The sequence below is a fragment of the Aeromonas sp. FL131 genome, from assembly GCF_049860615.1.
Taxonomy (GTDB): Bacteria; Pseudomonadota; Gammaproteobacteria; order Enterobacterales; family Aeromonadaceae; genus Aeromonas; species Aeromonas hydrophila.
The window spans coordinates 4686500-4743725 of the sequence record NZ_CP187595.1 but is presented as its reverse complement, the minus strand read 5'-3'; the positions used below and the strand labels follow the sequence as shown (position 1 = coordinate 4743725).

General features: G+C 56.5%; 57 protein-coding genes and 1 tRNA gene (1 of these 58 only partly in view). 21 read left to right on the top strand and 37 right to left on the bottom strand.

The window, feature by feature from the left end:
* The first annotated feature begins 21 nt into the window (after nt 1–21).
* Complete coding sequence (gene mgtE, locus ACPW75_RS22095) at nt 22–1446, top strand: magnesium transporter (RefSeq protein ID WP_039213006.1); 1425 nt, start codon at nt 22–24, stop codon at nt 1444–1446.
* A 57-nt stretch (nt 1447–1503) separates the two neighbouring features.
* Here mgtE and ACPW75_RS22090 read toward each other — a convergent pair whose 3' ends face one another.
* Nucleotides 1504–3357 carry a methyl-accepting chemotaxis protein gene (locus ACPW75_RS22090; protein WP_017409750.1) on the bottom strand — a complete coding sequence of 618 codons (1854 nt, stop codon included), beginning with the start codon at nt 3355–3357 and terminating at the stop codon, nt 1504–1506.
* Nucleotides 3358–3503: 146 nt separating this feature from the next.
* On the opposite strand from ACPW75_RS22090, the gene rraA reads away from it, so the two are divergent.
* A complete protein-coding gene (rraA, locus tag ACPW75_RS22085) occupies nt 3504–3989 on the top strand; it encodes a ribonuclease E activity regulator RraA (RefSeq protein WP_005306574.1) in 486 nt (161 codons plus the stop codon).
* Nucleotides 3990–4259: 270 nt separating this feature from the next.
* Here the strand turns inward: rraA and ACPW75_RS22080 are convergent, their stop codons facing one another.
* The 3 genes from ACPW75_RS22080 to ACPW75_RS22070 form a co-directional block, all read right to left on the bottom strand.
* Nucleotides 4260–4934, bottom strand: coding sequence for a 7-cyano-7-deazaguanine/7-aminomethyl-7-deazaguanine transporter (locus ACPW75_RS22080; RefSeq protein ID WP_101614428.1), 675 nt, complete (start codon nt 4932–4934; stop codon nt 4260–4262).
* 132 nt (nt 4935–5066) lie between these two features.
* Nucleotides 5067–5354 (bottom strand): DUF3630 family protein, encoded by a 288-nt coding sequence (locus ACPW75_RS22075; protein WP_187364583.1) that lies wholly within the window; start codon nt 5352–5354, stop codon nt 5067–5069.
* 10 nt (nt 5355–5364) lie between these two features.
* Nucleotides 5365–6792, bottom strand: a complete 1428-nt coding sequence (locus ACPW75_RS22070; protein WP_101614432.1) for a protein adenylyltransferase SelO — start codon at nt 6790–6792, stop codon at nt 5365–5367.
* A 103-nt stretch (nt 6793–6895) separates the two neighbouring features.
* On the opposite strand from ACPW75_RS22070, the gene ACPW75_RS22065 reads away from it, so the two are divergent.
* Nucleotides 6896–7195 carry a c-type cytochrome gene (locus tag ACPW75_RS22065; protein ID WP_101614434.1) on the top strand — a complete coding sequence of 100 codons (300 nt, stop codon included), beginning with the start codon at nt 6896–6898 and terminating at the stop codon, nt 7193–7195.
* 66 nt (nt 7196–7261) lie between these two features.
* Here ACPW75_RS22065 and recQ read toward each other — a convergent pair whose 3' ends face one another.
* A complete protein-coding gene (recQ, locus tag ACPW75_RS22060) occupies nt 7262–9097 on the bottom strand; it encodes an ATP-dependent DNA helicase RecQ (RefSeq protein ID WP_101614436.1) in 1836 nt (611 codons plus the stop codon).
* 133 nt (nt 9098–9230) lie between these two features.
* Between recQ and ACPW75_RS22055 the strand changes: the two genes are divergently transcribed.
* On the top strand, nt 9231–9695 hold the full coding sequence (locus ACPW75_RS22055; RefSeq protein WP_029306122.1) for a thioesterase family protein: 465 nt from the start codon (nt 9231–9233) through the stop codon (nt 9693–9695).
* 124 nt (nt 9696–9819) lie between these two features.
* Nucleotides 9820–10347 (top strand): hypothetical protein, encoded by a 528-nt coding sequence (locus tag ACPW75_RS22050; protein ID WP_011707791.1) that lies wholly within the window; start codon nt 9820–9822, stop codon nt 10345–10347.
* A 276-nt stretch (nt 10348–10623) separates the two neighbouring features.
* Here ACPW75_RS22050 and ACPW75_RS22045 read toward each other — a convergent pair.
* The 9 genes from ACPW75_RS22045 to ACPW75_RS22005 all read right to left on the bottom strand — a co-directional run bounded on the left by ACPW75_RS22045 (nt 10624) and on the right by ACPW75_RS22005 (nt 19810).
* A tRNA-Pro gene (locus tag ACPW75_RS22045) sits at nt 10624–10700 on the bottom strand.
* 147 nt (nt 10701–10847) lie between these two features.
* On the bottom strand, nt 10848–11558 hold the full coding sequence (locus ACPW75_RS22040) for an MOSC domain-containing protein (protein WP_101614438.1): 711 nt from the start codon (nt 11556–11558) through the stop codon (nt 10848–10850).
* Nucleotides 11559–11603: 45 nt separating this feature from the next.
* Complete coding sequence (locus ACPW75_RS22035; RefSeq protein WP_011707793.1) at nt 11604–12446, bottom strand: ABC transporter permease subunit; 843 nt, start codon at nt 12444–12446, stop codon at nt 11604–11606.
* Nucleotides 12443–13348, bottom strand: a complete 906-nt coding sequence (locus tag ACPW75_RS22030) for an ABC transporter permease subunit (RefSeq protein WP_017409743.1) — start codon at nt 13346–13348, stop codon at nt 12443–12445. Before ACPW75_RS22030 ends, ACPW75_RS22035 begins: the two co-directional genes overlap by 4 nt.
* The gene (gene potA, locus ACPW75_RS22025) at nt 13345–14499 is read right to left on the bottom strand and encodes a polyamine ABC transporter ATP-binding protein (protein ID WP_011707795.1); all 1155 of its coding nucleotides are present in this window, start codon (nt 14497–14499) and stop codon (nt 13345–13347) included. Before potA ends, ACPW75_RS22030 begins: the two co-directional genes overlap by 4 nt.
* 75 nt (nt 14500–14574) lie before the next feature.
* Nucleotides 14575–15636 carry a polyamine ABC transporter substrate-binding protein gene (locus ACPW75_RS22020; protein ID WP_219255756.1) on the bottom strand — a complete coding sequence of 354 codons (1062 nt, stop codon included), beginning with the start codon at nt 15634–15636 and terminating at the stop codon, nt 14575–14577.
* A gap of 141 nt (nt 15637–15777) precedes the next feature.
* Nucleotides 15778–16875, bottom strand: a complete 1098-nt coding sequence (locus tag ACPW75_RS22015; RefSeq protein ID WP_016352333.1) for a polyamine ABC transporter substrate-binding protein — start codon at nt 16873–16875, stop codon at nt 15778–15780.
* A 54-nt stretch (nt 16876–16929) separates the two neighbouring features.
* Complete coding sequence (locus ACPW75_RS22010; protein WP_011707798.1) at nt 16930–18291, bottom strand: aspartate aminotransferase family protein; 1362 nt, start codon at nt 18289–18291, stop codon at nt 16930–16932.
* Nucleotides 18292–18478: 187 nt separating this feature from the next.
* Entirely contained in the window at nt 18479–19810 is a 1332-nt protein-coding gene (locus ACPW75_RS22005) for a glutamine synthetase family protein (protein ID WP_011707799.1), read from the bottom strand.
* A 468-nt stretch (nt 19811–20278) separates the two neighbouring features.
* Here ACPW75_RS22005 and ACPW75_RS22000 point away from each other — a divergent pair, with 468 nt between their 5' ends.
* From ACPW75_RS22000 to ACPW75_RS21940, 13 genes are all read left to right on the top strand, one after another.
* Complete coding sequence (locus ACPW75_RS22000) at nt 20279–20665, top strand: TraR/DksA family transcriptional regulator (RefSeq protein WP_010635769.1); 387 nt, start codon at nt 20279–20281, stop codon at nt 20663–20665.
* 170 nt (nt 20666–20835) lie between these two features.
* The gene (locus ACPW75_RS21995) at nt 20836–21693 is read left to right on the top strand and encodes a hypothetical protein (RefSeq protein WP_077095724.1); all 858 of its coding nucleotides are present in this window, start codon (nt 20836–20838) and stop codon (nt 21691–21693) included.
* A gap of 51 nt (nt 21694–21744) precedes the next feature.
* Nucleotides 21745–22191, top strand: coding sequence for a DUF962 domain-containing protein (locus tag ACPW75_RS21990; protein WP_077095725.1), 447 nt, complete (start codon nt 21745–21747; stop codon nt 22189–22191).
* Between the two features lie 21 nt (nt 22192–22212).
* Entirely contained in the window at nt 22213–22692 is a 480-nt protein-coding gene (locus tag ACPW75_RS21985; RefSeq protein ID WP_029302329.1) for a CreA family protein, read from the top strand.
* 77 nt (nt 22693–22769) lie between these two features.
* The gene (locus ACPW75_RS21980) at nt 22770–23759 is read left to right on the top strand and encodes a 2-hydroxyacid dehydrogenase (protein WP_024945568.1); all 990 of its coding nucleotides are present in this window, start codon (nt 22770–22772) and stop codon (nt 23757–23759) included.
* Between the two features lie 91 nt (nt 23760–23850).
* On the top strand, nt 23851–25230 hold the full coding sequence (gene yegD, locus ACPW75_RS21975; RefSeq protein ID WP_077095726.1) for a molecular chaperone: 1380 nt from the start codon (nt 23851–23853) through the stop codon (nt 25228–25230).
* A gap of 153 nt (nt 25231–25383) precedes the next feature.
* A complete protein-coding gene (locus ACPW75_RS21970) occupies nt 25384–25803 on the top strand; it encodes an META domain-containing protein (protein WP_016352339.1) in 420 nt (139 codons plus the stop codon).
* 70 nt (nt 25804–25873) lie between these two features.
* Entirely contained in the window at nt 25874–26722 is an 849-nt protein-coding gene (locus tag ACPW75_RS21965) for an HDOD domain-containing protein (RefSeq protein ID WP_017409738.1), read from the top strand.
* A 5-nt stretch (nt 26723–26727) separates the two neighbouring features.
* A complete protein-coding gene (gene malZ, locus ACPW75_RS21960) occupies nt 26728–28557 on the top strand; it encodes a maltodextrin glucosidase (protein ID WP_077095727.1) in 1830 nt (609 codons plus the stop codon).
* A gap of 221 nt (nt 28558–28778) precedes the next feature.
* On the top strand, nt 28779–29783 hold the full coding sequence (pseB, locus tag ACPW75_RS21955) for a UDP-N-acetylglucosamine 4,6-dehydratase (inverting) (RefSeq protein ID WP_077095728.1): 1005 nt from the start codon (nt 28779–28781) through the stop codon (nt 29781–29783).
* Complete coding sequence (gene pseC, locus ACPW75_RS21950) at nt 29780–30913, top strand: UDP-4-amino-4,6-dideoxy-N-acetyl-beta-L-altrosamine transaminase (RefSeq protein ID WP_077095729.1); 1134 nt, start codon at nt 29780–29782, stop codon at nt 30911–30913. The genes pseB and pseC overlap by 4 nt, the downstream gene beginning before the upstream one ends.
* Before the next feature lie 74 nt (nt 30914–30987).
* Nucleotides 30988–32418: a mannose-1-phosphate guanylyltransferase/mannose-6-phosphate isomerase gene (locus ACPW75_RS21945; RefSeq protein WP_077095730.1), complete on the top strand. Its 1431-nt coding sequence runs from the start codon at nt 30988–30990 to the stop codon at nt 32416–32418.
* On the top strand, nt 32412–33839 hold the full coding sequence (locus tag ACPW75_RS21940; protein WP_077095731.1) for a phosphomannomutase: 1428 nt from the start codon (nt 32412–32414) through the stop codon (nt 33837–33839). Before ACPW75_RS21945 ends, ACPW75_RS21940 begins: the two co-directional genes overlap by 7 nt.
* A 6-nt stretch (nt 33840–33845) precedes the next feature.
* Here the strand turns inward: ACPW75_RS21940 and ACPW75_RS21935 are convergent, their stop codons facing one another.
* The 15 genes from ACPW75_RS21935 to glf all read right to left on the bottom strand — a co-directional run bounded on the left by ACPW75_RS21935 (nt 33846) and on the right by glf (nt 47852).
* A complete protein-coding gene (locus ACPW75_RS21935; protein ID WP_077095732.1) occupies nt 33846–34997 on the bottom strand; it encodes a glycosyltransferase in 1152 nt (383 codons plus the stop codon).
* Between the two features lie 12 nt (nt 34998–35009).
* Complete coding sequence (locus ACPW75_RS21930; RefSeq protein ID WP_077095733.1) at nt 35010–35687, bottom strand: acetyltransferase; 678 nt, start codon at nt 35685–35687, stop codon at nt 35010–35012.
* A complete protein-coding gene (locus ACPW75_RS21925; RefSeq protein ID WP_077095734.1) occupies nt 35684–36778 on the bottom strand; it encodes a DegT/DnrJ/EryC1/StrS family aminotransferase in 1095 nt (364 codons plus the stop codon). The genes ACPW75_RS21930 and ACPW75_RS21925 overlap by 4 nt, the downstream gene beginning before the upstream one ends.
* Before the next feature lies 1 nt (nt 36779).
* Entirely contained in the window at nt 36780–37697 is a 918-nt protein-coding gene (locus tag ACPW75_RS21920; protein ID WP_077095735.1) for an NADH dehydrogenase, read from the bottom strand.
* A 250-nt stretch (nt 37698–37947) separates the two neighbouring features.
* Nucleotides 37948–38730, bottom strand: a complete 783-nt coding sequence (locus ACPW75_RS21915; protein WP_223936907.1) for an IS3 family transposase — start codon at nt 38728–38730, stop codon at nt 37948–37950.
* A 35-nt stretch (nt 38731–38765) separates the two neighbouring features.
* On the bottom strand, nt 38766–39080 hold the full coding sequence (locus ACPW75_RS21910; RefSeq protein ID WP_039026396.1) for a transposase: 315 nt from the start codon (nt 39078–39080) through the stop codon (nt 38766–38768).
* 48 nt (nt 39081–39128) lie between these two features.
* Nucleotides 39129–40202, bottom strand: coding sequence for a hypothetical protein (locus ACPW75_RS21905; protein ID WP_425904364.1), 1074 nt, complete (start codon nt 40200–40202; stop codon nt 39129–39131).
* A gap of 32 nt (nt 40203–40234) precedes the next feature.
* Nucleotides 40235–40876 carry a class I SAM-dependent methyltransferase gene (locus ACPW75_RS21900; protein WP_077095737.1) on the bottom strand — a complete coding sequence of 214 codons (642 nt, stop codon included), beginning with the start codon at nt 40874–40876 and terminating at the stop codon, nt 40235–40237.
* A 6-nt stretch (nt 40877–40882) separates the two neighbouring features.
* Nucleotides 40883–41494: a hypothetical protein gene (locus ACPW75_RS21895; protein WP_143238961.1), complete on the bottom strand. Its 612-nt coding sequence runs from the start codon at nt 41492–41494 to the stop codon at nt 40883–40885.
* 26 nt (nt 41495–41520) lie between these two features.
* Entirely contained in the window at nt 41521–42474 is a 954-nt protein-coding gene (locus ACPW75_RS21890; RefSeq protein ID WP_077095745.1) for a GDP-L-fucose synthase family protein, read from the bottom strand.
* Nucleotides 42475–42478: 4 nt separating this feature from the next.
* Nucleotides 42479–43603, bottom strand: a complete 1125-nt coding sequence (gene gmd, locus ACPW75_RS21885; protein WP_077095738.1) for a GDP-mannose 4,6-dehydratase — start codon at nt 43601–43603, stop codon at nt 42479–42481.
* Entirely contained in the window at nt 43596–44654 is a 1059-nt protein-coding gene (locus ACPW75_RS21880) for a glycosyltransferase family 2 protein (RefSeq protein WP_077095739.1), read from the bottom strand. The genes gmd and ACPW75_RS21880 overlap by 8 nt, the downstream gene beginning before the upstream one ends.
* A 48-nt stretch (nt 44655–44702) precedes the next feature.
* Complete coding sequence (locus ACPW75_RS21875; RefSeq protein ID WP_077095740.1) at nt 44703–45695, bottom strand: class I SAM-dependent methyltransferase; 993 nt, start codon at nt 45693–45695, stop codon at nt 44703–44705.
* Between the two features lie 3 nt (nt 45696–45698).
* Nucleotides 45699–46673, bottom strand: a complete 975-nt coding sequence (locus tag ACPW75_RS21870; RefSeq protein ID WP_143238962.1) for a glycosyltransferase family 2 protein — start codon at nt 46671–46673, stop codon at nt 45699–45701.
* 18 nt (nt 46674–46691) lie between these two features.
* Complete coding sequence (gene glf, locus ACPW75_RS21865) at nt 46692–47852, bottom strand: UDP-galactopyranose mutase (protein ID WP_077095742.1); 1161 nt, start codon at nt 47850–47852, stop codon at nt 46692–46694.
* Between the two features lie 118 nt (nt 47853–47970).
* On the opposite strand from glf, the gene ACPW75_RS21860 reads away from it, so the two are divergent.
* The gene (locus ACPW75_RS21860) at nt 47971–48888 is read left to right on the top strand and encodes an IS5 family transposase (protein ID WP_024946304.1); all 918 of its coding nucleotides are present in this window, start codon (nt 47971–47973) and stop codon (nt 48886–48888) included.
* Nucleotides 48889–48933: 45 nt separating this feature from the next.
* Here ACPW75_RS21860 and ACPW75_RS21855 read toward each other — a convergent pair whose 3' ends face one another.
* The 8 genes from ACPW75_RS21855 to ACPW75_RS21820 form a co-directional block, all read right to left on the bottom strand.
* Nucleotides 48934–49992 carry an FkbM family methyltransferase gene (locus ACPW75_RS21855; protein ID WP_081398599.1) on the bottom strand — a complete coding sequence of 353 codons (1059 nt, stop codon included), beginning with the start codon at nt 49990–49992 and terminating at the stop codon, nt 48934–48936.
* Between the two features lie 20 nt (nt 49993–50012).
* Entirely contained in the window at nt 50013–50984 is a 972-nt protein-coding gene (locus ACPW75_RS21850) for a glycosyltransferase family 2 protein (protein ID WP_077096307.1), read from the bottom strand.
* 158 nt (nt 50985–51142) lie between these two features.
* Entirely contained in the window at nt 51143–52330 is a 1188-nt protein-coding gene (locus ACPW75_RS21845) for an acyl-CoA reductase (RefSeq protein ID WP_077096306.1), read from the bottom strand.
* Entirely contained in the window at nt 52327–53385 is a 1059-nt protein-coding gene (locus ACPW75_RS21840; RefSeq protein ID WP_077096305.1) for an acyl-protein synthetase, read from the bottom strand. The genes ACPW75_RS21845 and ACPW75_RS21840 overlap by 4 nt, the downstream gene beginning before the upstream one ends.
* Entirely contained in the window at nt 53385–54755 is a 1371-nt protein-coding gene (locus ACPW75_RS21835; protein ID WP_077096304.1) for an AMP-binding protein, read from the bottom strand. The genes ACPW75_RS21840 and ACPW75_RS21835 overlap by 1 nt, the downstream gene beginning before the upstream one ends.
* Nucleotides 54755–55504, bottom strand: a complete 750-nt coding sequence (locus ACPW75_RS21830; RefSeq protein WP_077096303.1) for an SDR family NAD(P)-dependent oxidoreductase — start codon at nt 55502–55504, stop codon at nt 54755–54757. The genes ACPW75_RS21835 and ACPW75_RS21830 overlap by 1 nt, the downstream gene beginning before the upstream one ends.
* Nucleotides 55504–55737 (bottom strand): acyl carrier protein, encoded by a 234-nt coding sequence (locus tag ACPW75_RS21825; protein ID WP_077096302.1) that lies wholly within the window; start codon nt 55735–55737, stop codon nt 55504–55506. The genes ACPW75_RS21830 and ACPW75_RS21825 overlap by 1 nt, the downstream gene beginning before the upstream one ends.
* Entirely contained in the window at nt 55734–56270 is a 537-nt protein-coding gene (locus tag ACPW75_RS21820; RefSeq protein WP_077096301.1) for a GNAT family N-acetyltransferase, read from the bottom strand. Before ACPW75_RS21820 ends, ACPW75_RS21825 begins: the two co-directional genes overlap by 4 nt.
* A 164-nt stretch (nt 56271–56434) precedes the next feature.
* Between ACPW75_RS21820 and pseF the strand changes: the two genes are divergently transcribed.
* Complete coding sequence (gene pseF / locus ACPW75_RS21815; RefSeq protein WP_077096300.1) at nt 56435–57130, top strand: pseudaminic acid cytidylyltransferase; 696 nt, start codon at nt 56435–56437, stop codon at nt 57128–57130.
* Nucleotides 57120–57226 carry the start of a UDP-2,4-diacetamido-2,4,6-trideoxy-beta-L-altropyranose hydrolase gene (gene pseG / locus ACPW75_RS21810; protein WP_077096299.1) on the top strand. Its footprint extends 1150 nt past the window's final position, so 107 of the gene's 1257 nt are visible here — the first part of the coding sequence; its start codon is at nt 57120–57122; its stop codon lies off the right edge, out of view. The genes pseF and pseG overlap by 11 nt, the downstream gene beginning before the upstream one ends.

Genomic DNA, 57226 nt, shown 5'->3' with positions numbered 1-57226 from the left:
CGAATTCAGGAATTCTGCTTCATGTCCCTCCCCGCCAAGAACAGCGCCAAACAGCGTGAACAAGACAGATCGCGCATTCTCACCCTGCTGCTGGCCGATGATGCCCTCACCGACAGCCTGCTCGACCCGCAAGGGGTGCAGGATGCCACCCTGCGGGATCAGACCAGCGAGCTCACCCGGCTGGTCAACAGCCTGCCCGCCGCCGATATCGCCGATGCGCTGGAATCACTGCCGCCGGACGAGCGTCACGTGCTGTGGCAGCAGGTGGACGAGGAGAAGCACGGCCAGATCCTGGTGGAGGCATCGGAGACGGTGTGGGACAGCCTCATCAGCGGCATGAGCGACAAGGAGCTGCTGCACGCCCTGCGCACCCTCGACATCGACGATCAGATCTATCTGGGCCAATACCTGCCCCGCAACCTGATGGGGCGGCTGCTCACCTCCATGGCCCCGGCCCAGCGCGACCGGGTGCGGGAGGTGATCCGCTACGGCAAGCACACGGTCGGCGCCATGATGGACTTCGAGCTCATCACGGTACGGGCCGAGGTGAGCCTGGCCACGGTGCAGCGCTACCTGCGCCTGCGCGGCAAGATACCCGCCAACACCGACAAGCTGTTCGTCACCGACCGGCGCAACCGGCTGCAGGGGGAGTTGCCACTCACCACAGTGCTGCTGCACAGACCCGAGACCCTGGTGCGCGACGTGATGGAGAAAGATCCGGTCACCTTCGATCCGGAAGACAACGATGAAGCCGCCGCCCGGACCTTCGAGCGGGACGACCTGGTCTCCGCCGCCGTCATCGACGGCCGTGGCAAGCTGATGGGCCGGCTCACCGTCGCCGAGGTGGTGGATCTGGTCTATGAGGAGAGCGACACCGACCTGCGCCGGATGGGGGGGATCAGTGAAGAGGAGGACGTGTTCGCGCCCGTCTCCAAGGCGGTCAAAACCCGCTGGGCCTGGCTCGCCATCAACCTCTGCACCGCCTTCGTGGCGTCGCGGGTGATCGGTCTGTTCGAGCACACCATCTCCCAGCTGGTGGCGCTGGCGGCGCTGATGCCCATCGTCGCCGGCATCGGCGGCAACACCGGCAACCAGACCATCACCATGATAGTGCGGGCGCTGGCGCTGCAGCATATCCAAACCGGCAACGTCTCCTTCCTGCTGTGGCGCGAGCTGGGGGTGGCCCTGATCAACGGTCTGGTGTGGGGCGGCACCATGGGGGTGGCCACCTACATCCTCTATCAGGATGCGGCGCTGGGCGCCGTGATGACACTCGCCATGATGCTCAACCTGCTGGTGGCGGCGCTGATGGGGGTCATCATCCCCATGACCATGAGCCGGCTGGGCCGCGACCCGGCGGTGGGTGCCAGCGTGATGATCACTGCCATCACCGACACCGGCGGCTTCTTCATCTTCCTGGGGCTGGCCACCCTGTTCCTGCTTTAATCCGCTTGGCAATAAAAAGGGAGCCTTGATGGCTCCCTTGTTCATTCGGCGCGACCGCTACACCCGGTATTTGGCCACCGCCTGGTTGAGCAGCTTGGCCTGCTCGGTCAGGCCGTGACTCGACTTGGCGTTCTCCTCCGCCATCAGGCTCGACTCCTGGGCGATGTCGCGGATGTTGTTGACGTTGCGGTTCACCTCGTTGGCCACCAGGCTCTGCTGTTCGATGGCGGCGGCAATCTGGGTGCTCATGTCCATGATGTGGGTGACGTCCTGGGTGATCTGCTCCAGCAGTTCGCCCGCCATGCTGGCCTGCTCCGAGCTGCTGTTGCCCTGCTCGCGGCAGGTCGCCATCATGCCCACTATGTTGCCGGTCTGCTTCTGCAGCGAGCTGATGATGCCGGCGATCTCCTGGGTCGACTTCTGGGTGCGGATGGCGAGGCTGCGCACCTCGTCTGCCACCACTGCAAAACCTCGGCCCTGATCTCCCGCCCGCGCCGCCTCGATGGCCGCGTTGAGGGCCAGCAGGTTGGTCTGCTCGGCGATGCCGCGGATCACGTCCAGCACAGAGCCGATGGTTTCGCTCTCCTGCTGCAGCTGGGCCACTTCGCGGGAGGAGTTTTCCAGATTGTCGGCCAGGGAGCGGATCTGGCTGACGGTGTTCTCCACCGCACTGCGTCCCTCCATCGCCTTGTTGTTGGTGGTCTGGGCATTGTTGGCGGCCTGCTCGGTGTTGCGGGCGATCTCCTCTATGGTGGAGCCCATCTCGGTGGAGGCGGTCGCCACCATGTCGGTCTCCTGCAGCTGGCGAGCGGCCCCCTCGCTGGTGCGGCGCACGTTGCCGGAGAGGTGATCCGCCGCCTCGGTCAGGGTGTGTACGCTCTGCTTCACGTCGCCGATGAGGTGGCGAAAGCCCCCCAGCATCACGTCCAGATTACCTGCCAGCTGCGCCATCTCGTCCGCCCCCTGCAGTTCTATCTTGAGGCGCAGGTCGTTGTCCTGCCGGATGCGGTTGACGGTGTCGTTCACCCGCGAGATGGGGCGATCGATGCTGCGGCCCAGCAGCATGCTCATGATGCCGATCAGCACTATGATGATGCCACCGCAGACCAGCATCAGGGTATTGAGGCGCGAAGTCTGCCGTACCAGCTCGTCGGCGATGTGCTTGCCGACGGCGGTAAAGCCCTGCTCGGTCTGATGCACCAGACCCCGCATCTCATTGCGCAGCCCCTCATCTTCACTCAACCCCAGCACTTGCATGCCCTGCACCAGCGCGACGAAGTCCTGCCGGTACTGCTCGCTGGCCTGCTCCAGCTTGCCGCGATCAGCCTCCGGCAAGGTTGCCAGCCGCTGCTGGAAATCCTTGTGCAGGGTCTGGAAGCGCTCCAGATACTGGATGTCGGAGCGCAGCATGAAGTCTTTCTCCGCCCGCCGCAGCTGCAACATGGTGATGAGCAGACCCTGTTCATCCAGCTGCTTGAGCCCCTCTTCCACCTGATGCACCGCGGTTCTCAAACGCCCGTAGAGACCGTCTTCCGGCCCCAGCCCGATGATCTGCTGCTGGGCCACCAGATCGTTGAAGGCCTTGCCATAGGCCCCCATCTGTTGATCCAGCCGGGTCAGCTCGCCCTGCACGGCGCTGAGGTTGTCATCCTGACCCAGGGTCTGGTTGAGCTGGTGAAAATTGGCCAGCACCTCGTTGAAGCGGGTCACGAAGGCCGGATCCTTGCGGATCAGGAAATCCTTCTCGGCCCGTCGCAGGTTGAGCATGGCGATCTCGAGCCCGTCCACGTTGCGCTGGGCCTCGGTCAGATGGCGACTCACCTGGTTGGAGTAGAGAAACAGGCCGCTCAATACCAGCATGGCAACGGCGACCAGCGCGGTATTCAGGATCAATTTATGACGGATCAGCACGATGAACCTCTCACAAGCACGGGATGGACTGCATTGAGCTTATGCGGAAAACGTTATCCCCGTTGTTGTTCAAGGAATATTCATTGAAATGCCGGTCCCACTCCTTATACTGGATCCCACCTGTTTCCAGCGGTGGATTTGACACAATGGAATACAACACTTCAGAACTGTGCGACATCTATCAGGACATGGTGGATGTGCTCGAACCCATGCTCTGCTCCTTCGGCGGCCGCGCCTCTTTCGGCGGCGTCATCACCACAGTCAAATGCTTCGAATCAAACGGCCTGATCCGTGAACTCGTCAAAGAGAACGGCGTCGGTCGGGTGTTGCTGATCGACGGCGGTGGCTCCATGCGCCGCGCCCTGATCGACAGCGAGATCGCCACCACGGCGGCCGAGAACGAGTGGGAAGGGATCGTCTGCTACGGCTGCGTGCGCGAGGTCGACATTCTGGAAGACTTGGATATCGGCATTCAGGCGCTGGCAGCCATTCCGGTGGGTGCCGACAGCAAGGACGTGGGCGAGACCGATCTGCCGGTCAACTTCGGCGGCGTCACCTTCCTGCCGGACGACCACCTCTATGCCGATACCACAGGGGTGATCCTCTCCCCCGATGCACTCGACATCGAGTAAGCAGAGCAGAGTGAACATGGGAGCCAAGGCTCCCATTTTTTATGCCCGTCGCTGGCCGAAAACACGCAAAAAAAGAGGGCCAGTAAAAACTGGCCCCTTAACTGGAAGCAATGTGAGCAATGTCGTGCCTTCACAAGAAGTCCATCACGTTGGAACGAATGAAGTCTTTCCCGGAAAACAAGGTAACAATAATCATTCTCATTTAACTTGGCAACTCTTATTTGCCAAATATGCAAAAAAATTGACCACCGCAGTGGGTGGTCAATCTCGTCAGGCTTGTCGCGTGGCCGTTTGCAGGCCGGCCAATCCGGCCTCGCCCACCAGCTTGCGGCTGAGATAACGCAGCAGCACGCCGTAGAGCGGCACAAACAACCCCAGGCTTATCAGCAGCTTGAACACGTAGTCCACGGTAGCAATCTCGACCCAGTGCTCGGCCATGAAGGGATCCGTGCTGCGCCAGAAAGCGATGGTGAAGAAAGTGATGGTGTCCACCAGATTGCCGAACAGGGTGGAGGCAGCCGGAGCCACCCACCATGCCTTGAGCAGCCGCAGCCGGTTGAACACCACCACGTCCATGAACTGGCCCACCAGATAGGCCATGAAGCTGGCCAGGGCGATGCGCGCCACGAACAGGTTGAACTCGGCCAGGTTGCCGACGCCCTGGAAGCTGCCCTCGAAGAACAGCACCGACAGGGCATAGGAGATGGCCAGCGCCGGCAGCATCACGGTCTGGATGATCTTGCGCGCCAGACCGGCCCCGAAGATCCGCACCGTCAGGTCGGTGGCCAGAAAGATGAACGGGAAGCTGAAGGCACCCCAGGTAGTGTGGAAGCCGAAGATGGTGATCGGCAGCTGCACCAGGTAGTTGCTGCTGGCAATGATCAGGATGTGGAACAACGAGAGGCGCACCAGCGCCGTCTGGTGCTGAGCAGGGGTCAGATTCATATTGTGACCTTTTTGGTTAATGGGGTTAGGGAACCCATACCGCCACCATTGGCGATAATTGAGGGGCGAGATTATACGCCCCCACACTGATAGTTCAATCTTTATGCGGTTGCTTGAGGCTGCTACGCCTGCTCAGCCCTGATGCTGACGAACCAGCCAGAGCAGCACCTCGGCATCGGCAGGCTGCTCCGCCACCAGCCAGCAGCCACTGTAGTGTTCGTATTCGAGCCGAAAGCGGCTCCCCTCAAACTCCAGCAGCCAGCTGTGACGATCGGCGCCACACTCCCGCTCGAGCGCTACCAGCTCCCACTCCTGCAACAGGGCCTCGGCCAGGGTCGAAAAGCTGTCCCAGTCGAGCGCGGGGTTCACCAGCGTCACCACCCCGGCTTCCCTGTCTGTCTGCGCGATACGCCAGTTCATCTGCGGTTCCTCAACTGCTGCAAGAGAGCTCGCCACCGCAATACCATGCCGGTTGCGGAGTAGCGAGATCCTCGTATTCGGGTTGCTCATCATAGGGGTGCTGCAGGGCCGCAAACAGCCGCTCGAACGGCGCCATGTCGCCCTGCTCGGCGGCCTCGATCACCCGCTGGGCCAGCGCGTTGCGCAGCACATACTTGGGGTTGACCGCATCCATCTGCCCCTTGCGTACGCCATCCTCGCTCCCTTCCCGGGCCAGGCGCGCCCGATAGGCCTCAAGCCACCCTTGCCAGGCGGCAGGATCCGGCAGCAGCGCCAGCAGGGGGGCGGGCCAGTCCCCCTGCGCCTTCAGCTCACCCAAGCGGCGCAGGAACAGATGGTAATCCACCCCGTGCGCCGCCAGCAGCCGGAACAGCTCGCGAAACAGCGCCGGATCGTCCTCTTCCCACACCGCCAGCCCCAGTTTGGCGCGCATCAGTTCGGAGTAGTGCAGCATCAACTGGTGTTCGTACTGGGCCAGGGCCGCCGCCAGCGCATCCCCATCGACGTGACCGGCCAGCGCCTGCGCCAGCTTTTGCAAATTCCAGTAACCGACCGCCGGCTGCTGATCCAGCGCATAGCGGCCGCCCGGATCCGAGTGATTGCAGACAAAGTCCGGCACATAGGCATCGATGAAGCCGTAGGGACCGTAATCCAGCGTCAGCCCAAGCAGCGACATGTTGTCGGTGTTCATCACCCCGTGGCAGAAGCCTGCCGCCTGCCACTTGGCGATGAGCCGCGCGGTGCGGCGCACCACTTCGGCAAACAGCTCGGCACCATCGGCCAGCTCGGGGAAATGGTGGCTCAGCAGATAGTCGATAAGGGCCGGGATCCGCTCCCCCTGCCCGCTCCAGGCGAAATACTCGACGTGGCCGAAGCGCAGATGGCTCGGGGCGGTACGCAGCACGGTCGCGCCCGTCTCCACCTGCTCGCGGTAGACCGGCTCCTGGCTGCCCACCAGCACCAGTGCCCGGGTGGTGGGAATACCGAGGGCGTGCAGCGCCTCGGAGGCCAGATACTCGCGAATGCTGGAGCGGAGCACGGCGCGACCATCGCCGAAACGGGAGAAGGGGGTCTTGCCCGCCCCTTTCAGGTGCAGATCCCAGCGGCTGCCATCCGGCGCCTGCTGCTCCCCCAGCAGCAGGGCGCGGCCATCGCCGAGCCGCGGGCTGTAGCCGCCGAACTGGTGGCCCGCATAGACCTGGGCTACCGGCTGCATGCCGGACAAGGGCTGCCCATGGCCACAGCAGGCCAGCCAGTCGGCCTCGCTCACCGCCCCCAGCCCCAGCTCGCCGAGCAGCGCACGGTTGAGGTGCAGCAGGCCGGGGGCATGCAGTGGCTGGGGTGCGACGGGCTCGCAGGCCCAGGGCAGCTCGGTGGCAAAAGTGTTGATCAGCTTCATGGTGGTGCGGTTCGTCCCTGCGTATGCTCGTGTCACTCTTTATACCGCCGTCGGCCAGCACTGGCTAACGGACGATGTGTTATTTCATTTCAAGGAGAAGAAGATGCAAAGATGGTTGGGCGCCCTGCCCCTGTTGCTGTTGTTGTGGGGGCCGGCCCAGGCGGCCGATATCGAGGCCGGCAAGGTCAAGGCCGCCGTCTGCGCCGCCTGTCACGGGGTCGAAGGCAAGGCTCTGATCCCCAACTATCCCCATCTGGCGGGACAAAACGCCGCCTATCTGGTGAAACAGCTGAAGGCCTTCAAGGATGGCAGCCGCAAGGAGCCCTTGATGGTGCCCTTCATGGCGCCGCTCACCGATGCGGACATGGAAAACCTGGCGGCCTATTACGCCAGCCTCAAATAACCCGGCGCGCCCGGCAGACGGGCGCCCGTTGGCGACGCATCTGCCCGGTGCTACTTCACCAAGCTCCTACCGACGGCAGTAGTCGATGATCAGGTCCATAAAGGCTTCGCCGAAGCGTTCCAGCTTGCGGTGACCCACGCCGTTGACCGCCAGCATTTCCGCCTCGGTCATCGGCATCAGCTGCGCCATCTCGACCAGGGTGGCGTCGTTGAACACCACGTAGGGCGGCACCTCTTCATCCTCGGCGATCTGCTTGCGCAGGGCGCGCAGCTCCTTGAACAGCCGCTTGTCATAGTTGGCGTTGTCAAGCAGGCCGTTGCGCTTCTCCTTGCGGCTGGAGATAGGCTGCAGACGCGGCACCGCCAGATCCAGCTTCACCTCGCCGCGCAGCACGGGACGGGCCGCCTCGGTCAACTGCAGCACCAGATTGCGGGTGATATTCTGGGTCAGCAGCCCCTTGTGGATCAGCTGGCGGATCACGCTCATCCAGTACTCGTGGCTCTGATCCTTGCCGATGCCGTAGGTCGACAGTTTGTCGTGGCCGTGATCCTTGATGCGCTGGTTCAGCGACCCGCGCAGCACCTCCACCACATAACCCACCCCGAAATTCTGCCCCACCCGCCAGACGCAGGAGAGCGCCTTCTGGGCATCTTCGGTGCCGTCATAGCTCTGGGGCGGGTCGAGGCAGATGTCGCAGTTGCCGCACGGCTTGTCGTTGTACTCGCCGAAGTAGTTGAGCAGCACCTGCCGGCGGCAGGTCTGTGCCTCGGCGAAGGCCGCCATCACGTTGAGCTTGTACTGCTCCACCTGCAACTGCTGGGGGTTTTCGATGTTGTCGAGCAGCCGGCGCACCCGGCCGATGTCAGCGGGATCGTACAGCAGCAGCGCCTCGGCCGGGGTGCCATCGCGACCCGCACGGCCGGTTTCCTGATAGTAGGACTCGATGTTCTTGGGAATGTCGTAGTGCACCACGAAGCGCACGTTGGGCTTGTCGATGCCCATGCCGAACGCCACCGTCGCCACCACTATCTCGATGTCGTCCTTGAGGAAGGACTCCTGAGTGCGCTGGCGCAGCTCGAGCGGCAAACCTGCATGATAGGGCGCCGCCTTGCAGCCGTGGCGAGAGAGCCGCTCGGCCACCTCTTCCACCCGATTGCGGCTGGAGCAGTAGACGATGCCGCAGTTGCTCTTCTGGCTCTGCACATAGCGCAGCAGCTGCTCCGCCGCCTTGAATTTCTCTACCAGGCTGTAGCGGATATTGGGCCGATCGAAGCTGGCGGTATGGATAAAGGGATCGCTCAGTTCCAGCCGATGCAGCATGTCGCTGCGGGTCGCCTCGTCGGCGGTGGCGGTGAGCGCCACCACGGGCACCTGCGGGAACCACTGCTTGAGCCGGCCCAGCGCCGCGTATTCCGGTCGAAAATCGTGCCCCCACTGGGAGACGCAGTGCGCCTCGTCGATGGCAAACAGGCCGAGCGGCAGCTCCGCCAGCCGATCCATGAACTCGTGCTGCAGCAGGCGTTCGGGGGAGACATAGACGATTTTTATCTCGCCGCGCCGCATGGCGGCGAAGTTCTGGATCATCTCCTCCCGGCTGAGGGCCGAGTTGATGTAGACCGCCGCCACGCCGTTGGCGCGCAGGCTGTCCACCTGATCCTTCATCAGCGAAATGAGGGGAGAGACCACCACCCCGAGCCCGGGCCGCAGCAGCGCCGGGATCTGGTAGCAGAGCGACTTGCCGCCACCGGTGGGCTTGAGCACCAGCGCATCGCGCCCCGCCACGATCTGCTCGATGATTTCGAGCTGGCCCGGCCGGAATTGCTGATAGCCAAACACCGCCTGCAGCAGGGCAAGCGGATTCTCTGGCTGGGGGTCAGGCAGGGTGTCGGCAATGGCGGTCATGGGCTCTCCTTTGGGGTCGCCATTCTAAAGCAGCCGCCGCCCACAATAAACCTGCCATTGCGACTGTTAAGGAAGTGTTGCAGACTGGCTGGAGTTTTTACTCGGTCGTACTGCCAGGGATCGGACTCAAGGAATGAAACAGATGCTCAAGAAGATGGCGCTCAGTGGCATTGCCAACCTGTTCGCCGAGAGGATGCCGTTCAACAAGCTGATCGGCATGCAGGTGACGCACTACGACTTCGACAAGGTAGAGCTGCGCATCAAGATGGAGGAGAAGCTGATCGGCAACCCCTTCCACAACATCCTGCATGGCGGCGTCACCGCCAGCCTGCTCGATGTGGCCGGCGGCATGATAGTCGCCGCCTCCTGCATTGACGAGCTGGAAGACTTCTCCCCCAGCTACCTCAAGGAGCGCTTCTCCCGCCTCGGTACCATCGATCTGCGAGTGGACTACCTGCGGCCGGGGCGCGGCAACGAGTTCATCGCCACCGCCCACATCATCCGGGCCGGCAGCAAGGTCGCGGTTGCCCGCATGGAACTGCACAACGAAGAAGGGACTCATATCGCCTTCGGTACCGGCACCTATCTGGTGGGCTGAGCCAGCCTATTGCATAAAAACCACGCTGCTAATCTGATTTTAATCATTAGAAACCTTACCCCCTCTGCCGCCACCGGGTTCATACTGAAAGTCGGGATTGTGTGCAGAGGGAGGATTGCAGGCGATGAGTGCGAAACTGGCCACCAAACCATCCAGAGCCTTGTTGAGGCAGCTCGAGTCCATGCTCGACGAGGTGCAGACACCCGAGTGTCGCCACTGGCTGGAACAGGAGCTTGAGGGATACTCTCTCTGTTCGCCCCTGCCCTGGTATCGCATCATAGCCTGTCGGCAACGCGGTCACTTCTTGGACCTGAAGACGGGAAAATACCTGACTTGTCATATCAACAGTCAAACGCTAAGCCAACGCGACCTGGCCCAAATTCAGTTCATCTATGCCCGTGAGCCCGCCGCCCACTATTTACTGCAACGCAATTCCGGTATTGAGCCCTGGCCAGAACAGCTGCTGGAAGATTATCAGGAGCAGCTGATCCCCGGCCATCTATGCCTGCAAGCCTGGCATGAGCCCGTGTCTTCATTACGTGAACAACTGATGGAGGGAATCGAACATTTCATTAGTGAGTACCCCAAGCACGCGGCCTTGCAACCTCAGCACGGCTTCAAGGCATTGCGGCATCAGCACTGGCATATCTAACAGGCGCCTGACGCGCAAGGAGGGCACCATAGACAGAACCCAACCAGAGATTGCCACAATCTAGAGTGCCGGAGTCAGGATCAGACTCCACCCTGGGCCACCGAGCGGTGGCCCTTTTATTGCCCAGTGCCGGACAACGAGACAGAGGAGACAGAGGAGACAGAGGAGACAGAGGAGCATCGCAATTCTCATAGAACGCCGCCAGCCTGAATATCTCCCTCCACTTGCGAACGCCAAATGCGAAAAGGCCGCTCTATTGAGCGGCCTTTTCTAATGTGGTCGGTGTGAGAGGATTCGAACCTCCGACCCCTTCGTCCCGAACGAAGTGCGCTACCAAGCTGCGCTACACACCGATGTCTGCGGGACGGGAATTTACCGAAAGCCCCGACTCGACACAAGCCTTTTTTACATTTGGAAGGAAAAAAATGGCTGTTAGCTCAACTATTCGTCAGTTCTATCCATCCTGAGCCGTCAGCGGCCAAAAAATGGCCTGGCAACGCTTATGACGAAGCGAGCTGGAATTCGGCCGGGCCGAGTAAACGGCGACGCCAGTCAGCGACCACTCCATGCTCCAGCCAGTCTGCCGCATGCTTGCGCCAGTTGGGCGAGAGGGCCGGATTTTCCAGCAGCAACAGCAGGTCCGCCTCGTTGCGCAGCTGGTTGAACAGGATGTCGGCGGTGCGCTTTACCGTCAGCTCAGGGTGGGGCCTGTCCACCAGCTCCAGCCGCTCCTGCGGCATCACCATTCCCTCCTCCAGCACCCGCAGCAGCCAGCCGCAGCGGCCGCTGAGCTGCATCACCTGCGACATCTGGCCATAGCCGAAACGCTGGTTGAGCTTGAAGCAGGGGGATCTGGGCTGGCTTATCTGGATCAGCGCCTCGCCGAGTCGATAGACATCGCCGATGCAGGCCTGCGCCTCGGTCAGCCCGATCCCGGAGAGGTTCTCGCCGAAGGCGGCCGGTTGCCAGGGGGTACGCGGGGCAGCCAGGCCCAGCGCCGTCTGCCAGCTGTGCCACCAGGGGTAGTGATCGGCGGGATAGTAGTGCAGCGCCCGATCCGGGCCGCCATGGTGGCGCTGGTCGCACTGTTCGTCGCCAGCCAGACCATTGGCACCGCACCAGAGCGGTATGGTGGTGGCTTGTTTGTGGATGGCACTGACAAGGCCGGGAACCAGTTCGGTACCCTGGCCGCTAAAGATGGAGATCCGCATTCTCATCCTCCGGATTGACGAGAGAATGCGGATCTTAGCACGAGGTCAGGCGACTGCCTGCATCTGGGTGGTCATGGCGATCTCGGCGCGGCGACGTTTCTCCGCCTTGGCCATCAGATACCAGCTGCCGAAGGTGAACAGCGACACCGACAGCAGGATCAGGCTGGCCACCGCGTTGATCTCGGGTTTCACGCCGAGCCGCACCGCCGAGAAGACCTCCATCGGCAGGGTGGTCGAGCCCGGGCCGGAGACGAAGCTCGCCAGCACCAGGTCATCCAACGACAGGGCAAACGACATCATGCCGCCCGCCGCCAGCGACGGGGCGATCATCGGGATGGTGATCAGGAAGAACACCTTCCAGGGCTTGGCCCCCAGATCCATGGCCGCCTCCTCGATGGAGAGGTCCAACTCCCGCAGTCTGGCCGACACCACGATCGCCACATAGGCGGTACAGAAGGTGGTGTGAGCTATCCAGATGGTCACCATGCCCCGCTCGGCGGGCCAGCCCACCAGTTGGGCCATGGCCACGAACAGCAGCAGCAGGGAGAGACCCGTGATCACCTCGGGCATCACCAGCGGCGCCGTCACCATGCCGCCAAATAGCGTCCGGCCGCGGAAGTGCGGGATCCGGGTCAGCACGAAGGCCGCCACCGTCCCCAGCGCCACCGCCGCAATGGCGGTATAGAAGGCGATCTCTAGCGAACGCAGTACCGAACCTATCAACTGCTTGTTGTCGAGCAGGCCGAAATACCACTTCAGCGACCAGCCACCCCATACCGTCACCAGCTTGGAGGCGTTGAAGGAGTAGATCACCATGATGATCATCGGCAGGTAGATGAACAGCAGCCCCAGCCACAGCATCAGCTTGGCAAAACCAAAGCGCCTCATACTTTACCCTCCAGCTCTTTGGCCTGGTTGCGGTTGAACAGGATGATCGGAATGATCAGCACCGCCAGCATCACCACCGCCAGGGCGGACGCCACCGGCCAGTCACGGTTGTTGAAGAACTCCTGCCACAGCACCTTGCCGATCATCAGGGTCTCGGGGCCGCCCAGCAGCTCCGGAATGACGAACTCGCCCACCACCGGGATGAACACCAGCATGCAGCCGGCGATGATGCCGTTCTTGGAGAGCGGTACCGTGATCTGCCAGAACCGGGTCAGGTTGCGGGCGCCGAGGTCGGAGGCCGCCTCCAGCAGGCTCTGATCGTGCTTGACCAAGTTGGCGTAGAGCGGCAACACCATGAACGGCAGGTAGGAGTAAACGATGCCGATGTAGACCGCCAGGTTGGTGTTGAGGATCTGCAGCGGCTCGTTGATGAGGCCGATGCCCATCAACAGGCTGTTGAGCAGGCCGTTGTTGCTGAGAATGCCCATCCAGGCGTAGACCCGGATCAGGATCGCGGTCCAGGTCGGCATCATGATGAGCAGCAGCAGAACGGTCTGGGTCTCCTTGTTGGCCCGGGCGATGGAGTAGGCCATCGGATAGCCGATCAGCAAGCACAGCACTGTGCTGATGAAGGCCATCTTGAGGGAACCGAGGTAAGCCGCAATGTAGAGCTCATCCTCCTGCAGCAGCAGGTAGTTGCCCATGTGCAGCAAGATGGTGAGCTGATCGTCGGCCCAGCTCACCACGTCGGTGTAGGGCGGGATCGCCACGTCCGCTTCGGCGAAGCTGATCTTCACCACTATGATGAAGGGCAGCAGGAAGAACAGGAACAGCCAGAAGAACGGGATGCCGATCACCAGCTGCCGCCCCCCCAGAGCCTTCAGTCGTCTCAATGCCATCATGATTGCAGCACCACGCCGCTGTCATCTTCCCAGTAGAGGAACACCTGGTCATCCCAGGTCGGCCGCTTGCCGTGGCGTTCGGCGTTGGCGATGAAAGCCTGAACGATTTTGCCCGAAGGCAACTGGATGTGATAAACCGAATGACCGCCCAGATAGGCGATGTCATAGACCTCGCCCTTGGTCCAGTTGAAGTCCGGATGCTCGATCTCCACCGGCTTTTGCAGGCTCATCAGCAGTTTTTCCGGCCGCAGGGCGTAGGTGACCTTCTTGTTCTCGGCGCGGGAGCTGATGCCGTGGCCCACGTAGATGGGCTGCTCCAGATCGGCACAGGCGATGGTGGCGTGGTCCTGCTCATCCTCCACCAGCAGGCCGTCAAACAGGTTGACGTTGCCGATGAACTCGCACACCAGCCGGCTGGCCGGGGTTTCGTAGATATCCATCGGGCTACCGATCTGTTCGATGCAGCCAAGGTGCATGATGGCGATCCGCTCGGCCATGGTCATCGCCTCTTCCTGGTCGTGGGTCACCATGACGCAGGTTACCCCGACCCGTTCGATGATCTCGACCAGCTCGAGCTGCATCTGGGAGCGCAGCTTCTTGTCCAGCGCCCCCATGGGCTCATCCAGCAACAACAGCTTGGGTCGCTTGGCCAGCGAGCGCGCCAGCGCCACTCGCTGGCGCTGGCCGCCGGAGAGCTGATGGGGTTTGCGGCGGGCATACTGGGTCATCTGCACCAGCTTGAGCATCTCCTCCACCCGGGCATCGACCTCCGCCTTGGGCAGGCCATCCTGCTTGAGGCCGAAGGCAATGTTCTGCGCCACCGTCATGTGGGGGAACAGGGCGTAGGACTGGAACATCATGTTAATGGGGCGTTCATAGGGCGGCATGTCGGTGATGTCGACCCCGTCGAGGAACAAGCGTCCCTCGGTGGGGCGCTCGAACCCCGCCAGCATCCGCAGCAGGGTCGACTTGCCGGAGCCGGACCCGCCCAGCAGGGCGAAGATCTCGCCTTTGTGGATGTTGAGGGACACGTTGTCGACCGCCAGCGTTTCATCGAACTGCTTGCTTACCCTGTCTATCTTGACCAGCACTTCTTTGCGTTGCTGGCTGCCCTCGAGGGCTTTCTTGTAGGCACTGGAGGCTATCGCCATTACCAAACTCCCAAAGGTAATACCGGCCGGGGCCGATCCATAAAACAGTCTGACGCCCCAGGATGGGCGCCAAGGTTAGGTTCCGGACTTGATCTTGGTCCAACTCCGGGTGATCAGGCGCTGCACCGCACGGGGATGTGCCTGCTGCACATACAGCCGCTCCAGCACCGCCTGGGGTGGATAGACGGACTCGTCATTGCGCACGTGCTCCTCCATGAACTCCCCCGCCTTGGCGTTGGGGTTGGCGTAGCCCACATGATTGCTGATCTGGGCAATCACCTCGGGCTGCAGCACGTAGTTGATGAGGGCGTGCGCCTCTTTCACGTTGGTGGCATCGGCCGGGATCGCCATCATGTCGAACCAGAGGTTGCCCCCCTCCTTCGGTATGCTGTAGGCGATCTTGATCCCCTTGCCGGCTTCGTCGGCACGGGCCGCCGCCTGCAGGATGTCGCCGGAGAAACCGGCCGCCACGCAGATGTCGCCGTTGGCGAGATCGCCGATGTACTTGGAGGAGTGGAAATAGGCCACGTAGGGACGCACCTTGAGCAGCTGCTCCTCGGCGCGCTTGAGGTCCGCCGGATCCTGGCTGTTGGGGTTGAGCCCCAGATAGTTGAGCGCCGCCGGGATCATCTCGTCTGCCGAGTCGAGGAAGGCGACCCCGCAACGGGCCAGTTTCTGCATGTTTTCCGGTTCGAAGATCACGGCCCAGGAGTCAATCTTGTCGACCCCCAGCACGGCCTTGACCTTGTCGATGTTGTAACCGATGCCGTTGGTGCCCCACAGATAGGGCACGGCGTACTGATGACCCGGATCCACCTTGTCGAGCTGCTTGAGCAGCACGGGATCCAGGTTGGCCAGATTGGGCAGCAGGGCGGGATCCAGCTTCTGGAAGGCCCCCGCCTTGATCTGTTTGGCCAGGAAATTGTTGGAGGGCACCACCAGATCGTAACCGGTGCGTCCGGTCAGCAGCTTGCCTTCGAGGGTTTCGTTGGAATCAAACACGTCATAGACGGTCTGGATCCCGGTCGCCCGCTGAAAGTCGCTGAGGGTGGTCTCGCCGATATAGTCGGACCAGTTGTAAAAGTGGACCACAGGGGCTGCCTGAGCCACATTTGCCAACCCCAGAGCCAGGGCCATCGTCACTATCTTGGTTGTGTGCACTTATTCAGTCCTCTTAATGTGTGATTTGCCAGTCGCGCATCCTTACGCGCCGTCCAACCTGTCGGGTGGGTCACCTCCCTCCCGGCCGAACTGCGGACCGGGAGGGGCACTCGTCACTTACTTGCCTGACTTGATCTTGGTCCAGCTACGCGTCATCAGACGCTGCACCTTGGCCGGCAGATCCGGGAAGGTGTAGATCTTGGCCAGCGTCTCGTCGCTCGGGTAGATGCCCGGATCGTTGCGGATCTTCTCGGACACCAGCGGCACGGAGGCCTTGTTGCCGCTCGGGTAGCTGACGGCGTCGGAGATCTTGGCGATCACCTCCGGCTTCATCAGGTAGTTCAGGAACACATGGGCCGCTTCCACGTTCTTGGCATCGGCCGGGATCGCCAGCATGTCGAAGAAGCTGCCTGCCCCCTCTTTCGGGATCACGTAGGTCAGGTTGACGCCGTTCTTGGCCTCGATCGCCCGTGACTTGGACTGCTGCAAGTCACCGGAGTAACCGACCGCCACGCACAGGTTGCCGTTGGCCAGATCCGAAATGTATTTGGAGGAGTGGAAGTAGGCGGTATAGGGACGGATGGAGAGGAACAGCTCCTCCGCCTTCTTCAGCTCGTCCGGCTTCTGGCTGTCCGGCTTGAAGCCCAGGTATTGCAGGGCGGCCGGCAGCATTTCGGTCGGCGAGTCGAGGAAGGAGACACCACACTCCTTCAACTTGGCCATGTTTTCCGGTTTGAACACCAGATCCCAGGAATCCACCGGCGCCTTGTCACCCAGCACGGCTTTCACCTTCTCCGGGTTGTAGGCATAACCGATGGTGCCCCACAGGTAAGGAATGGAGTACTGGTTACCCGGGTCGCTCGGTTCGAGCGCCTTGAGCAACGAGGTATCCAGGTTTTGCCAGTTGGAGAGCTTGGACTTGTCCAGCTTCTGGAACACGCCCGCCTTGATCTGCTTGGCCAGGAAGGGGTTGGACGGCACCACGATGTCATAGCCCGAACTGCCGGCCAGCAACTTGGCTTCCAGCACCTCGTTGCTGTCGAACACGTCGTAGACCACCTTGATGCCCGTCTCTTTCTGGAAGTCTTCCAGCGTGTTTGGCGCGATATAATCGCTCCAGTTGTAGACGTGCAACACCTTGTCCTCGGCCATCGCCCCGGTACTCATCATGACCAGTGCCACAGAGGCTGCAATCATTCCCGTTTTGAAAGACATCGTCCTTGTCTCCTAAGCAAATTGTATGCGCAAGCCAACCTGCCCGGCGCCCGCCTATCCCCGCAGCTTTGCCGCCGTCAGATCGAGACTGAGCCTGGCCAGATTGACCAATTCATCCACCTGTTCCTCGGTGATCACCAAGGGGGGCGATATGATCATGGTATCGCCGACAGCCCTCATCACCAAGCCATTGTTAAAGCAGAACTCCCGACAGGTCATACCGGCCTGCAGCCCAGCCGGGAAGCGGCTGTTGGTCTGCTTGTCCTGCACTATTTCCAGCGCGGCCACCAGGCCTTTGCCACGGGTTTCGCCCACCAGCGGATGGTCCGCCAGCTCCGCCCAGCGGCGCTGCAAATAGGGGCCGATGGTATCATGAACTCGCTTAACTATGCTTTCGTTTTGCATAAGCGTAATGTTGGCAATCGCCACGGCACAGGCCACCGGATGACCGGAGTAGGTGAAGCCGTGGTTGAACTCGCCTCCCTCTTCCACCAGCACCTTGGCGACCCTGTCCCCCACCATCACGGCCCCCATCGGCAGATAGCCGGAGGTGATCCCCTTGGCCAAGCACATGAGATCCGGCTTGATGCCGAAGCCTTCGCTGGCGAACCAGTGACCGGTGCGACCAAAGCCGCAGATCACCTCGTCGGCGATCAGCAAGATGCCGTACTTGTCGCAGATGCGCTGGATCTCCGGCCAGTAGCTGTCGGGCGGGATGATGACGCCGCCGGCACCCTGGATCGGCTCGCCGATGAAGGCGGCCACCTGGTCCACCCCCAGCGCCAGAATCTTCTCCTCCAGCTGACGGGCACGGGCCAGCCCGAATTCGTGGGCGCTCATCCCCTGCCCCTCGCCAAAGTGATAGGGCTGATCGATGTGCACGATACCAGGAATAGGCAGCCCGCCCTGGGCGTGCATCCCCTTCATGCCACCGAGGCTCGCCCCCGCCACGGTGGAGCCGTGGTAGGCGTTGTGGCGGCTGATGATCACCTGTTTGTCCGGCTGCCCCTTGCTGGCCCAGTAGTGGCGCACCATGCGCAGCACGGTATCGTTGCACTCGGAGCCCGAGCCGGTGAAGAAGACGTGGTTGAGGTGCGGCGGCGTGATCTCGGCCAGCAGGGTCGCCAGCTCGGCAGCGGGCGGGTGGCTGGTCTGAAAGAAGAGGTTGTAATAGGGCAGTTGCTGCATCTGGCGGGTGGCGGCGTCCACCAGCTCCTGGCGGCCATAGCCCAGGTTGACGCACCACAGGCCGGCCATGCCGTCCAGAATGCGCTTGCCTTCGGAGTCTTCCAGATAGACGCCCTCGGCCCGGGTGATGATGCGGCTGCCTTTCTTGTTCAGCGCCTGAAAGTCAGTAAACGGATGCAGGTGATGGCTGGCTTCCAGTTGCTGCCACTCACGGGTGGTATGCTGCATTGCTTGCTCCTCGGTTCCTTCGATTTAAGCGATGTTTGTTAGTCAGTTGATGAGGTACAGACAACTCCCCCGGTCACGGTGACGCACCGGGTGTCGTGCAGTGCCTGCTCCCCAACTGTCTCGATTCATGCGGGAGGGGCCGGCGGCCCCTCCGGGCAGGGTGATGCGCGACCGGCGCGCATCCGGGTCACACGTTCAGCAGCAGGAACTCCCGTTCCCAGCGGCTGATCACCCCGAAGTAGGTCTCGTACTCTTTGCGTTTGACCGCCACGAAGGCGCGGGTAAAGCGCTCGCCCAGCATCTCCTTGATGGGGTCGCACTGCTCCAGGTGGCTCAACGCCTCCTCCAGCGAGCGGGGCAGGCTGTAGGGCAGCTCATAGGCGCTCGACTTCATCTCCGGCAGCGGTTCCAGCTTCTCCATCATGCCGAGGTAGCCGCAGGCCAGGGTAGCAGCCAGCGCCAGATAGGGGTTGGCATCGGCGCCGGCGAAGCGGTTCTCCACCCGGCGGGCACTGGCCTCGGAGAAGGGCACCCGCAACCCGCAGGTGCGGTTCTCCACCCCCCACTGCACGTTGCGCGGCGCGCTCTCGCCAAAGGTGAGGCGGCGGTAGGAGTTGACGTTGGGGGCCAGCAGCGCGGTCACCGCCGGCGTGTATTTCTGTAGGCCGGCGATGAAGTGCATGAACAGCTCGGAGTGGCCGCCGTTCTCGGTGCCAAACAGGTTGCGGCCGTTCACATCTTCCAGACTCTGGTGGATGTGCATGGCGGAGCCGGGCTCGTCGCTCATCGGCTTGGCCATGAAGGTGGCGTAAATCCCGTGGCGGTGGGCCGCTTCCCGCATGGTGCGCTTGAACAGGAACACCTGATCCGCCAGATCGACGGCGTCGCCGTGCAGGAAGTTGATCTCCATCTGGGCGGCGCCGGACTCGTGGATCAGGGTGTCCACCTCCAGCTCCTGCGCCTCGCAGTAGTCGTACATGTCTTCAAAGATGGGATCGAATTCGTTGACCGCATCGATGCTGAACGATTGGCGGGCCGTCTCGGGGCGGCCGTTGCGCCCCACCGGCGGCACCAGCGGATAGTCGGGGTCTTCGTTGCGCTTGACCAGGTAGAATTCCAGCTCGGGGGCCACCACCGGCTTCCAGCCCTGCTTCTCGTAAAATGACAGGACCCGACGCAGCACGGAGCGCGGCGCGATGTCGATCAGCTTACCATTGATGTCGAAACAGTCGTGGATCACCTGGGCGGTCGGCTCCAGCGCCCAGGGTACGAAACGAATGGTGTTGGGATCGGGATAGAGCTGCATGTCCCGCTCCAGCGGGTCGATCATGCTGTCGTCATCCGGATACTCGCCGGTCACCGTCTGGGTGAAGATGACCTCGGGCAGGCGCATGCCCCCCTCGCGCAGAAACTTGTTGGCCGGAATGATCTTGCCTCGGGCATTGCCGGTGAAATCCGGAAACAGGCACTCCACTTCCGTGATGCGATTGCTCTCCATCCAGCCCTTGATACTGTCCATGTTAAACCCCGACTCTACGGTTGCCATTGGCAAGGGTGTCTAATATATGGAACACCCTTGTTATCAAATTGTAATCAACACCACCATAAAAGCCCGCCATCAGGGGCAATGTCAAGCGATGGTGTTTAAAAAACTATAAATAACGGCGCATATAATGACCATGGCGGGGACAAATACTAAACACCCTGGCGTGGTAACGACTCACTGCAAGCCCGGTGCCAACAAGCGTGCAGGATCCCCCATGTTCTCAGTCAGACCCTGTCTGAATCGGGTCATTTTTTTGCAAGGGCGCACAATACTTGTCCTCTTTGCTTTGCATGCCTGCATTTTTTTGGTACAAGGCCCGCCCTGATTTGCACTCTCCTGCTTGGATTTGGTGCAAATTCAGGACACAGGGCTTGGTCTGCAGGCAGACAGCCCCCATAAACAGGGATAATTGGGTTAGTAAACTGACTGGTAGTAAATCGTATGTGTGATTTCATGACTGAAGACCAACTGGCCTTTTACAAGGGACAGATCGAGCGCCAGATCCTCGAACTCGAAGATCGCCTCAACTCCCAGGCCAGCCAGGCCATCGCCACCGATACCAACGAGATGGCTGATGAAATTGACCGTGCCAGCATCGAGGAAGCCCGTCGTCTGGAGCTGAACCGCATCGAGCATGACAAGCTGCATCTGCGCAAGCTGCGTGGTGCCCTCAAGCGCATCAGCGAAGGGGATTTCGGTTACTGCGAATCCTGCGGTGACGAGATCTCCCTCAAGCGGCTGCAGGCTCGTCCCGAGTCCCGCTTCTGCGTTGAATGCCAGAGCACCAAGGAGTTCAACGATACCCACGTGTATCGTCGCGTCGCCTGACGCCTCGCTGCCTGCTCACTGTCGTGCGGCGAGCGTCGCCAGCAGGGTGGGCATGCAGGTGACAATGAGGACACCAGGCTGCTCACCCTGGCGGATCACGGCTACGCAGCAAGAGCGTGACAAGTTCTGTTAGACTCCGGGCAAGCCCGGAATCTACAGGAGAGCAGAGAGTGAAATGGTTCCTCAAACTGTGCTTGTGTCTGCCGTTGCTGGCACAAGCACAGACCCTCACGGTCAAGGTTCCCAGCCGGCCGATCAACGACCTCGATAAAGAGTACCAGCTCAAGCTGCTGGAACTGGCGCTGACCCATGCCGGCCAGCCGTTTCGCATCAAGCAGGTCGAACTCAACCTCAACCAGTACAGCCTACAGCAACAGCTGAGCAAGGGCCAAACCATCAATGTGTTCTGGATGGGTACCTCCAGCGCCCTCGAATCCTCGCTCATCGCCGTGCCGCTCCCGCTGTTTCGCGGCCTGGAAGGGCTGCGGCTCTCCTTCATCCACGCCGATGCCCAGGAGAAGTTCAACCAGATCAACTCGCTGGCCGATCTCAAGCAGCTGAAGGCGGCGCAAGGGGTGGGCTGGGCCGACAACAAGATCCTCGAAAACGCCGGCATCCCCACCTACTCGGGGCGCTACAGCAACCTGTTTCGGCTGATCAACGACGGCGACAAGCTGGACTTCTTCCCGCGCAACCTGGTGGAGATCTTCGCCGAGCGCAGCGAGCTGGTGGCGCAATATCCCAACCTGGTCATCGATCAGCACCTGCTGATCCGCTACCCCTTCGCCGAGTTCTTCTTCGTCAGCCCGGAATCCCCCAAGCTGGCCAAGGCGATCCAGACCGGGCTTGAGCGGGCCTATGCCGACGGCAGCTTCATGAAATTCTTCCGGGAGAACCCCAAGATCCGCGAGGCCCTGGCCAGCGCCAATCTCGAACGGCGAGTCACCATCTCCCTGCCCAATCCCGACATGACACCGTTGCTAAAATCCATTCCGGCCCAATATTGGGAGTATCCCCCGCAGGGATAAGAGTCGGCCACCTCAACCGGGGTGGCACCCACAGCGCGCCAGGGAGGTGCCATGAAGGGAATCGAGGAGTGGTTTGAACTGTACGACCAGAGCCACCGGCACCCGGTCAATGTGGCGATCCACAAGCTGGCGGTGCCCGGTATCTATCTCTGCGCCCTGGCCCTGCTCTGGAGCCTGCCGGCCGGGCCGCTGCCGCCGTCGCTCAACTGGGCCGCGCTGGTCGCCATCCCGGTGCTGGCCTTCTACCTGCGGCTGTCATTTGCGCTGTTTGTGGGCATGACGGTGCTGACCGCGCTGGGGCTGGTCATTTGCCACAGCTGGCAAGGCCCCTTGCTGTGGCCGGCGCTGGCCGGGTTCGGGCTGCTCTGGATAGCCCAGTTCGTCGGTCACAAGATCGAGGGCAAGCGCCCCTCCTTCTTCGCCGACCTGCAGTTTTTGCTGATCGGCCCCGCCTGGGTGCTGGCCAGCCTCTATCGTCGTTTGGGCATTCCCTACTGAGGGAAGCCAACAGGAGAGACCATGAGACATTCTCAGATCCTTGCTCGCGCCCTGCCGCTGCTGCTGGGCGCACTGATTGCCGGTCCGGCGCTGGCCGACAAGGCCGACCCCGTCGGCGAGGTGAGCACCGCCTTCAAGCTGTTTGGCCCCAACCACAAGATCCTGGTGGAGGCGTTCGACGACCCACGCATCGACGGCGTCGCCTGCTACCTGGCGCGCCCCAAGACCGGCGGCGTCAAGGGCGGACTCGGGCTGGCGGAAGATCCCTCCCACGCCTCCCTCTCGTGCCACCAGATCGGCCCCATCACCCTGCCCGCCAAGTTGAAGGCGGGGGAAGAGGTGTTCGACGTCAGCACCTCGCTGGTGTTCAAGGAGCAGAAAGTGGTGCGCTTTTACGATCAAAAGCGCAACGCGCTGGTCTATCTGACTTACAGCACCAAGCTGGTGGATGGTTCTTACAAGAGTGCGGTCAGCGCCGTGCCCATCATGCCGTGGGGCTGAATCCCCACCATTTATCCCGTGATGACGACCAACATTTGTTGTAATTTAACTACATCATTATCTGCGGAGAGCGCACCATGAGAGTCGCCGTTTTCAGTACCAAGAGCTACGACAAAGAGCACTTCAATCAGGCCAACAGCCAGTACGGTTATGAACTGGAGTTCTTCGACGTGCGGCTGGAGGCCAAGACTGCCCGGCTGGCCCACGGCTTCCCCGTGGTGTGCCTGTTCGTCAACGACGATGCCGACCGCGAGGTGCTGACTGAGTTGGCCACCAACGGCACCAAGGTGATCGCCCTGCGCTGCGCCGGCTACAACAACGTGGATCTGGCCGCCGCCAAGGAGCTGGGGCTGAAGGTGGTGCGAGTGCCCGCCTACTCCCCGGAAGCGGTCGCCGAGCACGCGGTGGGCCTGATGATGACCCTCAACCGTCGCATCCACAAAGCCTATCAGCGCACCCGTGACGCCAACTTCTCGCTGGAGGGGCTGGTCGGCTTCAACATGCACGGTCGCACCGCCGGCATCATCGGCACCGGCAAGATCGGCATCGCCACCCTGCGCATCCTCAAGGGCTTCGGCATGCGCCTGCTGGTGAGCGATCCCTATCCGAACCAGGCGGCCATCGATCTCGGTGCCGAGTACGTGGATCTCGATACCCTGTTCCGCCAGTCCGACGTCATCAGCCTGCACTGCCCGCTGTTCAAGGAGAACTACCACCTGCTGAACAAGGAGGCGTTCGCCAAGATGAAGGACGGGGTGATGATCATCAACACCAGCCGGGGCGGCCTGCTCGACTCCAACGCCGCCATCGAGGCGCTCAAGACCGCCCGCATCGGCGCGCTAGGGTTGGACGTCTACGAGGAAGAAGAAGATCTCTTCTTCGCCGACAAGTCCAACGAGGTGATCACCGATGACGTGTTCCGCCGCCTGTCGGCCTGCCACAACGTGCTGTTCACCGGTCACCAGGCCTTCCTCACCCGCGAGGCGCTGCACGCCATCGCCGACACCACCCTCAGCAACATCCGCGCCATCGACAGCCAGGGGCGCTGCGACAACGAGGTGGAGTAAACCACCGCGCAATAAGCGAGGCGCCGGGTTGTGAGACCCGGCGCCTTCGGGTAGGCTACCAGCCCTTTTTTGCTCAGGAGTCTGGCTGCCCATGTTTATCGGATTTGATTACGGTACCTCCAACTGTGCCGTCGCCGTGATGGAACAAGGCAGCCCCAGGCTGCTGAACCTGAGCGGTGCCCACTACCTTCCCTCCACCCTGCACGCCCCTCACCGGGATGCCATCGCCGGCCTGCTGGCCGAAGGGCTGGCCCCCGCCCAGCAGAGCGAGTACCTCAAGCTGCGCGGCCCCGTGGTCACCCGGGCCCAGGCGGTACGCCGCCAGATGCGCGAAGAGGGGCTGATCGACGAGCTCAGCTTTGGCGCCGCGGCGCTGGAGCGCTATCTGGAAGAGCCGGACGACGGCTACTACCTCAAGTCGCCGAAATCCTTCCTTGGCGCCTACGGCCTCAAGGCACCGCAGATCGCCCTGTTCGAAGACATCGTCTGCGCCATGATGCTGCACGTGCGGCGCGAGGCGGAGCAGCAGCTCGGCGCACCGATCCGCCGGGCCGTGGTCGGCCGCCCGGTCAACTTCCAGGGACTGGCGGGGGAAGAGAGCAACCGTCAGGCCATCGCCATCCTGAGCGAAGCGGCCCGCCTCGCCGGGTTCGAGCAGGTGGAGTTTCTCTATGAGCCGGTGGCGGCCGGCTTCGAATTCGAGGCCCGCCTGAGCGAGGATGCGGTGGTGCTGGTGGTGGATATCGGCGGCGGCACCACCGACTGCTCGGTGCTGCGGATGGGCCCGAGCCACCGCGACCGGCTCGATCGAGACGGCGATCTGCTCGGCCACAGCGGCCAGCGCATCGGCGGCAACGACTTCGACATCCGGCTGACGGTGGAGGGCATGATGCCGTTGCTCGGCATGCACGAGACCCTCAAGACCGGCAAGCCGCTGCCCCACCCGCTGTTCTGGGACGCCGCCGCCATCAACGACGTCAGCGCCCAGAGCCGCTTCTACAGCCTGGAGACCGCCCGCCAGCTGCAGGATCTGCAGCTCGACAGCCAGCCTGGCAGCAAGCTGGGCCGCCTCGCCAGCCTGCGCGCCCACAAGCTGAGCCACCAGCTGGTGTGGCGTGCCGAGCAGGGCAAGATCGCCCTCTCGACGCAGGAGTCCAATCACCAATCGCTGAGCGAGCTGGAAAAAGGGCTGGCGGCGGAGCTGACCCGCGAACAGCTGGCCAATGCCTCTGCCCTGCTGCTGGAGAAGATTGGCGAGCTAATGGATGAAGCCATCGCCGCCGCCGGCGTGCAGCCGGATCGGGTCTTCATCACCGGCGGCAGCGCCCGCTCCCCGCTGATCCAGGCCTTCATCCGCCAGAAGCTGCCCCAGGTGCCGCTGGAAGGGGGTGATGACTTCGGCTCGGTCGCCTCCGGTCTGGCCCGTTACGCCGAGCGACTGTTTGGCAACGGTCAGCCCACCCCGACCTGACCCAAATGAAATCCGGCAAAGGGTCTGTGTTGCCATTTAACGACACAGGCCCCACCCACAGGGCGACAGAAGCAGTCGGGGGCACTCCCCCTCGCCCTGCCTGAGGGCGCGCACAGAGGGTATGCTTGTCACTCCCACTACCGGAGCCCTTTCATGCCCAGATTCTTGCTACTGCTGCTCGCCCTGCTTCTGCTCAGCGCCTGCAGCAGTACTCCCCGCTTCGCCTCGCAAGACCTGCAGCACCACCACTGGGTGCTCGACAAGCTGGATGGCCAGCCCGTTGCCGCGCCGCGAGACAATCCGCCCGATTTCGAGATAGGTGAGCACTTCACCGTCAACGGCATCGCCGGTTGCAATCGCTACTTCGGTCAGGGCCACCTCGAGGGGAACAAGTTTTGGGTGACCAGTCTGGGCAGCACCGAGATGGCCTGTCTGGCCCCGCTTGATGCCGTGGAGCAGGCGGTGCTGACCACCCTCACCGAAGGTGCCACCCTGGACGGCACCACCCAGACCCTGATCCTGCAGGGCAAACGGCATCGTTTGGAATACACCCTGCGCGACTGGGTGCTCTAGGGCTCACAAACCGGCATCACAAACAGGAACATGTGCCCCGCCTGTGGCACAATATGAGGCAGTGCTCGCAATGGAGGCTGCCTCAGCCATGTCGATGGACCGTCTGTTTGACAAGATCAAACAACTCCCCACTATCCCGCAACTGCTGCATGAGTTGATGCAGAGCTTCAGCGATGAAAATGCCCGCATCGACGAGATTGCGGCCAAGATCGCCATGGACCAGGTGATCAGCGTCAAGGTGCTGCGAATGGCCAACTCGGCCGCCCTGCGCCGCGGCAACGAAGTCACCTCCATCGAACAGGCGGTGATCCGCCTCGGTTTTAACCGGCTGCGCTCTGTGGTGGTCGCCTCCGGCATCATCGGCAGCTTCAAGGCGCCTCCCAGCTTCGACAAGAACAAATTCTGGACCGAGACCTTCCAGGTCGCCACCATCGCCAAGACCCTGGCCCAGGAGGCCAAGGTGCTCGACCCCGAGACAGCCTTTACCTGCGCCCTCATCCACAACATTGGCGAGCTGCTGATCCAGAGCACCTTGCCGGAAGAGGCCGAGCTCATCAGTCTGGCGATCCAGAAGGGGAGCAGCCGGGTCGAGGCCCAGCGCGAGATGCTGGGCTATGACTACGCCCAGCTCGGCGCCGAGCTGGCACGGCGCTGGAACCTCTCCGAGGCCTTCGTCGATGCCATCTCCCAGCAGCTGGATCCCCTCTCCCACGACCCGGTCAGCAAGGAGGCAGTGCTGATCCGCCTGGCGGTCTTCATCTCCTTCGCCTGGAACGCGGGGGTGCCGGCCCAGGCCATCATCGCCCGCTTCCCCAAGCCACTGGCCGACCAGCTGGGGCTGGATCCCAAGTCGCTCGCCGGCCAGCTCGAGACCTTGCATGAACAGGGCAATGCCCTCGCCGATCTTCTGACTCAATAAGCATCATGACCCATCCATTTCTGTTTCATCCCCAGGTGGCGCCCTGGTTCAAAGAGAGCGCCGATGCCCTGCAACTGACCCTGTTCAGCGAGCTGGATGCCCCGATCCGCGAGGTGTGGCTGCGCCACGAGCCGGACAACGAGGAGTACCTGATCCCGATGACGGCGGTCTCCACCCGCGACCGGCTGCAGGTATGGCAGGCGACCCTGCCGCTCATCAAGGGGCAGGACATTCACCTCTACTGCTTCAAGTGTCTGACCGATGAGGAGCAGTGGTGGCTGCACGGGGCCGGCGTCAGCGCCGCCATGCCGCCGCGCGAGCAGCATTTTCGCTTCAACAGCCTGCACCAGCCACCGGCCTGGGTGCAGGACCAGGTGTTCTACCAGATCTTCCCCGATCGCTTCTGCAACGGCGACCCGTCGCTCAGCGTCAAGCATCACGAATACGAATACCGCGGCAAGGCGGTGATCAGCAAGGCGTGGGGCGAGCCGGTCAGCCGCCACGAAGAGGGCCACGGCGCCTGCGAATTCTACGGCGGCGACCTGGCGGGCATCGATGCCAAGCTGCACTACCTGCAATCCCTCGGGGTGACGGCGCTCTATCTCAACCCCATCTTCGATTCGCCGAGCAACCACAAGTACGACACTCAGGACTACTTCAAGGTGGATGCACACCTCGGCAGCAACGCCCAGTTTGCCGAGCTGACCCGCAACCTGCACCAGCGCGGCATGAAGATCATCCTGGATGCTGTGGTCAACCACACCTCGACCGAGCACCCCTGGTTCTGCCCGCCGCTGGGCGCCCAGCGCAACCCGGATTCGCCGTGGCGCAGCTTCTACACCTTTGACAACGACGGGGATTATGTCAGCTGGAAGGGCATCCGCAGCCTGCCCAAGCTCGACTTCTCCAGCGAACAGGTGCAGGACGCCGTCTATCGCGCCGACGACGCCATCCTGCGCTACTGGATGCGTGCCCCCTACCAGATCGATGGCTGGCGCTTCGACGTCATCCACATGCTGGGGGAGCGTGGCACTGCCGAGGGCAACCGCGGCCACGTGCGCGCCATTCGCGGCGCGGTGAAGCAGGAAAACCCGGACGCCTACGTGCTGGGCGAGCACTTCTTCGAGGCCAGCCAGTGGCTGCAGGGGGATCAGGAGGACGGCGCCATGAACTACTACGGCTTCGCCCACCCTATTCGCGCCTTCCTGGCGGGCCAGGACATCGCCTACCACCCCATCAAGATCAGCGCCGAAGAGCTGGATCGCTGGCTCAAGCTGGCGCGGGCCCACATTCCGTTCAAGAACCAGCTGGCCCAGTTCAATCTACTGGACAGCCACGACACAGCCCGCTTCCTCCATCTGCTGGGGGAGGACAAGCAGCGGATGCGGCTCGCGGCCACTCTGCTGCTCACCTACATCGGGGTGCCCTCCATCTACTACGGCGATGAAGTGGGGCTCTCTGGCGGCAACGATCCGGACTGCCGCCGCTGCTTCCCGTGGGAGACCACCGCCTGGGATCACGTGCTGCACGACCACTACCGCCGGTTGATCCAGATCCGCAGGCAGCGTCCAGCACTGCGTCGCGGCGATATCCAGACCCTCTATGCCGGCCCGCACAGCTATGTGTTTGCCCGCACCCTGCAAAGCGATCAGGTAGTGGTGGCCTGCAACCGCCACCCCAGCGAGCCGCGCACCATCAGCCTGCCCCTGTGGCAGACCGCGGGCCCGGCCAGCCGCTTTACCGACGCCTTCAACGGCGATAAATTCGAAGTGGTGCAGGGCGAGGTGCAGCTCACCATCCCCGCCAACTCGGCCAGAGTGCTGCTCTCCAGCTAGGCGTCAAAAAAGCGGAACCCTGTGTTCCGCTTTTTGTTAAAGGCCCCTATATCACATAAAGTTGTTTGAGCTGGGTTGGATTTCTCTATGAATCATCTAGTTAGTTCACTCAGAGTGGAATAAAACTGGCATCATACAAGACCGCTTCCGACCCTTTTCGGCTAAACTGGCCCAAGGCACATAAATTGCTTGTCACTTGGCATCACTAGCGAGAATCCGTCATGTTCGACAATAAAACCCTATTGATTACCGGCGGCACTGGCTCGTTTGGCAAGATGCTGGTCAAGACAGTGCTGGAACGCTACAAGCCGAAACGGCTGATCATCTACTCCCGCGACGAGCTGAAACAGTTCGAGATGCAGCAGGTCTTCAACGCCCCCTGCATGCGCTACTTTATCGGTGACGTGCGGGACGCCAACCGGCTCACCATGGCGATGCGCGGGGTTGACTATGTGGTGCATGCGGCGGCGCTCAAACAGGTGCCGGCTGCCGAATACAACCCCATGGAGTGCATCAAGACCAATATCCACGGGGCCGAGAACGTCATCCAGGCCGCCCTGCTCAATCAGGTCAAGAAGGTGATCGCCCTCTCCACCGACAAGGCTGCCAACCCGATAAACTTGTACGGCGCCACCAAGCTGGCCTCCGACAAGCTGTTCGTCGCCGCCAATAACATCGCCGGCCAGGATCCAACCCGTTTTGCGGTGGTGCGCTACGGCAACGTGGTAGGATCGCGCGGCTCTGTGGTGCCCTTCTTCCAGAAACGGATCGATCAGGGCGCCACCACCCTCCCCATCACTCACACCGAGATGACCCGTTTCTGGATCACCCTGCAGCAGGGGGTGGACTTCGTGATGAACAACTTCCCGCGCATGAAGGGGGGTGAGATTTTCGTGCCCAAGCTGCCCTCGGTGCGGATCACCGACCTGGCTACCGCCATGGCCCCTCAGCTGGACCAGGAGATCATCGGCATCCGCCCGGGTGAAAAACTGCATGAAGTGATGTGCCCGTGTGACGACTCCTACCACACCTTCGAGTTCGATAACTTCTTCATCATCGGACCGACCATCAACTTCAACAATCGCAACAATGACTTCTCCGTCACCGCCTCAGGTGAAAAGGGAGCCATGGTGGCCCAGGGATTCGAGTACAACTCCCGTGACAACGATGATTTCCTGACGGTTGAACAGCTGAAAGCATTGAATAGCAAGGTGGTAATGGAATGATCCCGTACGGCAGACAGTCGATCAGCGAAGCGGATATCGAAGCCGTGGTCGAAGTATTGAGGTCCGATTTTCTGACCCAGGGGCCCGTGGTGCCGCGCTTCGAACAGGCAGTGGCGGATTACTGCGGTGCCCGCTTCGGGGTGGCGGTCAACTCAGGTACGGCCGCCCTGCATATCGCCTGTCTGGCACTGGGTGTCGGCCCGGGTGACTGGGTCTGGACCTCCCCCATCAGCTTTGTCGCCTCGGCCAACTGCGCTCTCTATTGCGGAGCCCAGGTCGACTTCGTCGACATCGAGCCCGATACCGGCAACATGTGCGCCATGGAGCTGGAACGCAAGCTGGTAGCAGCCAAGGCTCAAGGATGTCTGCCCAAGTTGGTCATCCCGGTACACTTCGCAGGCCTGCCCTGCGACATGCAGGAGATCCATCGTCTGGGACAAGAGTACGGCTTTCGGATCATCGAGGATGCCTGTCATGCCCTCGGCGCCCGCTATCACAGTGAACCCACCGGCAACTGCCGCTACAGCGACATCACCGTCTTCAGCTTCCATCCGGTGAAGATCATCACCACCGGCGAAGGCGGTATGGCGATGACCAATGACCCTGCGCTCGCCAAAACCATGAGCATGTTGCGCAGTCACGGCATCACCCGGGATCCGGCCGACTTCATCAATGAGCCCGATGGCCCCTGGTACTACGAGCAGCAAATGCTGGGCTTCAACTACCGCATGACGGATATTCAGGCTGCGCTGGGGTTGAGCCAGATGGCCAATCTGGAAGATTGGATCGCCAAGCGTAGCGAAATTGCCCATTGTTACTTTGAAGCATTGGCCCCCGAACGTCTGCCCCGTTATTTCAGTGCAGAACGACGCAGCGCCTTCCACCTGTATGTACACCATGTAGCCCCCGAACAGCGCCGCAATCTGTTCCAGCGACTACGCGATCATGGTATCGGTGCCAACGTGCACTATATGCCCATCTACAAGCAGCCTTGGCACCAAGAAGGCCACCAGTCAGCCCTACCGATGGCAGAGGCTCACTATTACGGAGCCATCACTCTCCCGCTTTTCCCTCATTTAACGACAGCAGAACAACATCAGGTATTTACATTGGTAATTGCCGATGCGTAGCAGTACATAAAAGAACAAGCAGGCTCTGAGCTTGCCGTCAGAAGGTCCAGATACTCGATTTACAGAGAGATAAAATGACGGATACAGCAATCTTGCCAGTTGTGATGGCTGGGGGGTCAGGTAGTCGGCTTTGGCCTCTTTCTCGTGAATTATATCCAAAGCAGTTCATGCCGCTTTTGGGTGAGGCCTCAATGCTGCTGGATACTATTGGCAGGGTCAAAGAACTTGCCACTCACCCATTCACCGTGGTTTGCAATGAGGCCCATCGCTTTATTGTCGCGGAGCAGTTGCGGGAGGCCGGAATACAGAACCATATTCTGCTGGAGCCTTCAGCACGCAATACGGCCCCAGCTATCGCTGTGGCGGCTCTGCACGGTATGACGATCGCTGATGATCCCGTGTTGATGGTGCTGGCTGCAGACCACGCAATCAAGGAGCCGCACGCCTTCCGACAAGCCATAGAAGCCGCATACCCCTTTGCAGTCCATGGCAAACTGGTGACATTCGGCATCGTCCCCCAAACACCTGAAACCGGTTATGGCTACCTCAGAGCAGGGGAATCTCTTGGGGGGGGAGTTTCTCGCGTCGACGCCTTCATCGAAAAACCGGATCTGGACACGGCGAAACAGTATCTCTCCTCTGGAAAATACCTCTGGAATAGCGGCCTCTTTATGTTCAAGGCCAGCCGCTACCTTGAGGAACTTAAACTTTATCGCCCTGATATCCTGGCCGCTTGTGAAAAAGCGTTTAGCACCAGACAACATGATCTCGATTTTATCCGTGTCGGTAGCGCGGCTTTCGAGGAATCGCCCAGCGAGTCAGTGGATTATGCGGTGATGGAAAAAACGCAAGATGCCGTTGTCGTGCCCATGGATGCCGGATGGAGCGATGTGGGCTCTTGGTCCACCCTGTGGGAGGTGAACGAGAAAGACGGGCAAGGGAATGTCCTAGAAGGTGACATCTTGGCGCTTGACACAACAGATTGTTATATCAAAAGCAGTTACCGGCTAGTAACCACCATTGGATTGGACAAGCTAGTCATAGTGGAAACCAAGGATGCCATACTCGTTGCCGCGCACGACAAGGTTCAAGAGGTCAAGACACTGACATCACGTCTTAAAAGTATGAATCGCACAGAAACCGAACGTCATCGCGAGGTTTACCGCCCATGGGGAAAATATGATGCTATCGACAGCGGAGAGCGTTTCCACGTCAAACGCATCACCGTCAAGCCTGGTGCCAAGCTTTCTCTACAACTGCATCACCACAGGGCCGAACACTGGATAGTAGTCTCCGGAACAGCCAGGATGACAATGAACGGTGTCGAGCGTTACATCACGGAAAATGAGTCCGTCTATATCCCTATTGCAACCGTTCACTCGTTGGAAAACCCGGGTAAAGTCGACTTGGTACTTATCGAAGTTCAATCAGGCTCCTATTTGGGGGAAGACGACATTGTAAGGCTGGGGGAGCACTACCACAAAGATGGGAGCGAGCCATGCTGAGAACCAAGACGATTATCCAGCATAGTGGTTTGGGCTTTGGTACAAGCGGTGTCAGAGGGTTAGTCAACCAGTTGACAGCAGAAGTTTGCCAAGCATTTACGCATGCCTTCATTTCTGTCATGCGTGATCGCTTCACCTTTAAGCATGTAGCGTTGGGCATAGACAACAGACCCAGCAGCCTCGGCATGGCAGGCGCCTGCGCCGCCGCCCTGCAACAACTTGGCGTTGAGCCCCTCTTCTATGGGGTACTACCAACACCGGCCTTGGCATTACAAGCCATGCGTTGCCGCATTCCGGCCATCATGGTTACCGGTAGCCATATCCCACATGACCGAAATGGTCTCAAGTTCTATGGCCCTGGTGGAGAGATCACCAAAGCTGAAGAACGACAGATCCTAGAAGCAGATATAGTGTTCTCCAAGATAATGGCACAACCCATGCTGCAGCCCTCCACAGAGGCAGCAGAACGCTATACAGAGCGTTACTTGCATTTTTTCAACAAGAGTGCACTGGCACATAAACGGATCGGCATTTACGAACACAGCAGTGCCGGGCGAGATATTTACCCGTCGATTTTCCAAGCATTGGGAGCAACAGTTATACGATTGGGGCGGAGTGACGACTTTATTCCTATCGATACCGAAGCATTGAGCACAGAGGATGAACAGAGGGCCCTATCTTGGACTCAACAATATAGCCTGGATGCTCTATTCTCGACCGATGGTGATGGGGATAGACCTATGCTCGCTGATGAACAGGGGCATTGGCTCAAAGGGGATATTCTCGGACTACTCTGTTGCCAATACTTGGGAATCCAGAGTTTAGCAATGCCACTTAACTGCAATAGTGCCGTTGAGCAATCAGGGATAGCCACACGAGTCATACGCACTCGGATTGGCTCTCCTTATGTATTGGAAGCGATGGGTGGCCTCGCAGGAAAATTCGCCGGTTTTGAAGCAAATGGAGGCTTCATGCTAGGCAGTAGCATTGATCATGAAGGGCGGCATCTTGCGGCCCTCCCCACTCGTGATGCTCTACTGCCAGCATTGGCTGCATTGATACTGGCAAGGGAAACTGGCCTTGCTGCCATCTTGGCCACGCTACCAAGCCGCTTTACTCATAGCGACAGGATCAAGGTTAATCCGACGGCCTTTATGCAAAAGGCCATCAGTAACCGGTTTTGGCTATTGGAAACGCTAGGGTTGGCTGCAGACATAGATGTTGATATAGACATGACTGATGGCATAAGAATGCAGCTCCCTGATCACAGGATCATACACCTGCGGGCCTCTGCTAATGCTCCAGAACTTCGTTGTTATGCAGAAGCCAAAAGTCAGCTGGAAGCAAGGACGCTAGTTGAAAAAACTTTATATATTGCAATAGAAACGATGAATAGCTGGAATAACTTGAATAGCCAGTGACTGGACTCAGTCAGAGTTTTCATAACAACCAAGGGTATAAGTGATAGCCTCATACAATGCTTTCCCTAGTTGTTGTTGACGGATAAAACCTTCAGCAAGTAGCACATCTGCTGCCGGCATCCCCCTCTTCTGGACCAATACCTTTTGCATAAGCTGGGTCAAGTCTTCTGCATTCTGCTGATGAAAATGATATACCTCCGGTGTCATAATTTCCTGATTTACTTCAATATCTGAAAGCAGAACAGGGATACCAAGAGAGACTGCATCATAAGTTGCTCCACCACCAGGGCCACCTTCAAATAGGGTGGGCTGTACCAACGCAATAGAGCCTTTCAACAATCCTATTTGATCAAATTTTGGAATGTGCCCAAGAAAATGAACTCGCTCAGAAATACCAAGTGTGTCAAGCAGCATTTTTTGCTCCTCAACATAGTCCGGATGCCGATAATCAGATAATGTACCGGTACAAACCAGATGCACATCCTTACTAGCTAGCTGTGCGAAAGCATGGAATGCCGTTGGATGATCTTTATGAATCCAAAACTGATTGCAGATAAGAAAATAGTTTTGTGGCAGGCCATACTTTTTCTTTATCTCTAGCGAGTCCACAGCTAACCAATCTGGTATTGGATGGGGGGTAAAAGGTAACACTTTAATACGTGCAGCGTTAATCCATGGATAGAACTTAATAATATCAGATTTAACTGACATTGAGTTTACAACAACGGCTTTGCAGTCACGCAAGCGAGCAGAAAACGCCGTCTCTCTAGCGAAGCATTCATGCTCCGTAAAATAATAGTGAAGATACTTGTGTTGGAAATCAGGAATATAAGCTAGCCAAGGAACAGGAAAATTAGCCCCCAGGTCACTGTTAACTGGGAGAACAATATCAACATTGTTATTTTCCAATGTACTAGCTAGATCGTTATGGCGAGAGGAATAAAAGACCTGTTCAGGAACAATCGTAGCATTGGCAAGATAGTCCTGTAATTGGAGATATATATCTTCCTTTACAAACTCTTCGTCCAATGCGATTACAACTTGCCATTCGTAGAGAGGCACTACAGCGGTGAGACCATTGAGGATATGACGAATAAACTCCAGCCCTCCCGACCAACAAAAGTGCTGAGGCAGTAAGGCTACTTTTAACTTTCTCATATAAATTTCCGCTTAGAATACAGATGACTTAGTGACTACTCTTGCTGGGTTGCCAACAACAGTACACTCGGGTGGTACATCTTTGGTGACGACGGCTCCCATACCTATGATGGCTCCACGCCCTATGGAGAGTGGGCGATGAAGGCTGCCATTGCGAATGATAGCTCCGGCCCCTACGAATACATCATCAGATATGTGCACACGACCATTGCAGCTGACTCTAGGTGAAAAAGTAACAAAATCTCCAATAATACAGTCATGTTCAATATAGGAGTAAATGTTACAATGAAAAAATTGACCAATGACAATATCGGTTGTTGCCATACTATGGGCACACAGAATGGCTCCAAGGCCAACTCTTACATTATCATAACATATGTGTTCGTCTGCCATGAGGTTAATCGGCACTCCACCAAGACGGATACACCGTTCGGCAATTTTACGTCTCAATACTACATCTGCGATCGCAATAGTAAAGAGGAAGCCTGGTTTTATATTTTGTTCAAAGTATGAGTCCGAGATAAGTTTACCATAAGGAAAATAAACTCCATTTATATCTTCGACTACAAAGCAATATTCTAAACCCTGCTGAGCACAGAATTTCCTTATCAGTGGTAAAATACAACGAGAAAAACTACCCGCACCAAAAATATAAAGGTTGTTAGTTTTATATTTAGAATTAACGTTCATTCATAAAAACCAGTTATTTTTTCCACTATATAGTGCAGCATCTCATCTGTCATACCAGGCCAACTGGGCAAGTTCATGCCGCGCTCTGAAATATCCTCACTGTTCGGAAAAGAATGCCCATCCTGATAATACATTGGCATGAAGTGAATGGGGGGGAATAATGGTCTTGTTTCTATTCCGGCATTATTTAAGTAATGACGCAATGTATCTCTTACTTCTCTAGTGTCGGTTAAAATAGAAAACATCCACCAAGAGTGGCAACTCCCCGGCCGCTCTTTCTGAAATTGGAGCGGCAACCCTTGAAGATGAGCAATATAAAAGTTAGCAATCTCTCGCTTTCGATTAATAAAGCTATTAGCCTTTTCCAATTGAGCCAGTCCAATAGCAGCACAGATGTTGGTCATACGATAATTATAGCCAACAATATCATGCCAGTATTCCTTTCCCTCCATCAATCCTTGCCCTTTTAAGTGACGAATTTTTCTGTCCAATTCAGCACTGTTGGTGGTGACCATGCCCCCCTCTCCAGTTGTCACTGTTTTATTCCCAAAGAAACTATAGGTCGTAATATCAGATAAATGGCCTATGTGGTGACCATCAATAAGGCTGCCAAAAGCTTCCGCACCATCTTCAATCAAAAATAAATTATGCCGTTTTGCAATAGTCTGTAGCTTTAACATATCCGTCGGCTGTCCATAAATATGAACGGAAATAATTGCTTTAGTTTTCTCTGTAATTAACTCTTCGATAAGATCACAATCTAACTGCCAGCTTAGTGGTTCTATATCAACAAAAACAGGTTTTGCTCCAACATAATTGATAGCATTGACAGATGCAATGTAAGTGAAGGTAGGAACAATAACCTCATCACCTGGCCCAATGTCTAAAGCCAACAGGGCCAGATGCAGAGCAACCGTTCCATTGGACACAGACGCGGCATGTGCCATACCAGTAAAGTTAGCGAACTCTTTTTCAAACTTTTGAATAAACTCTCCCTTCGAGGAAATCCATGAGGAGTCGATACACTCGACCACATACTTTTTTTCATTACCCGACAAGTCAGGCTGGTAGACTGGAATAAATGAGTGCACGCTAAAAGTCCTCAGGCTGTTCTGTTATAGTATTAAAAACTGGCATGCCACGTATTTCTTCAATAGCATCAAGTCCTGAGGTAAACGTTAGCTCACCCTGTTCATTGCGATGCTCTCGGAACTTGGCAAGAATATAACCTTCCTCACAACTTAGTTCAGCCAAAGCATCAGTCAGCTTGTCAATAACAAAATATGCATTATTGCCTGCACTATTACACCCAATAAATCTGTATCCCTTTTCCTTTGCTAAGCAGCATAGAGCATTTAAAGACGCTCCAGCATAGAGACCACTATAATGACTAACATGACGAATGAAGTTTGGTTCATACGGTATCGTGATACTGCGTTTCGAACCGAAAAGGCTATTATACTCAACTATGACAATAGCTGGATTCACTACATTGATGGCCTTCCAAATCCAATAATCATTTCCATCTACATCTATATGTAGTAGTCCAATATCGCCGGAAAAACCAGCGTCAGAAATTATATCATTTATGTTTTCAGCAGTAACAAAGTCACAGAGAGCTGTCAGATCATGACGCCAATAATTCTGTGTTTTTTTAATATATTCTATATTTGCAGGTTCTGCATCAATAACCAACCCGCGCCAGTTATTATTCTCTAATAAGAATCGAGTATTGGCCTCATTATAGTTTTCCACTCCGAACTCAATAAATACTGTTTCTTTAATACCCAGTATATTTACAAGATGTTGAATGATCCCATCATCACCAAATTGAGAAAACACTCGAAACTCAGCATCTTGTAAGGATGACACAATATTATTATTTAGTTTAGCTAGCAGCTTCCCTAACAGAACTTTATTTATAGCACTGTCAATTTCATACTTTTTATTTAAGTTGGCAAGTTTAGTGTTAATATTAGCATCATCAATTATGCTCTGATTTTGATTCATTACTATCCTCTCATACAAGGCAAAAACCAATAATTTATAATGAACGCCAACTCATGATACTACAGCTAGGTAACGCGTCAGATAACATACTTGTAATTACACTTTCATGACATCCTTCAACGCAATTTATAACAACATCCGGGTTAAATATATGCCACTGGTCAGATTTTCCAACAGGTACTCCTTCAATACATTCATATTGACCTGAGCTAGAGACTAAAAATGTAATGACCCAGCCGTTCCTGCACAACTAAGCGGCTTCGGCATAGGCCTGCGCCGGTGTTTTCATCTTTAGCGCCTGGTGAGGACGCTTCTGGTTGTAAAACTGGATCCAGTCGCCAATCACCCGACTGGCATGCTGCAAGGTCTCGAACCTCTGCCGATGGGCACACTGCTCCTTGAGCGTTCTGATCACCCGCTCGACCATGCCGTTTTGTTCCGGCGTGTACGGCGTGATGAACTCCTGCTGCAACCCATAGCTCTTCACCAGTGCTGTGTAGTTGCGGCTGGTAAACACCAACCCATTGTCGCTACGTAACAAAAACGGCGATGCAACTCGTCCCAAGCTGCCGAAGCGAGCAATTAAGGCTTGCTCCAGCGCTGCCTCGGCCGTTTTCGATTTACCACTGCGCGAGAGATGCCATCCCAGTAGTTCACGGGTATGGCAATCAATCACCAGCGCCAAGGAACACCAGCCATCGCGACCAGCCCAGATCCGGCATAGGTCCGTCGCCCAGCGTTGGTTGGGCGCTGAGGCCACCGAAGGCAGGGCCTGGATCCGGGGGCGAAACCCAACCGGACGCTTGCGAACTTGCCAGCCCTTGAGCTGGAAGATGCGCTGTACCGTGTTCTTGTTGAACCCCAACAGGGCTGCAACCGTCCGGTAACCGAACGATGGGTTCTCCTCAATCATGTTTTTGATCGGGGTGACCAGATGCTCCTGAAGCTTGGGCGCGGCCTTGACGCTGCGGTAGTACCAACTACGACGCGGCAGGCCAAACCAGCGGCAGAGCTTGCTGACGGAGACATCAATACCTTCTGCGCGTAATCCCTGCTGAACATCGGCGACTATCTGTCGTCCTCGCCCAGCAGGGAGGCCAGCTTTTTTCTGGCGCGTAACTCCAGCATGGCCTCGCCATAAGCTTCCTGGAGTTCCTTGAGCTGCTTCTCGTACTGCTCGCGAATATCCAGTGGCTTGGCCCGTAAGGCGTTTTCCATGCCCCGTTTGGCGTCATCTACCCATTCTTCAATCTCGGAGGGCGGCAAATCAAAGGCTCGAGCCGCTTCGGCGACGGTGGTCTTGCCCTGAATGATTTCCATGACCAAGGCGGACTTGCGCTTGGCCGTCCAACGTTTGATTTCTTCGTCCATCGTGATGCTCATGTCTGTGATCTCCACTCATTATGACCTGAGCAGGATTTCAGTGGGTCATTACAAAAATGCACAGACAGATATTCCCCTAAACCTTAACAGCTGGAAAATTAGCAATGAAAGGTCTGCCGTTCCAAATATGGCAACTTTTTTTCCTGAAAGATAGGAAAAATAATAGTGAGGTGACAAAGAAACCCGAGTCAATCTTTTAAGATCAACATTCGTTTTATTTTGGTTTAACTTCTTTTCATAATTAAGGTCGTTATTGAATCTAATAATAGAACTAACCACCTTACGGTTCTCAGATAAATCTATAGGAAAACCATCCTTATGATAAGAAGAGGAACTGTCATGTGGTAACGAATGTTCAATACTGGCATAATGTGTACCAGAACCATCGAAACCAATGTTTGTGGTCATAGCGCTAATCGGGTTTAAGCACAAACCACCATGTTTGAAAATAGTTGCATACCAAAAGACTGCCCACGTGCTAATTTTACCAGTGGCATTATTTATAACTTGATCCCAAAAATTATAACTACCATATATGTTAAAGTTCTGAATGCCAATTTCATCAAATTCATCAAGTAAAGCTTGCGGGTCACGCTCATAGTAATTCCAGCGATCAGCCCATGTAGCCCACCCCCACCCAAGGGCGGTTCGCCACAAAAAAGTAGATGGAAGTCCCTCTGACTGAATAGGAAAATTCCAACCACTAATATGCCAAACCATAGGTTCATTTTTATAAAATTCAAGTGCATCATTCATATATTCAAGAAATGATGGAGAAACTAAAACGTCATCCTCTAATATTATGGCTCTACCATATTCAGCCATAACTTCAGCGATACCAGATATAATGTTCTCTGTCAGCCCTAAATTATCTCTTCGTTGTTTAATAACCAATGAATGAAAACATTTAAAATGACTAAGGTTGTGCAAGTTTTCTAAGATCAGAGCTTGTTTACCATGATCATCGATATCCTTTATACCATCCAAATAAACTACTAGCGGAGTCTTTTCAGACAAATTACACTGCTGTAAAAAAGAAAGTGTTTTGGCTGTATGTTCTGGCCTATTGTAAGCAAAAAGAACAACAGGAGCACAGCTATTGCATTGCACATTTTGACCCACTATCGCTGACTCCATTTTGAATTAGGTATAGGTTACTTAACAGCCACTGCATATATAGAACCATATTCTCTATCTTTAATATCAATTGAACCATCAAATGATCTCAGCAATACAGATGAGAACTCCACTTTTTTCAGTGTATTGACAAGATTCTCCTCATCAAACATGTACTTATGTTGATCAGACATATAAGCCACATAATTTACTTGGTCAATTAACGAACCAGTATCGATACGAGCAGGTTGATAGAGGTCATTTGGATCTCTAAAGTGATGGCCATTGACATATGCCTCAATATAACATCTAGAATTAGGCACACAGACAAGTAGCTTACCATTTGGCTTTAAAACTCGGTAACACTCCTTTATGAAAATTATCAAGTCATTATAATTAAAATGTTCTAACATATGAGATGTATATATCATATCCACCGAGCTCTGACCCAATGGAATTCCTCTCTTTAAATCGTAGTTGATATCGGCACCATAAAGATCGACTGTTGTCCAACCACCACATCCTTTTTTTGTTCCTGATCCCAATTCAAGCTTTATTATGCTATTGCTACTGAGCCTATTCCAAAGAACATTTGCAGTCCTACGTAACAGAGCAATCCTAATATATCTTTTTATTCTACCAAAAATATAAAGCGGATTCATGTAATCGATTATAATCATTTACTTTTAATCCCATAATGAATCACGTAAGAGAGCTTTACCATCCGTTGTATACATCCCCTCTAGGAAACAAATAGTAGTAATATGGCGATGATATACCCTATCTCTAGCATATGAGCGGGTTGTAAATCTTCTTCCTTCATGCTCTAGTTGATGCTGTTCAAAATGAATGGAATTAAAACCATATCTTTTTATTAAAGATATATATTCACTATATTTATAATCCATCCTTTCGGTATTATCTAAGACTATGATTTGCTTTCTATTTTTAATTTTACTCAACACTCTTTCAAAGCACATAACCCGATCTCTGCCGTCAATTACAGTGATGCTGATATCTTCATCTTCATAACAATCATCATATGGTCTTTCTGATTTAATCATTTTCAAACGATCTTGATAATCAAATGCATATGCCGTATCGATTATTTTTTTTGCCCAGTTGGCATCATGCTCTACAGACGTAACAAAACAACCTTTACTCAGGAAATAGAGCGTCGAGTTTCCCGAACCAAATTCAAATACTTTAGTTGTAAAACCCATTTTCCTTCTTTCTGAAATAAAAGTATCAAGAAAATCTATTGCTCCATCAGTAACCCATGGCAGAACTCTAAGCATATAAATCTCTCCGGTTGTTGTTGAATTTATTTATGGTTATCTTGATACCAAATCCATACATCCTTGAGTCCCGACGTTAAACATATTTTTGCTTGCCATCCAAGTTCATTCAACCGTCTAACATCTAGTCGCTTAATTGGTGTACCCTCCGATTTATGTTCATTGAAGTGCAAGTCACCATTAAAGCCACTGACCGCTTTCAAATATTCTGCCAGCTCACGAATCGAACAATCAACTCCTGTCCCAATATTAATATGAGAGCATCTAGGATCAGTCAGTGACTGTAAGTTCTGCTTAGATATAGACATAATATGTATGCATGCTGCCGCCAAGTCATCGACATGCATGAATTCACGGCGGGCGTTGCCACTACCCCAGATCTCTACAAACTTATCGCCTTGTTCAATGGCTCGATAAAACTTTCCTATTAAAGCAGGGATAACATGACTGTACTGAGGGTGAAAATTATCATATGGGCCATAGAGATTGGTCGGCATGGCACAGCGATAATCTCTTCCATATTGCCTATTGTAACTTTCACACAGTTTAATACCGGCAATTTTGGCAATAGCATAAGGTTCATTGGTCGGCTCCAGTGGGCCGGTAAGAAGTGCCTCTTCCGAAATCGGTTGTGGGGTCAACTTTGGATAGATGCAACTAGAACCCAGAAACAACATTTTTTGTACATCAGCAAGATGTGCACTGTGAATTAAATTAGCTTCAATCATTAAATTTTGATAGATGAATTCAGCTGGGAAACTCTCGTTTGCAGAAATTCCTCCGACCTTGGCAGCCGCTATATATATTTCATCTATTTGTTGACACATCAAAAACCGTTTTACCGCTTGCTGATCTGTCAGATCTAGGTCACCTCGAGTAGCGGTAACCAGTTCAACTGAATCCAACATCGCAAGTTGCCGACACAAGGCTTGTCCTACCATGCCGAGATGTCCAGAAACAAAGACTCTCTTCTTAGCCATATATTCAGTCCCCCATGGCCTCACCAATCTCAAATCCATGTTTTTTCAACAAGGCATGGCGCTGCGCCACTTTCACATCAGCAGCAACCATTTCAGTACACATTTCTCTTACTGTAATACTGGGTTTCCAACCCAATTTGTTTCGTGCTTTACTCGCATCACCTAACAAAGAATCAACTTCTGCAGGACGGAAATACCTAGGGTCAATACGAAGGACAACATCACCAGGACGGACTGCCGGGGCCAGCTCCCCCTTGGCCGATACCACAACTGCAACCTCTTCAATACCCTTACCTTCGAAACGTAATTGCATACCTACATCTTCCGCAGCCCAAAGAATAAACTGACGCACAGAATACTGCTCGCCAGTCGCAATCACAAAGTCTTCAGGTTTTTCTTGCTGTAATATGAGCCATTGTAGTTCTACATAATCTTTTGCATGACCCCAATCCCGTAGCGAATCAATATTCCCCATGTAGAGACAACTATCCAAACCTTGGGCAATATTGGCCAAGCCTCTGGTAATCTTTCTAGTAACAAAAGTTTCTCCCCTACGGGGAGATTCATGATTGAAAAGAATGCCGTTGCATGCATATAAACCATAGGCCTCACGATAGTTCACCGTGATCCAGTATGCATAAAGTTTGGCAACGGCATAAGGAGAGCGTGGATAGAAGGGGGTGGTTTCTCTTTGCGGTATCTCTTGGACTTGGCCAAACAACTCTGACGTCGAAGCTTGATAAAACCGGGTCTTTTTCTCTAATCCCAACAACCGGATAGCCTCTAGCAGGCGCAATGTGCCCATAGCATCCACATCGGCCGTATATTCAGGAGACTCAAAGCTGACTGCTACGTGAGATTGAGCCCCCAAATTATATACCTCATCAGGTTGAACCTCTTGAATAATACGGGTCAAGTTAGAGGAGTCCGTCAGATCACCATAATGCAGTACAAAGTTTTGATGTTCAATATGAGGATCTTGGTAGATATGGTCTATACGTTGAGTGTTGAACGAAGAAGCTCGGCGCTTGATCCCGTGTACCTGATATCCTTTCTCTAACAGAAGCTCGGCCAAATAGGAGCCATCCTGGCCGGTTACACCAGTGATAAGTGCGACTTTCTTATTCATAGATTTCATGCCACTTGATGATTCGTGCTACAGGTGCCTTGTGTTGTAACTTCAAGACTATGTCATCACCATGCTCTCCCTCTACGGAGTTAAACAATATATCCACATTGGAGGGGAAATCATGTAAAGACCAGACTTGTTTACCATTAAAGGCACTCTCACTCCCCAAAGAGGTAATGAAGAAGTCTGTCACAATACCCGATTTTTCAAGCAGCATGTATATTATGCTCGCCATAATACCTGTACCAAAGATACCAATACGTCTTCCCTTCAATACTGAAACATCATGCTCCTTCTCCAAATAACTATGGAAAAGCCGCTTCAATAACGTCATATTTTTATTTGCCAACGCCAAAGCTACATCTTGTTGGTTTACTCTTTCCAGATCCAGAAGCTCGTAAATAATTCTGGTCTCCCGATTAATTAGGTTATAATTTTCAATATTACTGCTAAGTCCACCAAGATAGAAATTGGCCACTGTTCGGTCAGAAAAATCCCCATGCTTAAAAAGAATGGTCTTCAACATAATATAGGAATCAGCAGCTATATTAAAAGACCGGGGAAAACCACCATATTCCTTCAGCAGGGCTCGTTTCATGAAAAAGCCTTGATGATGAGGATGGCTAAATTCCTGTTCACCTTTACGCAACTCATTTCCATGCAAAATCCACTCAGCATTGGTCGCAGGATCTTTTATAATAACTCTAGCAGCCAAATAATCTAGAGAATCATCTCTTTCAAATTCGGTCAAAATATCATAAATGACATCTGAGTCACAGAGGTGATCATCTGAACTAAGATAATAAATAATTTCACCCGTTGCAGCAGCTAATCCTTTGTTGAAAGCATCATAAACGCCGTTATCTGCTTCTGACACCACTTTTGCTATATGTGGAAATGTAGACACTAGGGTGAGTGTCTGATCTGAAGATCGGCCATCGACAATGATATGTTCTATCTGGGAAATGGCGGTTTGCTTAGCCACACTACATAAGCATCTTTCGATAGTTGCAGCACTATTATATGTTGCTGTGATGATAGAAACTTTCATTTAATTTTCATCCATTAGAGCAGTATAAAGGGCATTCTAAACCAAAGGTCAGCTACGAACGCCTGCCGCTTTTCTCAATACACTGATACAATCCATATCCTTGCATTCCCAATCGATGAGTGTTTGTTCTACAACCTCGAAATTATGATGCTGGGCAATCAAAGCAACATCATCTTTTGAGATCCTACTACGTCCGGCCGGATTCAGATTCCATTGGTCGAACACTCTCATCTTATCCACCAATGCACCAAGATTGGAGTGATGCATAACAACATATCCCTGACCTTTCAGTACACGGTTGAATTCGCCGAGATAGAAATCCAAGCTTTTATAAGAGAAATGGACCATCGCATCCCAAGAATATATCAGACTTAGAGAGCTGGCTTGCTGAGGTAACTGATCTGCACCATTGCATTGCATACTAATATTTGAATATTTAGCAAAGCGCTGGCGGCAGAACTCTATTGCGTCAAAGCTGGCATCAACCAACTGTAGATACTGACAACGAGTATGCACTATCTCTGCAATACGTCCCTTACCACAGGCAAAATCAAGGACATTACTATAATCCAACACACCTTCCAGCCGGCTCAATACAGGTTGAATGAATCTATTATATTGGGCTTGGGCTGAATTTTCTGCCAATTTATAGTAGGCATCCCATTCATCATCTGCCGGGGTAGCATTCAGTCTGGTTTGAATCAGGTCTAGCACATCAATTTTCTGCTCAGCGCCGATACCTACAATTCTCGTAGGATCAACGCCCTCACTAACAAGATACTTTGTTATCTCTTCTTCAAATAATTGAGAAGCAATAATAATTTGATCAGGCTGTTGCCAATCCATCAACGCCGGTGGTAAAGAAATGAGTTGTTGCTGTTTTCCCAAGGACTTAAATTTTTTATCGACCAGCCAAACCACATGACAAAAAGGAACTGCAGCCAACTGTCGCAGGAAATATTCGCCAATTTCTCCAGCACCATAGATAGCAATGTTTGCTCCCTTGATGACACGATCGAAGGGAAACAGTATGAGATTCATGAGTTAACCCTGCTTATTATAGTTCAATACGGGTAGCGTCTTGTACAGCCAGGTCACGGGGCGAAACCCAAACAGGCCATCTTTCTTATTTGCATGTCCATTCAACGCACAAAGTCTGGCCCAACGTTCAGATATCACGCCAAAATCATCCTTCCAGTCAGCTCTGATACTACTACTGAGTTTTTCTAGCCATAAATAAATCCGTTCTAACTCTACATCACTTAAATCACTTCGCAGATCACAGCACCATTCATGCGCCTCAATATCTATGTCCGCGACGCCGAGAGTTAGCATGTATTTGCTCATGATCTGCCGATAAAGAATCATTTGACGCGTTCGTTTTATTTTTGAGACTTGAGCATCATGAACTCTGTAATGGACCAATACTTCCGGGATGTTGGCAAATTTAACTCCACTACAAAGTGCCATTCTGGACCAGAGCTCAGTATCCTCGACATCTTCATATTTTTTGTCATATGCAAAATTCTGAAAAAACTCGATTTTACCCATGATAGAGCTATGGCTGAACCCAGATGAACGAAACAACAGCATGAATTTAATAAATGTATCTTCCCGGCGGTGATGCCAGATCTCGCTGCGAGCCCCGAAAAGCTGCACCCAGCTTCCAACAATGTCTACCTCTGGGTGAGCGTTGAGAAAAGCCAACTGACAAGAGAAACGATGGGGCTCACAAATATCATCGCCATCCATGCGGGCCAACCATCTGCCCTGGGCTAATGCCACCCCTTCGTTAAGAGAATCGACAATTCCGCGATTTTCCCGGGAAATGATCTTGATCCGTTGATCATGACAAGCTATACGCCGAACAATTGCAGGTGTCTCATCACTGCAACCGTCATCGATCACCAGCACTTCAAAGTCTGTGAAAGTTTGAGCCTGGATACTAGCAAGAGCTTCTTCGATATATTCTGCACAGTTATAGACAGGCATTAATACAGATAACAGTGGTTTGGTCACGGCATGTGTATCCAAGGTTCAAAGAGTTGTCGTGTGCTTGGCAAAGTGATTCAACGCATTGTTCACCGCATCATCCATATCAAAATAGCGATATTCGGCAAGGCGGCCCAAAGCAATCAGCTGCGGGAACCGGGTCAACTCATCACGGCACGCTTGATAATGCTGTTTGGCTACATCGGTAAACAGCGGGTAGTAGGGCTCTAGCCCCTGTTCCGGCTGATAGTCACAGGGATATTCGTAAACGATGCTGGTACCGGGATGTACCTGCCCGCTGAAATGCTTGAACTCGGTGATCCGTGTGAAGGCTTCTTCATTTGGATAATTGACGGTGGTGACCGGTTGAAATTGCTCCAGTGCCAGATGGCGATGCTCAAAACGCAGTGAACGGTATGGCAGGTAATTCCCCTCTGCCGGCAGCAGATGATCCAGCATCCCGGTATAGATCAAGGGGCCATCAAATTGCTCGCCATCCAGCAGCACCCGCTTCTGCTGCCAATCCAGCCTGACGTGCTCTGCCATGGGGGTCGACAGCCTCACGTCAATCAGCGGATGCGCAAGCATGCGCTCAAACATGGCGGTATAGCCTACGGCCGGCACCGCCTGCCAGGGGTCGGTGAAGTAGCGATCATCCCGGCTGACCACCACAGGTACCCGCGCCGTCACCTCGGGGGAGATCTGCTCGGGGGGGACTCCCCACTGTTTGCTGGTGTAGTTGACGAACGCCTTCTGATAGATGAAATCCGCCAGTTCACCCAGCAGGGGAGACTGCTCCTTGCGCAGTTCGAGAATCGGCACTCTGGCGCCATCCCCGAACCGGGTACGCAGGGCCTCAATCATGGCGCCGGCCTTGTCGGCGGGGAAACAGCGTTCGATGCTGGTCAGGTTGAACGGGATAGGCACCAGTTGCCCATCGATGCGCGACAGCACGCGATGCTCGTAAGGCAACCACTCGGTAAACTGCGACAGGTAATCCCACACTTCCTTGCTGTCGGTATGGAAGAGGTGCGGCCCATAGCGATGGATCAGCACGCCATGCTTGTCATACTCGTCGAAACAGTTGCCCCCGATGTGGTCGCGCTGTTCCAGCACCAGCACCTTCCAGCCAAGCTGGCTGGCCATTCGTTCAGCCATGACGGCGCCCGAAAGCCCGGCGCCAATGACGATTGCCTGATATTTCATTTATATTTTGCTCTAAGAATTTTTACTTTGGGCATATAGCAGGCCTTGTTGCTCAAATCGGGGAACTATCTGTCATCTCGGTGATCTGATCCTGTAGCGCAGTCTCCGAGAGCATCAGATGGGCAAGTCCAAGCACAAGATCAGCAACTGGCAGCAGTACAACCAAGCCTTGGTGCAACGCGGTTCGTTGACCATCTGGATGGACGAACAAGCCATTAAGCAGTGGCATTGCCTGGTCCACCATGGCCGCCGAGGGAGAGGTTTCCACTACAGTGACACCGCCATTGAGACGGCCCTGATGCTAAAAGGCTTGTTCAAGTTGCCGCTGCGGGCGCTAGAAGGCTTCATTAACTCGTTGTTCCAACTGATGGCGGTGCCTTTGCAGTCGCCGGACTATAGCTGTATCAGCAAGCGCGCCAAGACCGTCGACATCAAGTACCGCCTCCCCAGCCAAGGCCCGGTGGCTCACTTGGTCATTGATGCCACCGGCCTCAAGGTCTATGGCGAAGGCGAATGGAAAATTCGCAAACACGGCAAGGAGAAGCGACGAGTGTGGCGCAAGCTCCACTTGGCGGTGGATGCCACAACCCATGCGGTCATCGCTGCCGAAGTCAGCCTGGAGACGGTGGCGGATAACGAGGTGTTACCGACGTTGCTCAACCCCTTACGACGCAAGATAAAACAGGTCAGCGCCGATGGTGCGTATGACACCAAGGCCTGTCATGCGCTACTGAAGAAGAAGGGGGCGAAAGCCACCATACCGCCGAGAAAAAATGCGGCACCGTGGGAGGAAGACCATCCCCGCAACGAGGCGGTGACGGCGCTCAAGGCCGGTGAACTGAAGCAATGGAAGAAAGACTCCGGCTATCACCAGCGCTCGATAGCCGAGACCGCCATGTACCGGTTCAAGCAACTCATCGGGCCAACGCTGAGCCTGCGGAACTACAACGCCCAGGTGGGCGAAATCCTGGCTGGCGTGAAGGTGATGAACAAGCTGATAGGGCTTGGTATGCCTGTTCGCCAGCCAGTGAATTGAGTGGTATCAACGGGTTGGGGAACGGCCATCCAGCGACGGATTTGATCAACAACGCCCATATAGCACTGTTTCCATCCAGCTGTTTCTATGATGCCCCAAATAAAAAAGATAATCTGGATTAAGTGACTTTATATACTCTGGTATACGCCATAAATCCGATTGACAGTGATAAAGACTGATCGCTAATTTTGGTTTTCGAGTAGTAATTGTATTTTTTGCCCCCACAAGAGCATGCATTTCAGCGCCCTCAATATCTAGTTTGATAACCGTTGGAGCTATGCCATTCGACTTTACATAGTCATCAATGCTAATCGCATTGATAGCCACCTCGCCTTTTTCATCGACTCGTCGTCCATACGAGATGGTATCATTATCCGAAAAATTGAGCTCTTGTGCTGATGACCATAAGCCTAAATTGTTAGATATCACTTTTAACTTTGTTTTATCTCCATAACGGAGCAGAGCTTGAAAATTTTCTGAATCTGGCTCAAAAGCATGAATTTCTCGCACAATAATATTGTGCTCATCCAAGCTTTTAATCGTATCGCCGATGTATGCCCCGCCATCAATAATTATATCAGCGGTTGAATATCCAACATTGGGTGACATATATTGTGGATAGCTACTAACGGATATACTATCTACATTACCACAACGGAAGGAAATGAGGTCAATCAAACTTTTCTTAGAAGCATCATCTTCTAATGATGAATAAAAATTGATTAGCTCATTCTTATCAGTAATTGTCATGCGTTCAAATACAGTAACAAAGGGGTCTATAACAAACACTTCCCCTACAAACCCAGCACGTCTTAAATCTAGCGTTATTTCTTTTGCCCATGTAGATGCGATCAGTAAAGGTGCTGTTTTTGAGGAGATATATTTTATAGTCTTAAGCGGAAGGTTCATAAATATACCTTCATCTTCATTTCTACCCACAAAATAGGATGCCGTATGCCCAAACTTTATAAGTTGATCATAACAATTCTGAGCAAGCTGGCCTGTTCCAAAAATTCCAAATACAGTTCGGTCTTCTATTAGATCTATTAGTCTATTGCTCTTTATATACAATAGCTCAACTTGTTGGGAAAACACATTGTTCATTTAAGTCCTCTTGGCTGATGTTAAAACAACCGTGCGAATACTGATTTCGGGGTCTTCCGTTCTTCCCACGCCAGTTGATGCCGCTCGTCGAAGAACCAGCCTGGCGCCAACTCCGCAACCTCTACCACCGACTGCTCGATGAGCTGTGTGAAGCGGACGACGTCATCCTGCCGCAAAAAGTAGAGCGCGGCAGAGTAGTAGTGATGGGCACGCCCCTGGGCAATGATCACCGGGTCCGCGCCAAACGCAGCCGCATTGTCACAGGCGCGCAGCAGGTCGCGCAGCGACTGCTCACGGCGCTCTGCAGACTTGCGGGTCTGCCCGCCGAAGCTCTGGGTATGGAAGCGATAACGCCCCAGCAGCTCGGGGATAAAATCCAGGGTGCCAGGATTGAGGGAGAGATTCAGGATGTGCCAGGGATAATCGAGAATGATCTTGCACCCTTCATCGATGGCATCAGCCATGCCGTCATAGCGGCGGAACATGATGGAGCTGGCATTGACGAAGACCCCGAAGCGGATCAACGCCTCCCGCGTCATCACGGGTTCGAGGTAACGGGCGTTGTAGTAATCGCGAGTGAAGAGCTTGATGCGCGCATCGGTCTCATCATCAAACATCTCCGCCTCGTGATAGCAAAGTGTGCAGCCGGGGTGCGTGTCCAGATAGTCGGCCTGCCGCTGCAGCTTGCCCGGCAAGGCCAGGTCATCGCCATCCACATAAGCAAGGTAGGCCCCTTTTGCTTCACCAAGCAGCCGCTTCTGGGTTCTGGCCAGCCCCATGTTCTGTTCGTTTTGCAGGGCCCGCAGGGCCGGCCACTGCCGTGCCAGCCGCTGCATGATGGACCAGGAGTCATCACTCGAGCCGTCATCGATGGCGATCACCTCGAACTCGAAATCCGTCTGCTGCTCGAGCAGGCTGAGCAGGCAGGGTTCGATGAAGCACGCCAGATTGTAGACGGGCACCAATACGCTGACTTTCATAGGGAAATCCAAGGGAAAATGAATAGAAAAGAAGCGGATGGGAGAAAATGGGCAAGGCTACCGCACGGTCCCTGTCAACCCTTCTCCCTCTCTGTCAGGTTTTACTGCAAGAGGTATGCCTGACCAAGCTAATCCATTGAAGCTGCGGGATTTATGTGAGCCACACCCGATTATTCGCGTCGGCTGAGGCCACGGCTGCACAGTTGCAGCATGTCGATACCATCCCAGTGCCATTCGAATGCGAGCGCCTGTCCCGGCGCCACCACCCGGTCAATCCGGCAGGTGGGGGCAGTCGGCAGCACCGCTTCGACCCCGCCCCTGTCACCGCCGACCCAGACGCAGGTCTGCATGCCCCAGGGCTGTGCCAGCAGCTCATTCAGGGTATCGGCCACAAATTCGGCAACTGTACCTCCTCCGACGTGTGCGAGCCGCAGCGTGCTGGTCGGAGTCAATAAGGTGACGCCGGGCAAGCCGGTCACCTTCATTGCCCCCTGCTCGGCGGCATTTTGTTGACTGTGGATGAGTCGTTCCATCGCCAGGGCGGGATCGGTGGCAAAGGGGGCGAACAGGGCTTCCAGCAAGCGGCGGCGTAGTCCCTCGTCGGGCTCACCCAGCCAGCAGAGGGTGGTCGGCGAGGCGCAGGCCTGCTGGTTGAAACGGGTACAGTCCTGCTGCAAGGCATCCAGCGTCCGTTGCCACTCTTGCGGATCCAGCCCCGCCAGCCAGCGGCTGTCGAGTACCGCCATCGAGCGGCGATCCGGAAACACCACCTCCTGCGCCGTGGGTGCCAAGGGAATGGCCCGCACCTGGCGAATGGTCTCGTCGCCGCCCCAGATGATGCGCAGCCGGCAGCGCGCCGACAGCCAGGCGGTGATACCCTCGTCGTGGTCATAGCGAATGAAGCGGGTACGGGCAGCGATCTCTTGCCATTCACCGAGGCTGAACAGTTCGTTGAGGATCGTCAACATGGCCTCCTGCTGCGGATCGCGGCGTGACGAAAGCCGCACCACGCAGGGGTTACCCATCAACAGAGCCACCAGCCAGGAGTAGAAGGCCACCGTCGGCACGTTGGAGGGCACCAGGTGAAAGGTGACCCCCAGCGGCCCCCGCCCCTGCAAGCGCTGCTGTTCTCTGGCCAGCTGACGGGGCCGCAGCCAGAAACCGAACGCGGCCAGATCAGGGTGACGACGACCCTCCTGTTGCAGGCGGGTCGACAGCGCCGCCACGAAGTCGCAGATGACAGGGGCAAAGCAGGGCAGCGGCTGCGGGCAGAAGGTTTGCCAGCCCGCAGCCGGCGCCACGAAGCTGACCGCCGGCCCCTCCTGCCAGAGCCCGGTGGCCACCCCGGACGGGGTCATTGAAAGGTGTCGCTGCATCCCCTCACCTCGGCGCCGTGCTGGCGTCCCGCTACGTGAAAATAACGGCCATGGCGGCCACAAGGGCAGTCATCCTCCCCCAGCAGCACACCGAGATCCTCGCTCAGCAGGCTGTGGCCGGGATAGCTGCCGGGAATGGCGGAGAGCACCTGCAGCAGGCCTGGGCTGCCAATCCCGAGCGGCTGATGGCTGAGCGGATCGCGCACCTGTACATCGGCAAACACGGGAGCATGCAAGTGACCCTGCTCGCACTCGACGAAGATGGAGCCCACCTGCTCCACCATGCCGTAGAAGTTGTGTACCCGGCCCAGCCCCAGCTGTTCCCGGCAGCGGGCCTTGAAGGCGGGATTGTCCACCGCCAGGTGCTGCAGCTTTTTCCAGCCGCCGCTGTGAAACAAAATACCCTGCGTCAGCGGCAGTTGCAGGCCGCGCTCGCGCAGCGGTTCCAGCAGGCATTGCCAGATCATGAAGGTGAAGCCGAACAGCAGCACCGGCTGGCCGGCATATTTGTCACAAAAAGCCTCTATCACCGGCCAGTTGGGCCGCATCTGCTCGTCGAGAGCATAGGTATGATCACGGCCGAGGAAAGAGAGCCCCAGCGCGCCCGCGCCGCGCGCCGAAAAGCCGCTGCGGTTCTGGATGAGGGCGGGTTGCTCCACCAGCAGCATGGGCAGGCGCTGCTTGCCGACAAACTCCTGCAAGATCTTCACCAGCACCTTGCTCTGCAGGGCGGCGGTCTCCCTGTCCAGCACGATCCGTGATGGTGAACCCGTGGTGCCCGACGAGGTGAGCACCTTGAACACCTCGCTCTGCGGCACGCTCTGCCACTGGGCTAGTTTGAACAGCCGGGCCGCCAGGTAAGGCAGCGCATCGTAGTCGGTCGCCGCGGCCGTCCAGCCGAAGGCTTGCAGCACATTGTCATAGGCCGTGCAGTGCGCCTGATGGTGCGCAGTCAGCGCGTTGAGCCGCGCCAGCAGCAGCGCCTGTTTGGCGGCCTGGGGCAGGGCGAAGACCGGCGCGCTCAGCAACTGCTCCATCACGCCTCCCCCGCCAGTCTGGCCAGAGCGGCGTAGTCAATCTTGTGATTGGCGGTGCGCGGCAGTTGTGGCACCTGCACCACCTGTACCGCCCGCGGCGGGGCCTGCAGCCATTGCGCCAGCTCACGCTGCAAGCCGTCGGCCGGCTGGTCACCGCGGGGCTCGACGACCACCAGCAGGCTGTCATCACGCCCGCCGCAGGCCCCCGTCCAGCCCCAGCAATGGAGCTGGCTCTCGACCTCCGCCAGGCTGACCCGCTTGCCGAACAGCTTGAGAAAACGGCTGAGCCGGCCGCAGATGTAGTAGCGGCCCGCCTCATCGCAACGGGCCAGATCGCCGGTGGCCAGCTCCTGCAGCTGGGCGCCCAGCGCCAGATCCTCGGCCGTGCCGGCGTAGCCCAGCATGACGTTGTCGCCGCGATAGACCAGCTCCCCCTCCCCGGGTTTGCCCCCCTCCAGCGCGCGCAAAGCGAACTGGCCGCCGGGAATGGCGCGGCCGATGGCATCGGGATGAGCGGCCACCTCGGGCGCCGCCAGCCAGGCCATGCGGGCGGTGGCCTCGGTCTGGCCGTACATGACGAAGAAGCGCCGCTCCAGCCGCAGGGCCTGCTCGGCAAACTGCTGTGCCAGCGCGGGCTCTAAACGCCCGCCCGCCTGAGTCAGGGTTTGCAACGAGGGGTAGCGGGCCCAGTCAAAGCGCAGCCGGGCCAGCATCTGATAGGTAAAGGGCACTCCGGCAAAGCTGCTCACCTCGTGCAGATCGATCTGCTGCCAGAAGTCGCGCTCCAGCACGCTCCCTTCGTGCTGCACCAGGGAGGCGCCCACCAGCAGATGGCTGTTGAGCACCGACAAGCCGTAGGAGTAGTACAGCGGCAGGCTGGTGATGGCCCGCTCGGCCGCTGTCAGCGTCAGATAGTCGGCGATGGAGGCGGCGTTGGCAGCCAGATTGCGCCCCGACAGCCGCACCCACTTGGCGCTGCCGGTGCTGCCCGAGGTCGGCAGCAATACCGCCAGCACCGGGTGCAGGGTGGGCGTCGTCGCGGCGAGCCGCTCCAGCTGGCCGGCGTCATTGACCCGCCAGCTCACGCCAAACTGCCGGCAGCTGGCATCGTGCTGGCTCGCTGGGAGGGCCGGGTCTGCCAGCATCACGGCATGCCCCAGCTTGAGCGCGGCCAGATAGTGCAGCAGGTGGGCGGTGCGGGTGAAAAAGGGCAGATAGACCAGGTTGCGCTCGTCCGGATAACTGGCCGCCAGCCGCGCCACCCGCCGTGCCAGCTCGCCGTAGGAGAGCCAGCCCTCTTGCGGATCGCACCAGGCCGGCGCCGGGTTGTCTTCCCGCAGGTGGGCGAGCAGTGCGTGCGCGTGATCCATCAGACCGTCATGCCTCCATCCACGCCGATGACCTGACCGGTCACATAGCTTGCCAGGTCGGAAGCGAGAAACAGCGCGACCTTGGCCACTTCGTCCGGCGTGCCGATGCGCCCCATGGCGATGCTGGCGAGTCGCTCGGCAAACTTGTCGTCCGGGATGGCGTGGGCCATCTCGGTGTCGATGAAGCCGGGGGCGATGGCATTGACCCGGATACGGCTGGCGGCCAGCTCCTTGGCCAGCGACTGGGTGATGCCGATCACCGCCGCCTTGCTGCCGGCATAGCTACAAAGGCCGGCGGCCCCCACCCGCCCCATCAGGGAGGCCAGATTGATGATGCTGCCGCCACCGCTGCGCTGCATCAGGCGGGCGGCATACTGGCTGCAATAGACCACGCTGAAGGTGTTGTGACTGAAGGTCTGTTCCAGCTGGGCCTGATTGACCATGCCGAGCAGCCCCTCTTCCAGCATGCCGGCATTGTTGACCAGCACGTCCAGCTGGCGCGTCTGGGCAAACAGCTGCTGAAAGGCCTGCTTGACTGCCTGCGGCTGTGCCACATCGACACAGAGCGAGTGACAAGACACGCCGAACTCGGCGCCGAGTTCATCGGCCAGCCGGCTCAGGGCCGCCTCGTCACGCCCCGCCAGCCACAGCTCGGCCCCCTGCGCGGCAAACAACCGGGCAATGGCGAGCCCGATGCCGCGCCCGGCGCCGGTGATCAACACCCGCTTGCCTTGCAGCAGCCCCTGCATCAGAGGGCGACCCCGTACTTGGCGAGGATCTCCCGCGCCTTGGCGACCGAGCTCATGTCGATGATGTCATCGGTATCGAGCAGCACGCCGTAGCAGTCCTCCAGCTGGGCGATCAGGCCCATGTGGGCGACGGAGTCCCACTGGGGAATGCTGTTGTAGGCCAGCTGGTCGCTGACGCTGCCGACGTCGATGCCGAGGGCATCGGCAAAAACCTGTTCCAACGCTATAGTCATCTGAAAAATCTCCGTAGCCGTTCTCGGGCGGCATAATAGTCGGCGGGCTGCAGTTCGAGGGCGATGAAGTCGCCCTGTTGCCCCTGTTGGCGATAGCCGAGCTGCGCATTGAGGCGCAGGGCGGCGTCATTGCCGGTGCGCACCAGGGTGCGGATGCAGCCGAGCCCGAAGGTATCGAAGCCCTGATCGAGCTGTGACAGGGCGGCAGCGACGGCCAGCATAGGGTGGCGCACGCTGGAGCGGCCCAGATAGAGGCCGGCATCCGCCACCGGCTGCCCCAGCAAAGACTGCCTCATCTCCCCTTTCAGGTTGACGTAGCCAGCCCGCAGGCCGCGGCACCAGAGCACCCAGTGCTGCTGGTCAGGCCGTTCCAGGCTGCTGACGAACCACTGCCGTTGCTGACTGGGGGAGATGAGCGCCTGCTCCACCATCTGCAACCGCACCTCGTCCTGGTTGCGCCAGCGTCGTAGAGTGGGCAGATCCCAGGGCTGGAGCGGGCGCAATTCGACACCATAACTCATGTTCAATACCAATGACGTCCCATCACTTGCCCATGTTATCGACCATCGCCGGGCAATTCCGTAGCAAAGCTCAATAATATAAGATGAAAACTCGGTATAATCTCAAAAATAATCAACGAGTTGTCATCAATTATCCGGCCCGGCGACCACGTCGGGCTCCTCAGGGAGAGAGCATCATGGCCATCGCCATCATCCCGGCACGGGGCGGCAGCAAGCGCATTCCCCGCAAGAACATCCGTCCCTTCTGCGGCTTGCCCATGATTGCCTACGCCATTGAGGCGGCCAGAGACTCGGGCTGTTTCAGTCGTGTGGTGGTCTCCACCGATGACGAGGAGATTGCCAAGGTCGCTCGTCAACTGGGGGCGGAAGTGCCATTTTTGCGGCCAGCCAACCTCGCCGATGATCATACCGGCACCACCCCTGTGGTCATCGACACCATCCAGCGGCTCGACCAGCTCGGCATCCAGGCAGAGCACTACTGCTGCATCTATGCCACCGTGCCGCTGATCCAGGCCGCCGACCTGCGCGCCGCCCACGCTCGCCTGCTCGCCAGCCAGGCTCCCTTCGTCTACACGGTGGCCGAATTCGGCTTCCCGATCCAGCGGGCGGTGCGCATGGACGAACAGGGCCGGGTCACGCCGTTCTGGCCGGAGCAGATGGCGAAACGCTCCCAGGATCTGGAGCCCGCGTATCAGGATGCCGGCCAATTCTACTGGGGCAGTCGCGCGGCCTGGCTGGGAGGGATCAGCCCGGTGGGGGGAGAGGGGATTGGCCACATATTGCCGCGGCATAGGGTAGTCGACATCGACACGCCGGAAGATTGGCACCTGGCCGAACTGCTCTATCAAGTGCTGGCCCAAGATGACGTTTAAAGTTGCCTTCCGGCTCGACGCCGGCGCCGAAATAGGGCTGGGCCACCTGATGCGTTGCCTGGCCATCGCCGATCGGCTGCACGCCGCCGGGGCCGA

Bases quoted from the DNA above. Each gene is read 5' to 3' on its own strand.
- ACPW75_RS21875 (WP_077095740.1), bottom strand. From the start codon at position 45,695: ATGAATCTCATACTGTTTCCCTTCGATCGTGTCATCAAGGGAGCAAAC.
- ACPW75_RS22010 (WP_011707798.1), bottom strand. From the start codon at position 18,291: ATGCAGCATACCACCCGTGAGTGGCAGCAACTGGAAGCCAGCCATCAC.
- ACPW75_RS21830 (WP_077096303.1), bottom strand. From the start codon at position 55,504: ATGCAGGGGCTGCTGCAAGGCAAGCGGGTGTTGATCACCGGCGCCGGG.
- pseC (WP_077095729.1), top strand. From the start codon at position 29,780: ATGATCCCGTACGGCAGACAGTCGATCAGCGAAGCGGATATCGAAGCC.
- ACPW75_RS22040 (WP_101614438.1), bottom strand. From the start codon at position 11,558: ATGCGGATCTCCATCTTTAGCGGCCAGGGTACCGAACTGGTTCCCGGC.
- ACPW75_RS21890 (WP_077095745.1), bottom strand. From the start codon at position 42,474: ATGGCTAAGAAGAGAGTCTTTGTTTCTGGACATCTCGGCATGGTAGGA.
- ACPW75_RS22005 (WP_011707799.1), bottom strand. From the start codon at position 19,810: ATGGACAGTATCAAGGGCTGGATGGAGAGCAATCGCATCACGGAAGTG.
- ACPW75_RS21990 (WP_077095725.1), top strand. From the start codon at position 21,745: ATGAAGGGAATCGAGGAGTGGTTTGAACTGTACGACCAGAGCCACCGG.
- ACPW75_RS22055 (WP_029306122.1), top strand. From the start codon at position 9,231: ATGAAACAGATGCTCAAGAAGATGGCGCTCAGTGGCATTGCCAACCTG.
- ACPW75_RS22020 (WP_219255756.1), bottom strand. From the start codon at position 15,636: ATGGCCCTGGCTCTGGGGTTGGCAAATGTGGCTCAGGCAGCCCCTGTG.
- ACPW75_RS21945 (WP_077095730.1), top strand. From the start codon at position 30,988: ATGACGGATACAGCAATCTTGCCAGTTGTGATGGCTGGGGGGTCAGGT.
- ACPW75_RS21930 (WP_077095733.1), bottom strand. From the start codon at position 35,687: ATGAACGTTAATTCTAAATATAAAACTAACAACCTTTATATTTTTGGT.
- ACPW75_RS21900 (WP_077095737.1), bottom strand. From the start codon at position 40,876: ATGATTATAATCGATTACATGAATCCGCTTTATATTTTTGGTAGAATA.
- ACPW75_RS22000 (WP_010635769.1), top strand. From the start codon at position 20,279: ATGTGTGATTTCATGACTGAAGACCAACTGGCCTTTTACAAGGGACAG.
- ACPW75_RS22030 (WP_017409743.1), bottom strand. From the start codon at position 13,348: ATGATGGCATTGAGACGACTGAAGGCTCTGGGGGGGCGGCAGCTGGTG.
- ACPW75_RS21980 (WP_024945568.1), top strand. From the start codon at position 22,770: ATGAGAGTCGCCGTTTTCAGTACCAAGAGCTACGACAAAGAGCACTTC.
- ACPW75_RS21965 (WP_017409738.1), top strand. From the start codon at position 25,874: ATGGAGGCTGCCTCAGCCATGTCGATGGACCGTCTGTTTGACAAGATC.
- ACPW75_RS21920 (WP_077095735.1), bottom strand. From the start codon at position 37,697: ATGAATCAAAATCAGAGCATAATTGATGATGCTAATATTAACACTAAA.
- ACPW75_RS22050 (WP_011707791.1), top strand. From the start codon at position 9,820: ATGAGTGCGAAACTGGCCACCAAACCATCCAGAGCCTTGTTGAGGCAG.
- ACPW75_RS21835 (WP_077096304.1), bottom strand. From the start codon at position 54,755: ATGGATCACGCGCACGCACTGCTCGCCCACCTGCGGGAAGACAACCCG.
- ACPW75_RS21910 (WP_039026396.1), bottom strand. From the start codon at position 39,080: ATGAGCATCACGATGGACGAAGAAATCAAACGTTGGACGGCCAAGCGC.
- malZ (WP_077095727.1), top strand. From the start codon at position 26,728: ATGACCCATCCATTTCTGTTTCATCCCCAGGTGGCGCCCTGGTTCAAA.
- rraA (WP_005306574.1), top strand. From the start codon at position 3,504: ATGGAATACAACACTTCAGAACTGTGCGACATCTATCAGGACATGGTG.
- ACPW75_RS21840 (WP_077096305.1), bottom strand. From the start codon at position 53,385: ATGGAGCAGTTGCTGAGCGCGCCGGTCTTCGCCCTGCCCCAGGCCGCC.
- ACPW75_RS22070 (WP_101614432.1), bottom strand. From the start codon at position 6,792: ATGAAGCTGATCAACACTTTTGCCACCGAGCTGCCCTGGGCCTGCGAG.
- mgtE (WP_039213006.1), top strand. From the start codon at position 22: ATGTCCCTCCCCGCCAAGAACAGCGCCAAACAGCGTGAACAAGACAGA.
- ACPW75_RS21985 (WP_029302329.1), top strand. From the start codon at position 22,213: ATGAGACATTCTCAGATCCTTGCTCGCGCCCTGCCGCTGCTGCTGGGC.
- ACPW75_RS22080 (WP_101614428.1), bottom strand. From the start codon at position 4,934: ATGAATCTGACCCCTGCTCAGCACCAGACGGCGCTGGTGCGCCTCTCG.
- ACPW75_RS21860 (WP_024946304.1), top strand. From the start codon at position 47,971: ATGGGCAAGTCCAAGCACAAGATCAGCAACTGGCAGCAGTACAACCAA.
- ACPW75_RS22065 (WP_101614434.1), top strand. From the start codon at position 6,896: ATGCAAAGATGGTTGGGCGCCCTGCCCCTGTTGCTGTTGTTGTGGGGG.
- ACPW75_RS21825 (WP_077096302.1), bottom strand. From the start codon at position 55,737: ATGACTATAGCGTTGGAACAGGTTTTTGCCGATGCCCTCGGCATCGAC.
- potA (WP_011707795.1), bottom strand. From the start codon at position 14,499: ATGGCGATAGCCTCCAGTGCCTACAAGAAAGCCCTCGAGGGCAGCCAG.
- recQ (WP_101614436.1), bottom strand. From the start codon at position 9,097: ATGACCGCCATTGCCGACACCCTGCCTGACCCCCAGCCAGAGAATCCG.
- yegD (WP_077095726.1), top strand. From the start codon at position 23,851: ATGTTTATCGGATTTGATTACGGTACCTCCAACTGTGCCGTCGCCGTG.
- ACPW75_RS21935 (WP_077095732.1), bottom strand. From the start codon at position 34,997: ATGAGAAAGTTAAAAGTAGCCTTACTGCCTCAGCACTTTTGTTGGTCG.
- ACPW75_RS21855 (WP_081398599.1), bottom strand. From the start codon at position 49,992: ATGAACAATGTGTTTTCCCAACAAGTTGAGCTATTGTATATAAAGAGC.
- pseB (WP_077095728.1), top strand. From the start codon at position 28,779: ATGTTCGACAATAAAACCCTATTGATTACCGGCGGCACTGGCTCGTTT.
- pseF (WP_077096300.1), top strand. From the start codon at position 56,435: ATGGCCATCGCCATCATCCCGGCACGGGGCGGCAGCAAGCGCATTCCC.
- ACPW75_RS21895 (WP_143238961.1), bottom strand. From the start codon at position 41,494: ATGCTTAGAGTTCTGCCATGGGTTACTGATGGAGCAATAGATTTTCTT.
- ACPW75_RS21845 (WP_077096306.1), bottom strand. From the start codon at position 52,330: ATGACCCCGTCCGGGGTGGCCACCGGGCTCTGGCAGGAGGGGCCGGCG.
- ACPW75_RS22035 (WP_011707793.1), bottom strand. From the start codon at position 12,446: ATGAGGCGCTTTGGTTTTGCCAAGCTGATGCTGTGGCTGGGGCTGCTG.
- ACPW75_RS21880 (WP_077095739.1), bottom strand. From the start codon at position 44,654: ATGAAAGTTTCTATCATCACAGCAACATATAATAGTGCTGCAACTATC.
- ACPW75_RS21940 (WP_077095731.1), top strand. From the start codon at position 32,412: ATGCTGAGAACCAAGACGATTATCCAGCATAGTGGTTTGGGCTTTGGT.
- glf (WP_077095742.1), bottom strand. From the start codon at position 47,852: ATGAAATATCAGGCAATCGTCATTGGCGCCGGGCTTTCGGGCGCCGTC.
- ACPW75_RS21970 (WP_016352339.1), top strand. From the start codon at position 25,384: ATGCCCAGATTCTTGCTACTGCTGCTCGCCCTGCTTCTGCTCAGCGCC.
- gmd (WP_077095738.1), bottom strand. From the start codon at position 43,603: ATGAATAAGAAAGTCGCACTTATCACTGGTGTAACCGGCCAGGATGGC.
- ACPW75_RS22015 (WP_016352333.1), bottom strand. From the start codon at position 16,875: ATGTCTTTCAAAACGGGAATGATTGCAGCCTCTGTGGCACTGGTCATG.
- ACPW75_RS22075 (WP_187364583.1), bottom strand. From the start codon at position 5,354: ATGAACTGGCGTATCGCGCAGACAGACAGGGAAGCCGGGGTGGTGACG.